Below are 51,145 nucleotides of genomic sequence, written 5' to 3'. Positions count from 1 at the left end.
ATGACGACGCGTGACGTTCGGCATGACGACGCTTGACGCTCATGATGACGACGCGCAGCGCTCATAATGACGCAGAATCAGGGGTTATACGTGTAAGGTAGGGGTTTGTTGGTGCAGTGGTATTGGATTCTGAATCAAGTTCAGAATGACGGGGGGTTGCGTTCAGAATGACGGGGGGTTGCGTTCAGAATACCTGCGAGTGCATTCAGAATACCTGCGAGTGCATTCAGAATATCAATGCATGACGCTCTGAGTGAAGACGTATGAAATTCAGAATGATGGTTTGGGTGAGAGGATATGTGAGGCGCGGCGTTAGTGTGACTATCCGCCTGTATAGCAAGCGGATAGTGTATTCAAAAAATAATTGCGATCTATTTTGATGCCAAATAGGCTCGCCAAGCGCCTAAATGGCTAATGTCTTCTGCCCCCGCCAACCCAGAGGCTTCGCAGATAAAACCACTCACCTCGCTGCCGTCTGCCAGCGCGACTTTACCTATACCCAAAGGCGCAGGAATGCCCGCTACAAAGCTGCCGAACTCGCTGGCGGGTAGCGACCACACTTCTACTTCGATGGCTTGGCCTTCTCCCGCTGGTGCTACCACCATGCCTGGCCTAAACGGTGGGCCGCCAGCCAGCGCATAGAGTTTGTAATTTGGCGCCGATGTGGTTTTTTCAAGCAGGTAGCCTCCGCGCTCGGTGAGCTGCCAATTTAGTGGCTGACCTTGTAAGTGAGCGCCGCACACTGCCACGGCTATGCGCTGCTGATTGGCAACAGGGCTCGCCGTAGTCGGCTGGAAGGCGCCTTGATCTTTGCCCAGCGGCAATTGGAAGTACTGCTGTATGCGATTGGCGATCGACAGCAGGCGACGATCGGTAAAGGCCTCGCCAATTAAGGTTACACCAAAGGGGAAACCGCTCGCCGTGAAACCGGTCGGCACTGCCACCCCCGCCAGATCGAAGAGGTTCATGTAATTGGTGTAGTAGCCAAGATTGCTATTCAGCTTTATGGGGTCGGCGTTTACGGCGTCGATGCTATAGGGCCGACCTGCGGTTGGGCTTAATAAACAATCTACCGACGCCAACACCGAGGTTGCGGCTTTGCGCAGGGCTTTTAAACGGTACTGAGCTTGGAAGGCGTCTACCGCCGAACTCTTAGCGCCGCCACCGATAATGGTTTGAATAACCGGCAGCATGGCCTCGGGATTGTCTTGAATCATCGGCGTAGTTGCAATATAGCGCTCTGCAACCCACGGCCCTTCGTAGAGTAGCCGCGCCGCTTCTATAAAGGGCGCAAAGTCCACTTCGATAATTTCTACACCTTGTTCTTTTAAGGCGGTGATCGTTTCCTCGTAGCTAGCTTGGTAATCGCTGTGACCAAAAAAGGCGAGCTGATCTGCTGGCAATACGCCGATTCGCAGCGCACCCTGCCACGCGCCGTAATGCCGCGCCTGATTAGCAAAGGGATTTACGCGGCTATAGGCATCGCTGGCATCTTCACCCTCGGCGACGGCCAACAGTGTATTGGCATCGTCGCAGTGCAGGGCAAAAATGGTGATGCAATCCAAAGAGCGGCAAGCGGGCAACATGCCGCTGGCCGACAGCAAACCAATGCTGGGTTTGACGCCAACTAAATTATTGAAGCAGGCGGGTACTCGACCTGAGCCAGCGGTATCTGTGCCCAATGAAAAGCTGGCCATGCCCAAGGCAACCGAAGCCGCCGAACCGGCACTGGAGCCACCGCTGACCATGCTCGGATCAAAGCTGTTTTTACAGGCGCCATAGGGCGAACGCACGCCAACCAAGCCAGTCGCAAATTGATCGAGGTTACTTTTGCCCACCGGAATCGCGCCAGCATCAATTAAGCGCTGCACCACAAAGGCGGAGCGTTCTGGTATATAGCTAAATTCTGGGCAGGCTGCGGTCGTCGGCACCCCCGCCAAATCGATATTATCTTTAATGGCGAAGGGAATTCCGTATAGCGGCAGCGCGCGTATATCCGCTTGTTCCAGTTTTAAAAAATAAGTTTCTAACTCTGCCGCCGTTAGGGTGTGAATCCAAATATTGTGTTCGCGATACTGTTCGATGCGCTCGCCAATGGTCGCAAATACCTCGCGCGGCGTCAGACTGCCGCTCAAATATTGGGCGCGGAGATCCGTCAAACTTAAAGAAGAAGTGATACTCATGATACTGCCTCCAAAATCAGCAGAGATTGGCCGGCACTTACGCGGGCACCTTCACGCAATAATTGTTTTTTTACACGACCGGCCTCGGGAGCAAGTATCGCAATTTCCATTTTCATGGATTCCAAGAGCAGCAGCGGCTGCCCTTCTTTAACAATATCGCCCTCTGCTACCAACAGCTGCCAGACACTGCCCGCCACTGAGCTGTCGACGGGAATTTCGCCCTCGGCCAAGGTCACGATATCAACATTGTCGACAATCTCCGGCGCTTGGTAATGAAATTGGCCATCGGCATGCCAGCGCGCTAACTCCTCGGCAAAGGCCTGCTCGCGCTTAGCGTTGTGACTGGCAATCTCATCGCCATTTTCTTGCAACATGCTTTGATAGTCTGCAAGCGAAAATTCACCCTCTTCAATCCGCAGGGGGTATTTACCCAGCGGGAAGTCATTACGGATTTGCAGCAGCTCGTCTTGCTCAACCTCGTAGAAACGAATTTGATCAAAGAAGCGCAGCAAATAAGGTTCGGTAAATTCGGCGGTGCGCCGGTAGCGATTCCACATTTGCAGGGTACGGCCAATAAATTGGTAGCCGCCAGGACCTTCCATACCGTATACACAGAGATAGGAACCGCCGATACCCACCGAGTTTTCGGCGGTCCAGGTGCGCGCTGGATTGTATTTGGTGGTAACCAGACGATGGCGCGGATCAACCGGCGTTGCCACTGGCGCGCCTAAATACACATCGCCCAAGCCCATTACCAAATACGCCGCGTTAAAGACAATATCCTTCACCGCTGCGATATCGTCGAGGCCATTTATGCGACGAATAAACTCTAAATTGCTTGGGCACCACGGTGCATTTTCACGCACCGATTGCTGGTATTTTTCAATGGCCAATTGGCAGGCGGCATCGTCCCAGCTCAGCGGTAAATACACTGTGCGCGACGGCACATTGAGGTGTTCCAGTTGCTTAGACAAATACGCTTCTGCCGCCACTAATTTATCTAGCACTGCAGCCAAGCTAATTTTCATGGAATCGTAGTGCAGTTGCAGCGAGCGTATGCCAGGTGTGAGCTCGATTACGCCGGCAATTGGGTTTTGCTGCAAATACTGCATTAAGGCGTGGGCGCGAAAGCGCAGGCGAATATCCAGTTCTTGGGCGCCGTATTCCACCAGTAAAAAATGATCACCAGCAACGCGGTAAACCACATCATCGCCAACCTCGTCGGCACTTAGCTGCCGCACTATAGGCGATGGCAAAGTCGTCAAGGGGTAGGCATCGGGGCCAGGTGGCGACATATCGCTTAAGGTCAGGCGCTGAAATTTCTCGGCGGCCACAGCGTCGTTCACACTCACCGCCACAAAACGGATTTTGTCACCAGCGCGGAGCTGGCCGAGCTTCCAGAGATCGGCGGTAATTACCGTGGCGGGGCAAACAAAGCCCCCCAGTGAGGGGCCGTCGGGGCCGAGAATAACCGGCATATCACCGGTAAAATCGACGGTGCCAAAGGCATAGGCATTGTCGTGAATATTCGACGGGTGCATACCGGCTTCGCCGCCGCTGCTCCGCGCCCAGCTTGGCTTGGGGCCAATCAAACGCACACCGGTGCGACTCGAGTTGTAGTGCACTTCCCAGCTCGCCGCAAAAAATTCGTTAATATCGTCATCGGTAAAAAAGTCTGGCGCGCCGTGGGGGCCGTAAATCACCCGCAATTCCCAGTTGTTACCAATCGCTGGTTTAAGAACATTTGGCAATGGCCGCGGCGCAACGCTATTGTTTGGCGCCGCTTCACACAGCGATAACACATCGCCAACCCGCAGCGCGCGACCACTGTGACCACCAAACTGACCCAAGGTGAAGGTAGACCGCGAGCCTAAATATTCGGGGCATTGAATTCCCCCCGCCACCGCCAAATAGGCGCGCGCACCGGCCACAATGCGACCCAAGGCCAAGGTTTGCCCCGCTTTAATATTAATAACCTGCCACAGCGCCGAGGCTGCTTCGCCCTTAGGATCTATGACGTGGGTATCTGCACAAAAATGCTGACAGCTAAGGGGCTGGCCATCAATTGTTACCGGAATTTCGGCGCCGCCAATCACCACCTGAGTATCCACACTAAATAATAAGCTTGGGCCCTGCAGGGTGATTTCCAAACCCGCTGCGCGAGGATCATTGCCCAATACACAATTGGCCATACGGAAGGAATAGCTGTCGAAGGGGCCGGACGGCGGCACACCAACATTCCAGTAGCCCAGCCTTGCGGGGTAGTCCTGCACGGTGGTTTGGGTGCCGGCTTGCACCACATCTATACGCCGTGGCTGCCAGCTAAAATCATTTAAATAGCGAGTAGTAAGCTGGCCGCTGATTAGCACGCTGTCGTTGAGCAAGGCGCGCAAATAATCGCGGTTGGTGACAATGCCGTAGAGTTCGGTGTCGGCCAGCGCGGTGCGCAAGCCCGCAAGCGCCGCTTCGCGGTTGTCGCCATGGAAAATAACTTTGGCCAGCATGGGGTCAAAATACGGCGACACTTCTAAGCCGCTGTCTAGCCAATGGTCAATACGCAAACCGTCAGCCACCGGAAACGCGACCTTGCTCAGCAGCCCTGCGCAAGGTTGAAACTGCTTGTAAGGGTCTTCTGCATACACCCGCACTTGCACGGCGTGGCCCTTGGCAGATAAGCCGCTGCGCAGCTGATCTAACTCGGGTAAATCGCCGCTGGCTTGCATCAGCATCCACTTAACTAAGTCTACGCCCCACACCGCTTCGGTCACGCCGTGCTCTACTTGCAGGCGGGTATTCACTTCTAAAAAATAAAATTGCTCGGTGTCGGGGTCGTAAATAAATTCTACGGTGCCCGCATTGCGGTAGTTCACCGCGGCCAATAATTTTTCGGAAAGTGAATACAAGCGCTGGCGCACGCTGTCGGGTAAATTAGGCGCGGGACATTCTTCTACCACTTTTTGGTTGCGGCGCTGGGCAGAGCAATCCCGCTCGCCGATGGCCACCACCTGACCTTCGCCGTCGCCAAAAACCTGCACTTCGATATGCCGCGCGCGGGCAATAAATTTCTCTAGAAACACACTGTCGTCGGCAAAATTATTGCTGCCGAGTTTTTTTACTTTATCAAAACTGCCGCGTAGCTCGGCTTCGCTATGGCAGATCTGCATACCAATACCGCCGCCGCCTGCGGTGCTCTTAAGAATAATGGGGTAGCCAATGGCCGCCGCTTCGCTAACTGCCGTTTCAAGGTCGGCCAATAAGCCGGTGCCTGGCGGTAGTGGTACACCCACGCCTTCGGCAATATCCCGCGCGCGGTGCTTTAGACCAAAGCTTTGCATTTGCTCGGCAGTTGGGCCAATAAAGGCGATATTGGCGGCTTCGCAGGCCGCGACAAAACCGGCGTTTTCGCTGAGAAATCCGTAGCCTGGATGAATAGCCTCGGCGCCACAGGCTTTGGCAATGGCTAAAATTTTAGCGGCGTCGAGATACGTTTCGGCGGCGCCACCCTCGCCAAGGCTATAGGCTTCATCGGCATTGCGCACATGCATGCTGCGCGCATCGGCTTCGGCATACACCGCCACCGCAATAACATCGAGCTCTTTAAGGCTGCGAATAATCCGTGTGGCAATCGCGCCGCGATTGGCAATCAAGACTTTAGTGAACATAGCAATCCTTTACGGGCCGTCCCGTGGCACTTTACGACAGTGGCCGTCCACTGAAGTGATTTAAAAAGTCAGATGCCGGACGTCGGGCGTCTGACGTTGTGCTTAAGCATTCCAAACGAGGTATTCAATTGGCGTTGGGTTATAGGCGTTGCAGGGGTTGTTTAATTGCGGGCAGTTGGAGATCAGCACATAGATATCCATCAGCGCTTTTAGCTCCACGTATTTGCCTGGCGCAGAAATACCGTCGGCAAAGCTCAGTCCGCCCGCTTCGGTTACCGGCACGTTCATAAAGAAATTAATGTTATGACTGATGTCGCGTTTGCTTAAACCGTACTCGGGCTTTTCGGCAATGGCCAGCATCCAGCTGTCGCGGCAGGCGTGCATGCAGCGCTTTTCTAAATCGTAGCGCACGGTATTGCTCTCGGTGGCGCAGGCGCCGCCCAGGGTGTCGTGGCGCCCGCAGGTGTCGGCGACAATTTCGAGCATGGCGCGGTTTTCATTGCTGCGCAAAATTGAGCCAGCAGTGAGGTAGACATTGCCCTGTTCGCGAATGGTATCGGTCGCGCTATAGCGCTCACTGGGATTCGCCGCGCTATAAAACAAGGTGTCTGCGGCTTGGTTGCCTTCTAAATCTAAAATCCGAAAAGTTTGTCCGGCGCTGACTTTGCCAAGATAGTAATCGCCTGCGCCGACGGTCATCGAAAATACGGCGGTGTCGGCCTGTAATTGACTTGTTTTAATCATCTTCAATCCTCCGCCTTAGGCGCCCAAGTAATACAGGGCGTTATTGGCAAAACCCCGCGCATTTTCTGGGCAGTGGTTTAGGCATTCGTCATCCTCGGCAACGGCGGCGGCCAAACCAAGCTCGATACCAATGCGGTGTTTGGGATATGTCTCTGCCTTGCTATAGGGATGCGGGCAGCTATGCAGTAGCACCAAAGTATCCATTTCAAAGCGCAGGGTGACCGTGTCGCCAATATTGCTGCCCGACGGCGCCAAGGCCAAATTGCCCTCGGCGTCGGTCATCACTTTGCTAAACCAATTGAGATTAGCCGCCATGTCTGCGGCGCCTAAACCGTATTTGGCCAGCTCGACCAGAAAAGCATCGTAGCCATTTTGGTGCCAGTCGTTGCGGTCAGTTTGGTAGTCCCGCGCGCCCCATTTCTCGGCAATATGACTGGCGTGGCTATTACCACACACCGTGTCGTGCCAGCCAAAACTGTCTGCGGTAATTGATGCAAAAATTCTGCCCATATCCGAGTACAGGCAATGGCCCTGAGTTAATTTAAAGGTGTGCTGGCACTTGAGCGTGTCGGGGGCGTTATAGCGTTCCAGTAAATTGCGGGGGTTGTAAAACAACATTCCTACATTGCTAGCACCGCTTAAATCCCGCAGGGTCAGTTGCGTACCCCGCCGCAGCTCCAGTGACCAGTGGCCACCTGGCGCTAATTCTGTTGTGTAATTTTGCATTGCTATATTTCCTCCGCCTGCTTATTGGCAGACAGACTCCCGTCTATTTCTTCAAGTAATTCTGGTTCGCAGGCGCCGACCGGCAGGTCGTAGGTAATACCTGCGCCATAGGCATTGGGGGCCTGTGGGTCGACCCGCAGTTTGTCGAATACCCACAGGCGGGTGCCAAGGTGAAAACCTTCTTTTAGATCGTGGGTGACCATAAACACGGTGAGTTTGTGCTTGCGCCACAAATTTAAAACCAGCTCGTGCATGTCGGCGCGAATACCGGGGTCGAGGGCACCAAAGGGTTCGTCTAATAATAAAATGCGCGGCTTTAAAATAAGGGCTTGAGCAATGGCCAAGCGCTGACGCATGCCCCCAGAAAGTTCATCTGGGTAGCGATGCAACATGTGACTTAAGCCAACAATATTAAGCAGTTCAGCAGCCTCTTCCCGCGCGGTTTTCTTCGCTGCGCCCCATAAAAAGCCCAGTCTGCTGCGCTCAAAGGCGCGGGCGATCACCACGTTTTCCAATACCGTTAAGTGCGGAAAAACCGAGTACTGCTGAAATACCACACCGCGACCCGAATCGGGTTCGCTCGGTATTGCTTTGCCGTCTAGCAAAATACTGCCTTGCGACGGCGAATCAGTGCCCAGTAGCATCCGCAAAAAAGTGCTTTTACCGCAGCCAGAGGCACCAACCAGGGTAACGAACTCACCTTCTTTTACCGTGGCCGAAATATTTTCCAAAATAATGTTGTCGTCGAAGCGTTTCCAAACATTGCGAATTTCAATCATGACTTGCCCTCCTGCTGGGCATGCCAAGGGAAGGCAACGGCGCTGAGTTTGGCGAGGGCGTAATCGATAATAAAGGCCAGCAAGGCAATCCACGCCACATAGGGCAGAATCACATCCATAGATAAATAGCGCCGCACTAAAAACACGCGGTAGCCCAAGCCGTCAGTCGAGGCGATGGCCTCAGCGGCAATTAGGAATAACCACGCCGAGCCCAAGGACAAGCGCACTGCATCTATCAAGCGCGGCAGCAATTGCGGAATTAACACCCGCACAATAATTTGCCAACTATTGGCACCCAAGGTTTGGGCTTTGACGAGTTGCTCACGGGGAATTTCTAAGCTGCGCTTTTGAATATCGCGGGCGATAAACGGGGTAATACCAATGGCGATCAAGGCGACTTTAGACACCTCGCCCAAGCCAAACACGATAAACAATACTGGCAACAAGGCCATTGGCGGCACCAACGATACCACGGTAAGCAGCGGTGCAAAGCTGGCATTGACGACCGGCAAGGCGCCGGTCAGCAAACCGAATAACATACCCAGAGACGCGGCTATTGCCATACCAATGCCCAAGCGGCGCAGACTGCTTAGGGTGTCTTGCCAAAACAAATAGTCGCCGCTGCGCTTGCTGGGTTCAAAGGCCAAGCGATTAATGGCATCGCCCATTTGGGTGAAGCTCGGCAGTAATTTGTCTTGGGGGTTTTCAGCAAGCCGCGCGTCAGATGCCGAGATATACAGCAGTAAAATCACTGCAAAAGGCAGTAGGGCTAGACCAATCCGCCATACTCGACTGGGTCGTACATTGATCAGTCGTTTCATAAATTTGCTAAACCCGAGTGCATACGCTGTTGGCAAAGCGAAAGGTGGTTGAAGGTAGGCGCATCCCTGCGCCTGATTGTTGTTACCCGTAATCTACAGGCTTAGTCTCCCTCCCTGTTGTTGGAGGGTGATCTCGTCAAACGCGAGATTTACAGTTTGCCGTCTGCCGCCATTTGCATATAGCTGGGGTCAAAACGGAATTTGATATTGGCTTTGTTACCATAAACACCAGATGGGGTTTCAATGCCGATAAAGCCAGCGTCGGGTGCACCGTCACCCAGCAAGCCGTGGGCAAAGGAGAATTCCGCCACATTCTTCATGGTGGTTTTTAAGGCCGCACTCTTGGTAAAGGCAACTGCTTCTGCGGGCGTGTAAAACATTTGGGTACTCGCCAACTGGGCTTCGTAACCGGCTAAATCGGTGCCCGATGCCACACCCATGGTAGTGCGCGCTGTAATTCCGGTTTTATCCTTGGCGCTCATGGTGGCCATGATTTCATACCATGCGCCGGTCAATGCTTTGCCCAGTTTCGGATTGGCTTTCAAGACCTCGGTGTTAATAACCATTAAGTCGATTATTTCACCTGGAATTTGCGAGGAATCAAAAACCTTATTGGCGCCCGGCATAGTCATAATTTCGCTGAGCAGCGGATTCCAAGTAGCAACTGAAGTCACGCCTGCGGTGGGGAACACGGCAACCATATCAGCGTCGGAGGTGTTTACCACCGTAACGTCTGACTCGCTCATGCCCACGCTCTCTAAACCGCGAGCGAGCAGGTAGTGAGAAACGCTCAGCTCAACCAAATTTACGCGCTGACCTTTAATGTCTTTGAGTTTGTCGGAGCCTTTTAAGACTACACCGTCATTGCCGTTAGAAAAGTCGCCAACAATCAAGGCCGTGCTATCGACACCACCGGCAGCGGGTATGGTCAGTGCATCCATATTGGTCATGGCGCAGGCGGCAAATTCACCCGTGGTATATTGGTTAATGGATTCGATGTAATCGTTGATTTGTACTACCTCAATATCGAGGTCGTACTTTTTGGCCCACTTATCCATAATTTTCTGCTCGGCGGCGTAGCCCCAAGGCATCCAACCAACATAAATTGACCAACACACCTTAAAGCTATCGGTAGCTGCAGCAGAAAACGAAGAGAATGTGAGTGTAAGCAGTAAAGCGGAAAGTCGCTTCATCGTTGAACCTCCAGAGGTTTTACACAGTTGCATAGAGCACTCCTGGCGCATATCGCCGTTCGTCTCCCGGGCTTTTGTCCCGCCGTGTAACCTTTTTGCAGCCAAGCTGCTTACTCTAAAGGTCGAAAGCTCTCGGACCAGTCGTTGCCCTCACTGACTTAGTGCGGCAACCGGAACCCTAGCTTTCCATTTTTTGTGTCGTGTCCAATACCACCAAGAGTGCGGACACAAGACACTATACACATAGCGTGCCAAGCGCGGCATTCTTAGCTGACAGGGCTTATAAGCGAGCTAAACTGAGGCGATAGCGCCGATTGGGTGCGAAAAATCGCACCAAAAACAACCATAAGCACCAATATGGGTCAATATACAGCCAGTAATTCCTAATCACGACGCCATCCAAACCCTGACGCAGCTCACCATTAATGCTTATGGCTGCTACCAATGCCATTGCCCTGAGCGTCGTAGATACCGGAACTACCGTGGTCAATAAACCCGAGATTGATCATTTTTCGTATGAAGGGGTCCGATTCGCTGTCGCCAATGTCGGCGTAATCGGTTGTTTGATAATTAAGATACTTATCAAAGAAGGCCTTAATCATTTTACTGTCGCTACTTTTATTCGTCAGCGCCCAGACCGTGAGCTGGCCGTTAAGCTCACGCTGATAATTTTTTACAAGCTGGGATGCGGGCAACCATGTGAGTGTAATGAGCTGAGTATCGTCGTGTAATGTATAAATTTCTTCGCGCTCACAGCCCTTGCCAATTTTTTTATTCAACGTCATTTTGGCAAGCAGTGAATTAGCAATAAGTTGGCGCTTCATGCTCCAGTCATCATCATTTCTTAAGCCTTTAATATCGCTGGGGGCATATTCAATACCACGCTCATGGGCGTCAAAATAGCGGTTTAGCTTTATGGTATTAACGTGATTTCGCTCCCATATTTCGGTGACTTTTTTTGCAGGGTATTGCTCTGCAACGCTATTCCCGCTGCGCCACAAACCCATATTGGTGACCGTGTTAGCCTGAGTCTTAGCCGTGTGAATACGAATAGTATATTGCGCGCTAACTGGCATATTGGCATCGCAATTTTTTGCGCTATAGGCGAATGGGCTAACACCCATGACAACAGCGGCAATGGCAACAATACGGTATCGCCAACGGCGGGCTTTTTCAGTATCTATCATGTCGGTTTTACATCCTTAAATCTGACTACATGGCGCTGACAAACAAAAATGGCGTCGGTAATTGCCGACGCCATTAGGCGGTAAACCTATTTTTACGGTGCGAGTTGCTTGTTATTCGCCAAATTCACAAGGTCTGCCGCGTAATCCATAACATGGAAGATTAGGTTTTGCTCATTCGTGCCGCTAAGCAACGCCGCCCCGGGACCTTTAGCATAAACACCAACGTCTTCACCGGCGTGAGTTTCTGACAATAGCGGAACCAAGGCCTCTTGATGAAAGCCCGGTGACTGGGTGTCGACCAGCAACAAATCTTGGCGCCCGGTATCAATAGGATAGTTATAGCCTTCATCCGCATCGGTTTCGTCGCCTAGATCGCGGAAACCTAAACCATTGGTGTAGCCCAATGTTGTATAAGGCATGCCATCTGCAGCGAGTGTTGGCGAACTGGCGCCTACACCAACCACTTTACCTAGAATTGGGTTGCCGCGTTTTGGGTAACCGGCAATGGTGAATACATGGCTGTGGTCAGCGGTGACGATTATGAGGGTGTCATCACTATTGGTCAGTTCAACAGCTTTAGCGACAGCTTCTGATAGCTCAACGGTGTCCGTAAGAGCACCGTAGGCATTACCCGCGTGATGAGCGTGATCAATACGCCCAGCTTCGACCACCAAAAAGTAACCACTGCTGTTATTGTCCAATACCTTGATCGCCTTCGCGGTCATATCACGTAAGGAAGGCTCCCCAGCCACATCATTTTTGCGGTCAGCCTCGTATTGCATATGCGACTCATTGAATAAGCCCAGCAGTTTTGTGGTGGTTTCGGTATTGATTGCATTGAAGCCAGCTTTATCAAAAATATAATTACCCGCAGGATAGCGAGTTTGCCATTCCGCGGTGAGGTCGCGACCGTCAGTGCGGTCACCCTCAATGGCACTTACCGCATCTGGGCTGTTAAATGCGGCGTCGTTGGGCAAAAAACTACGACGACCACCGCCCATCACAACCTCAATACCATCCACGTTAATACCCGCAATGCGGGCTTCCAGGTTGCTTTCAAAATTGACCAACTGCAATGCAATATCTTCACAACCTGCCAATTTGGCCGCTGCGGGCATATCGCCATCGTCTTCCCAGTTGCGATCAGCAGACTTGGCGTAGCTTGCCGCTGGCGTTGCGTGGGTAATACGAGCAGTAGACAGCACCCCCGTGGATTTACCCGCAATTTCAGCCAACTCAAGTGCGGTCACTAGTTCATTACCAGCAACCGTACTGCAATCGCCGCGCACAATATTTTCATTGACGCCAATAACGCCAACATCCGTTTTTACACCACTCATAATAGCAGTCATGGTGCCTGCCGAATCGGGGGTTTGCGCGTCAACATTATAAGTTTTGGCCAGGCCGCTGTATGGGAATATATCAAAGCTTAGATTGTGATCTTCGCCAAGCTCGCCGTTGAGCTGCCCTTCTAAAATACGGGCTGCCGTTACCGTAGACACGCCCATACCATCACCAACAAATAAAATCACATTTTTGGCGGCGCCACGGTTCAAGTTTGGCTGGCTTACAGAGGCAACATGGGCCTGTGCATCAGTGTACCAAGCATTGTTTTTAGTCTGAGCAATAAGGTCAGTTTGCGCCGGTGCCGTGTGGGCTTCGCAAGCAAATTTAGTGTCCGTGATCTCGCTGCTTTCTAAGCTGCCATTGCCATTGCTATCTGGGCCGCTATCAAACTGAATGCCGCCACCAGGACAGTTGCTATCGCCTGCAGCAAGTTGCGTTTGTGTAATAAGGCTATTAACGCCGTTCGCGCCGTCTATACCGTTTATGCCATTGCTGCCATCGTCACCGCCGCAAGCGGCAAGGCCAGTGATCGCGGCACTTAAAATTGCTAATTTAAACTGTTTCATGGTCTTTCTCCTTATTCGCTGGCCAGCAGATCGAGGGCTTGGTTAATCACATGGAATACAAGGTTCTGCTCAACAACGCCGCGCACAAATTGGGAGCCAGGGCCACGCGCATGAAGGCTAATATCTTCACCAGCATGGGTTTCTGACGCTAGTGGCACGAGTGCCTCTTGATGAAAACCAGATGCTTCGGTATCAACACCGCTAAGATCAGCGCGACCCGCCTGAATACCCGCAGAGTAAACTGCCTCAGCATCGGTTTCTGTACCTAAGTCATGAAAACCAAGACCATTGCTATACCCTACGGTGGTATAGGGCATACCGTCTGCCGCGACCGCGCTGGTGTCATCTACGTTAATAACTTTACCCAATATTGGGTTACCGCGTTTGGGGTAGCCGGCAATGGTGAAAACATGGCTGTGATCGGCAGTTACCAAAATCAATGTTTCTTCAGGATTAGTGGCATCGACAGCCGCTTGTACTGCACTGGCAAGTTCAATGGTGTCGGTCAGCGCACTGTAAGCACTGCCAGCGTGATGGCCATGGTCAATACGACCCGATTCCACCACCAATAAATAACCATTATTATTTTGCTTAAGAATTGCAATTGCCTTGCTTGTCATTTCGGTCAAAGACGGTTCACCAGCAACATCGTTACCGCGATCCGCCTCGTACTGCATATGAGACTCATTAAACAAACCGAACAATTTGGTGGTGGTGCTGGTATCTACCGCGTCGAATCCAGCTTGGTCAATCACATAGCGCCCTGCTGGGTAGCGGGTTTTCCACTCGGCGGTGAGATCGCGACCATCGGTGCGATCCCCTTCCACCGCGCTTAATGCATCATTGCTATTGAATGCGGCATCTTTTGGTAAAAAACTGCGGCGGCCGCCGCCCATTACCACGTCGAGACCGTCGACATCAGCCCCTGCAATACGCGCTTCCAGATTGGGTTCAAAGTTGACAAGTTGCGAAGCGATATCTTCACAGCCCGCTGTTTTAGCGGCGGCGGGCATATCACCGTCATCTTCCCAGTTGCGATCTGCTGATTTAGCGTAAGCCGCCGCCGGGGTTGCATGGGTAATGCGCGCAGTAGACACAATACCCGTCGCCATGCCTTTAATTTCGGCCAGTTCAATGGCGGTGATCAGTTCGTTACCACTGACTGTGCTGCAAACGCCGCGCTCTATATTTTCAGAAACGCCAAGTACACCTGCATCACTTTTCACCCCAGACATCATCGCGGTCATGGTGCCCGCTGAATCTGGGGTTTGGGCGTCGACATTGTATGTTTTGACCAAGGCCGTATGGGGGAAGGTTTCAAAACTCAAATAGCCTTCCTCGCCGAGTTGGCCGTTCTCCTGGCCCTGCAAAATACGCGCAGCGGTTAGTGTCGAAACACCCATACCGTCGCCAACAAATAAAATGACATTTTTTGCTTTGGCACCTGGGGTGGCAGCCGCGGCTTTGGCGGCAGTGATGCTGGCGGCATCGGTATACCAAAGATTGCTGGATTGATGTGCGGGTAATACTGCGGCAGTGGCATATGACGCCATAGCAATGGGCAGTAACCCAAACAAAATGGTGGTTTTAATACGCATTTGAAGGCTCCTAGTCTGGAAATTAAAATTTCCTATGTCGGTATGGTGTGCTTGGGCTGGCTCAGATAAATATTGCGCAGTGGCATAAACGCCCACTTACCGGCAGAAAGACTAGTGCCTGCTGTTTACAGTTTGATTGCGTTAATACGGAAGTTTTAAGACAGATTGATGACGCGAGCGCCACAGTGGCTTAAATACACTAAAATCGCGGTTTTTATATGGAATTGGCAGAGCCGTGGTGTATATGTATTCCGTAAAAAAGCTAGCCGAAATTAAGCAACGCAGCACTTCCGTTAAGCACTAAATAACTAGATAGTGGTCTACCACTGAGATGAACTTAGGAATAATCATGCCCCACAAAAAATACGCATTTATTATGCCCCTGCTTGCCGGACTGAGCGCGCTATTATTGTCCGCCTGCCAGCAGAGCGCCGCATCTCAGTCGGCCGCTTCCGGACCCGATACCCGCCAACACCAAGCGTCACTCGACAAATACCAAGGCGTCCCACTCATTGCCAACACCTTGAACAATACCTGGTATCGCAGCGCCGAACACGCCATCGCCAATAAGCCCTTGGGTGACGCTGAGCGCGGCCAGGCCCGCAATATTATTTTGTTTTTAGGCGACGGCATGAGCATCGCCACCGTCACGGCAGCCCGTATCCTCGCCGGTCAGCGCCAAGGCCACAGCGGCGAAGAACACAGCCTTAGCTTTGAATCATTCCCTTACACCGGCCTGTCTAAAACCTATAACGTCAACGCCCAAACCCCAGATTCAGCGGGCACCATGACCGCGATTATGTCTGGCCTAAAAACCGACACCGGCGTACTGGGTGTTGATGAAGGTATTGACTCTGGCAATTGCCAAAGCCTCGCCGGCACCGAAGTTGTCACCACCCTAGAATTAGCAGAGCTGGCCGGTAAATCAACGGGCATTGTGTCTACCGCACGCATCACACACGCCACCCCCGCCGCAACCTACGCCAAATCCCCAGACCGCGACTGGGAAGATGACAGCAGCCTACCCAGCGACGCAAAAGCAGCTGGTTGCGAAGACATCGCCAGCCAGTTAATTCACTTTGAAAAAAACCTAAAAGCCCGTATTCCCGGCGCCAATATCAACGGTATCGAGGTGGTCTTAGGGGGCGGTCGCCGTGGTTTTATTAGCCAAGACGATCCCAGCGGCAAGGGCAATCGCCTAGATGGCCAAAACTTGATTGAACAGTGGCAAAAACAATACCCCGATGGTCACTACTTAGAGAACGCCGCTGATTTACAGGCCTTAGATCCTTCGGCTACGGGCCACATTTTTGGCTTGTTTGACTCCTCGCATCTCGAATATGAAGCTGATCGCGACACCGGCGCCAAAGGCGAGCCCTCCCTGACCGAGATGACCGCCGCCGCCATTAAGCGCCTTAGTAAAAATCCCAAAGGCTATTTTTTGATGGTTGAAGGCGGTCGCATCGATCACGCCCACCACGCGGGCAATGCCTTTAATGCCTTAAACGAAACTATTGCCTTTGCCGACGCTGTAGCAACTGCGGTGTCATTGAGCCAGCGCGACGACACCCTTATTATTGTTACCGCCGACCATGGCCACGCCTTTAGTATTAGTGGCTACCCCAAGCGCGGCAATCCTATTTTAGGCAAGGTTATTGAAGTGGGCAGCACTATTCCCGCACAAGCCAGCGACGGCATGCCCTACACCACCCTAGGCTATCGCAACGGCCGCGGCTTTCAAAATTTAGGCAGCGACAACAATGCCGATACCGCGTATCAGCAAGAAATACAGCCCGGTCGCCATAACCTAGATGAGGTAGACACGCAGAGCAGTGGTTTTCATCAAGAGGCCTTAATTCCGCTAGCCGCCGAAACCCACTCTGGCGAAGACGTGGCCATTTACGCCATTGGTCCAGGCGCAGCCCTCGTCAGTGGCAGCAATGAACAGAACCTGATATTCCACGTTATGAATTATGCCGCGCAGCTGCTTGACGTCACTCCACCGGCCCACGCTAAGTAATGTTCCCTATAGGGGATAGGAGCGCTAGCACTTACAGTTGAAGAAACCGTATTAGGCCGAAATTTTATGTCGCTGATTCAACTGATTTATACCAGCACCGTATCCGAAACCTTTGAGGAAAAGGATTTAACCGCAATTTTAGCAAGTGCGAAAAAAGCGAATGCTGAAGCCAATATTACTGGCCTACTGTGCTTTGACGGCAATTTTTTTATGCAATGCCTTGAAGGCGGCCGCAGCCAGGTCAATGCTACCTACGCCAAGATCCTCAGCGATAAACGCCACCAAGCCCTAGAGCTATTGTCATACAGCACTATCGATAAGCGCAGCTACTCTCAATGGGAAATGGGGCTGGTACCAAAAGCCGCACTCTCGCGCCCCTTAAACCTGCTTTATACCGCATCGGGCCTGTTCGAGCCCTATTCGATGAGCGCGGCAAGTGCCGACCAGTTTTTGCGGGCGTTACGTACAGCTATGCCTTTGCTCTAAACAATAAAAAAAGGCGTATTGCCATTACAGCAACACGCCCAAAAAAGACCTAAAGGGAGGGGGTAAAAATTTACTTCGCAGAGACCAGCATCTGGTTGTGGCGACGAACCAAAGCATTATATTGTTCAGCCGTTTGCTCTAAACGTGTTAGAGCCACATTATAAATAAAGTCTTCTGAATATCCGCCACACGCCTCTAAACGCTGAGAGGCATGATCTAAATACGTTTCTACTTCTAATTTAAGCGCAGCGACATCGGCACTTTGGCTCGCTTCAAGCGAAGGCAAACTTGGTGCGTTCTTAACCGCAGCCAAAGCACAATTGGCGTAACTATTTACCGACGTTAAGCCCAAAACTGAAAAAACGCTTACTGCTATCAATTTCTTCATTAGATACACCACGTGCTTTAGCGCACAAACTCTAACTAGGTGACCTAATGATACCAAAATACACACAATTTAAAATGGGAAAAGTAACAAATTTCTAAGAAATAAGAAAATAAAACAATATATTGTTTTATTTCAACGAGATATATAATGCCAGAGGTCAATAAATTTCGTTACCTATTTCACCCACACCCCAGCCAGCAACAATCAAAACAGGCAAAAATCGACCGCAGCCAAATGCAGTACGAAAAGGTAATGACAAAATCAGCAAAATTATCAGTGCCCGATCACGCTAGGCACCGATATAAAAAACGATTAGGAGTAAACCCGCACAAGAAGTGCGGCGAATTACAGCGGACTAAGGAGCCCTGGAGATAAATCAATAAATCGATCAACCAATATATCTGGCTTGGCATCTGCCACCGGCGCGCCATGATTGTAACCATAGCTTACACAGGCTACCGGCATATTCGCCGCTCTGGCGGCCGCAACATCATTCACTGAGTCGCCAACCATTACGGTATTGGCAGCGGCAACGCCGAGCTGCTCGCAGGCCAGCAGCAAGGGCGCCGGATCGGGCTTACGCACCGCGAGCGTGTCACCACCAACCAAAACCGGCATAAACTCCTGCAAACCAAAATGCGCAAGAATGGGTTCGCTAAACCGCGCGGGTTTATTGGTAACGCAAGCCATTTTAATGCCTTGGGTATGCCAGTGGCTTAGTGTTTCACGCACCCCAGAATAAAGCACAGTTTGCTCGCAGGTCTGCTCGCCATAGTGCTCAAAAAACACCGCGAGCAACTGGTCGATCAAACTTGGATCTAGCGATTTTTCTGGCACTTCGAGCGCAAAGGCCAAGCCGCGCTGCACGAGCTTGCGGGCACCATTACCAACCCAGCCCCGCACCCGATTAACACCGGCGGGCACATAATTAAGCTGTTCTAGACTCGCATCTAGCGCCGCAGCAAGATCTGGCACACTGTCGATAAGCGTGCCATCCAAATCAAATAAGATGGCCTGCAACTCGCGGCCATCTAGTAGGTCTTGCAATAATTTCATACGCTGGCTAATTCGTTCCGCATTTTTTCAATTGTTTCACTGTAGTCGCCGCCATTAAAAATCGCCGAGCCAGCCACAAAGGTATCTGCCCCCGCAGCCGCCACTTCAGCAATATTTTTAGCAGAGATACCGCCATCTACTTCAAGACGAATATCCCGCCCAGAGGCGTCGATCAAGGCCCGCACTTCTTTGATTTTATCTAAAGTAGACGGAATAAAGCTCTGACCACCAAAGCCGGGGTTAACCGACATCAGTAAAATCATGTCGAGTTTATCCATAACGTATTTCAATACGTCGGGGCTTACTGCAGGGTTTAGCACCAATCCCGCCTTGCATCCGGCGTCGCGAATCATTTGCAGCGAGCGGTCAACATGGGTTGTGGCATCGGGGTGGAAGGTAATAATACTGGCGCCTGCCTCGGCAAAATCGGCAATCATGCGATCCACCGGCGAAACCATCAAATGTACGTCAATTGGCGCTTTTACGCCGTGCTTGCGCAAGGCCTTGCAGACCATCGGCCCAATAGTCAGATTAGGAACGTAGTGATTATCCATTACATCGAAGTGAACAATATCAGCGCCAGCCTCGAGCACAGCGTCGACTTCCGCCCCTAAACAGGCGAAGTTTGCCGATAATATCGATGGGGCTATCCAGTAATCTGCCATTTTTTATTCCTGCAAAATTGAGGCGCTAGTTTAATGCGCAAACCATTACGGTATCTATAAGTACAAAGTCGGTATTTTACGGCACTTTCGGCGCTGAATCAGTAGCCTGCGGCGGCGCATTTAAAAAGTCGTCGAGATCAGCCAAACGCTGGGGCGTGCCAATGTCCCACCAGTGGCCCGTAAATAATTCACCACTGAGGCCGCCACTGGCAATCGCGCTCTGCATTAGTGGTTTTAGCGCGCGCGGTCCATGGGCCAAACCGCGAAACATCGAGGGTCGCCAAACACTAATACCCGAAAAGGTATAGCGCGACCCAAGGTCGTCCTCCGTCACCAAACCGGCTTCTGTCAGCGAAAAATCACCGTTAGGATGGTGCGGCGGGTTGGCAATCAGAACAAGATGAGCCGCTTGCGGCTGGCAGTTTAATAGCTGACTAAAATCAATATCTGTCCAGACATCGCCATTGACCAATAAAAATGGTGCGTCGTCGTCACTGTCTAAATAAGGCAGGGCTTGCACTATGCCCCCCGCCGTTTCCAGCGGCTGCGCTTCTCGGGATAAATGAATATCAAGTCCATAACAGTTGGCCGAACTAAGGTAGCTTTGAACTTGCTCGGCCAGCCACGAGCAATTCACCACTACCTCACGCACACCAGCAGCGGCAAGCTTGGCTAAATGGAAATCGATAAGCGGGCGACCGCCAGCCCGCAACAGCGGCTTAGGGCAGTGATCGGTCAGGGGCCGCATCCGGGTCCCCAGCCCTGCAGCCAAGATCATCGCTTTCACTCGTCGTCCTTAAACCAGCTCTGCTGACAGATTAGCGGCATTAATTTACGGTCAAACCAGCTGAGAATTTCATCAAATTCGGGGTAGCGGCTAGCAATACTCAAGGTGTATTCCAGCACCAAAGGTAGATCCGCCATATAAGCCGTTTTGCCATCGCGCAAATTTAGGCGAGCGAAAATACCCAGCACCTTAATATGGCGCTGCAAGCCCATCCAATCCACATCTTGACGAAACTCCTCGGCACTCACCGCCTTTAATACGCCCACTCGCATTGCCATGAGGCGATAGACCTCTATCCAGTCATCGACCTGCTCCTCTGGCCAACTGACGTAACAATCGCGAATCAATGACACCAAATCGTAGCTAACTGGCCCCACTACCGCATCTTGAAAATCAATCATGCCCAAACGTTCATCCGCCAGCACCATCAAATTGCGGCTATGAAAATCGCGATGCACCAAGACTTGCGACTGCGCCAGTGCACGAGCGCTCAATAAGCCAAACACGCCGCGCAGCATCGCCAGCTCATCTGCGTCAAGCTGATAACCCAGTAGACCGCTCACAAACCACTCGGAAAACAAATTCATTTCCGCAGTGAGGCGCGCTTCGTCGTACTCGGGCAAGCTGTGCTGGTCATTAGGAATGCGCTGCATCGCCAGCATTACGCCAAAGGCTTGACGATAATAGTGATCTGCCGCGGCGCTATTTACCAACAAAGGCCATAGCAGCTGATCGCCAAAATCTTCCTGCAGTAAAAAGCCCCGCGGCTTATCCCAGCCCAGCAGAGCAGGCACCCGCGCGCCGTGCTTGTGCAGCAGTGCCTGCACGGTAGCAAAGGCTAAATTGTCTTCTTTATCTGGCGGCGCGTGCACGGCAATCACACTGCCGCCCGCCGCAAGCGGCAAGCGATAATAGCTGCGGAAACTGGCGTCGCCAGACACCACGACCAACTCGCTCGCCGCGTCAGCCGCATCGAGCGACAGCTGCTGCAAGCACCAGCTGTGGAGTTCTTTTAGTATATGATCCATTTTTGCTTCCGTTAAAAGCCAGTATTTTGGCCTTTTATACACACAGGCGGGCATCCTAGCAGAGAATGCTTTATTATCCACCTTCGCCAATATCGGCTCCATCGCCAGAATAAAATCACTAACTGATGCCAGTGTTTCGCCAACTTACTTTATGCTTTCTTGCCGCCGCTGCTAGCCACACCAGCCTAGCGCAAGCCGCCGCACCAGAAAACTGCAGCGACACCCTCACGGCACCGCTCAGCGCCGACATTAGTGATTTGCCGGCCTATTACCAGCACTGGCACTGGGTACCCAACAGCCATTTGAGCGACGCCGCGCGCTGCGGCCTTACCCCCGGCTGCCAGGGCCGATTCATTGAGCCCACCAGAGACTGGGAAGGCGCGGGCAGCAAGCCGCTTAGCGCACCGCTCAATGTCGCTGCCGACACGATCGAGTCCATCGGCGCCAAAGCGACCATGACCGGCGATGTGCAATTGCGCAAAGGCGATCTCAGCCTAGATGCCGGCTATGCCCAATACGACCGTAGCAATAATACAGTGTTGTTACGCGACAATGTTATTTTGCGCCAGCCCGGCATTCTGCTGCGCGGCCAATTTGCACAAATTGATACTAATCGCGGCCTCGGTGAACTCCAACAAGCAGAAATATTAAGTTTTCAAACTGGCGCCCGCGGCACCGCAGAACGCATCGCTCGGCCAGACTACAGCCGCTTTGAAATGGAAGGCGCCAGCTACACCCAGTGCACGCCAGACAACGAAACATGGTCATTACACGCCGACAGCATTGTTTTAGATTACGACAGTGGCCGCGGTGTGGCGCGGGGCACCAGTATTCGGGTATACGATGTACCAGTATTTTACAGCCCCTACCTAAATTTTCCCGTTGATGACCGCCGCGCCACAGGGTTTTTATTCCCGTCCATCGGCTTAGCGAATAATAGCCTCGACATTTCTACGCCTATTTACCTTAATCTGGCACCGAATTACGACGCTATTATCGCGCCGCGCTATATTGAAAAGCGCGGCGAAGCACTGGAAACCGAGCTGCGCTACTTAAACCCCTATAGCGAATGGGCGGTCAGCAGCAGTTATTTGCCCAACGACCAAAGCGAGAACATCGACCGCTGGCTGCTCGATGTTAAAGAGCAGGGCTTTATTAATGATCACTGGAACACAGAAGTCGATTACACCAAGGTTAGCGACGTCGACTATTTTACCGACCTTGGCTTAGCGAATTTGGCAGTTAAGCGCAGCACCCACTTAAATCAACAGGGCGCGGTAAATTACAACTCAGACAATTGGACTGGCCGCCTCGAAGTTCAGCGTTACCAGACCATCGCCGCCGTTGAAGACCCCTACCAAAAACTGCCGCAACTGCGTTTAGATTACCAATCGCCAGCCAAAAACTTCCAGCTAGAACCCAGTATTGAATTTGAATACACCCAGTTTGACCACCGCGACAAACTGCGCGATGGCGGCAGCAAAATAACAGGTGAACGTCTTTACGCCACCGCTGGCGCCAGCTTTCCTATGCGCTGGCGCTGGGGCTTTGTTGAGCCAGCGTTAAAAAGCCGCACCGTCAACTACCAGCTTGAAGATGCCCAGCTCGCCGGCATCGACGCCAACCCCAGCGCCAGCAGCGCCTTGTTCAGCGTCGACAGCGGGCTGTACTTTGAGCGCGAGCTCAAAATTAGCGACCAAGACTGGACCCAAACCCTTGAGCCCCGCCTGTTTTATCGCTATTCCGAATACGAAGACCAAAGCGATCAACCCGACTTTGACAGCGCTGCACTCACCTTTACCTACCAGCAACTGTTTCGCGACACCCGCTTTACCGGCCACGACCGCCTCGACGATGCCAATCAAATTGCCATTGGGGTGAGCAGTCGTTTTATAAATAATGCAGCGGGCCGCGAGGTACTTACCGCGAGCATTGGCCAACTTCACTATTTTGATGATGGTCGTGTGCAACTGCCCGGCGATGAAGTTCGCAAAAGTAGCAACTCCGACTATGCCGCACAATTTCGCCTGCTGCCCGACGACAATCGTTGGTTCAGCGTCGATCTTCTGTATGATGCACGTCAAGGGGTGCTTAATCAGAGCAATTTGGGCTACCATCAGCGCAGCGATAATGGCGCACTGTTTAATATCGGCTACACCTTCCGCCGTGAAGGCAATGAATTTGGCGGACTGGAAAACAATATCAAACAGGGTGACGCCTCGATAAGTTTGCCGCTAAACAGCCAGTGGAAACTATTTGCCAAGACCCAATACGATTTTGAAGACAATCGCCCTGTAGAGAACCTCATTGGCGCCGAGTATCAAAATTGTTGTTGGCTGAGTCGAGTGGTTTATCAGCGCGCGCTGGAACCAGACGACAATAGTGGGTCTAACACCAGTGGCACCGACAACAACTCGGCGCTACTCATTGAATTTCAATTGAAAGGGCTGGGTGGACTTGGCACCGCAGTAACCAGTGTTCTTAAGGAAAGTATTTTTGGCTACCTATCTGATGAATAATATGCGTTTACTCAAAGTATTAACTGCCACCTTGCTGATTGTGCTGGCACCGCTGGCCCAAGCTGAAACCAAGTGGCTCGATAAAGTTGTCGCCATTGTCGATGACGATATTATTTTGGCCAGCGAACTCGATACTCGTATTGAGACTATCATGACCAATATTGAGCGCTCCGGAAAAGAAGCGCCACCGGCAGACCAACTCCGCAAGGAAGTGCTCGACCTGCTTATTCTGGAGAACATCCAGATGCAATTAGCCAACCGTTACGGCGTGCGCATTGAAGACGAAGAGCTCAATGGCGCTGTCGCGCGGATTGCCGGCAATAACAATATGAGTTTGGCGCAATTCCAGCAGGCCTTAACCGCCAGCGGCGCATCTTACCTAGCCGTGCGCGAGCAAATCGCCAAGGAAATGATCCTTCAGCGCGTACAGATGGGCAATGTGAACCAGCGCATTCAGATCAGCGACCAAGAAATTCAGAGTTTTCTCAAATCTGAAGAGGGCCGCCAGCGCACCGCGCCCGAATATCACTTCTCTCACGTATTAATTCCCGTGGACTCCGACGCCAGCCCAGCTCAGCGTCAGCAAGCAGAAGCTAAAGCCAAAGCCCTGAGCGCCAAAATGCGCGCGGGTAAAAGCGTAGATAACGCCACCGACGCCATTAGCATCAGCGATTTAGGTTGGCGTAAAAGTACCGAACTACCGTCATTGTTTACCAAAGTTGCGGCCAAAATGAATGACTTTGACGTATCAGAGCCAATTCAAAGCGCCAGCGGTTTCCACATTATTAAACTGCTGGAAAGCCGTGGCGTGAAGCAAATGGTTAAACAGACCCGCGCCAGCCACATATTGCTCAAGCCCTCAGCCATTCGCAGCGAAGCACAGACAATAGCGCTAGCAAAAGAGCTTCGGCAGCGCGCCCTCAATGGCGAGTCTTTCCGCGATCTTGCCAAAGAGTATTCCGAAGATATCGGTTCTGCCCAAGAAGGCGGCGACCTCGGTTGGACTACGCCCGGCCAGCTCGTTCCCCAGTTCCAAAAAGCCATGGACGAAACGTCGCCCGGAGAAATTCACGAGCCGGTTGCCTCTGACTACGGCTGGCATGTTATTAAAGTCATTGAGCGTCGCAACCAAGACGTGACCAAAGACATGCGCAAACAGATTGCTCGCAATATTATTCACGAACGCAAATATGCCGACGAACTGGACATCTGGCTGCGCAAAATTCGCAGCGAGGCCTTTGTCGACATCAAAATTTGATGCCAAGCCGCATTGCGATCACCCCCGGCGAACCCGCTGGGGTCGGCCCAGAACTCCTCGTTAAACTTGCGCAAGAAAACTACGACGTCGAACTCGTGGCCTTTGCCGATCCGGCGCTGCTAATGCAGCGCGCCGCCGCCATTGGCCTGCCTCTGCAATGCCTGCCCTGCGACCTTAACGCACCCGTTCAGCCTCACCGCAGCGGCCAGCTACGAGTCGTCGACATTGCTCTGCGCCAACCCGCGCTGCCAGGTCGGCTCGACACCGCAAATGCCGCCTATGTGCTCGACACCCTGCGCCAAGCCACCGATGCCTGCCTAGCAAATCAATGCCAAGCACTGGTTACCGGCCCCGTGCAGAAATCCGTTATCAACGACGCCGGCATCGCCTTTAGCGGTCACACCGAATTTCTCGCCGAGCGCTGCGCGGTCGACAAAGTGGTAATGATGCTGGCTACCGAAGAGCTGAGGGTGGCACTGGTGACCACTCACCTGCCCCTGAGCGCCGTGCCCGCCGCCATTACCGCCGCCACTCTGCAACGCGTAACGGAGATTCTTCACAGCGCCCTGCAAAGCCAATTTGGCTGCGAGCGGCCGCGCATACTGGTACTGGGCCTGAATCCCCACGCTGGCGAAGGCGGCCATATGGGCCGCGAAGAAATCGACACCATTATTCCCTGCCTCAACGCCCTGCGCCAGCGGGGCTGGCAGCTCGAGGGGCCAATGCCCGCCGACACCGCCTTCACTCCTCGCCATCTCGCAAAGTGCGATGCAGTATTGGCGATGTACCACGACCAGGGCCTGCCGGTACTAAAATACCAAGGCTTTGGCCGCGCGGTGAACATCACCCTAGGGCTGCCGATTATTCGCAGCTCGGTAGACCACGGCACCGCCCTTGATTTAGCTGGTAGCGGCAAGGCCGACGCCGGCAGTTTTGAAGCTGCACTGCGCAGCGCCATTGCCATGACTAGGCACAGTAGGAAACACCTTTAATGCAATCCCCAGCTCCACACCGCGCGCGCAAGCGCTTCGGTCAAAACTTTCTGCACGACCAAGGCATCATTCGCGGCATTGTGCGCGCGGTTTCACCTCTCGCGGGTCAGCGTTTACTGGAAATCGGACCCGGCCAAGGGGCAATTACCGCCTCGATCCTCGACACCGATTGCCAGCTCGACGTCATTGAGATCGACCGCGATCTTGTGCAAATTTTGGCGGATAAATTTTCTAGTCGCGACAACTTCAAAATTCACGAAGGCGACGCCCTAAAATTTAATATTGGCGCACTAGCGGGCGCAGAAAAACTGCGCGTGGTCGGCAATCTGCCTTATAACATCTCCACGCCCTTGATATTCCACTTGCTCAGCGCCCATGACTGCATCAGCGACATGCATTTTATGCTGCAAAAAGAAGTGGTAGACCGCCTTGCCGCAGGGCCAGGCAGCAAAACTTACGGCCGCCTCAGCATCATGGCCCAGTATTACTGCGCAATTGAATCGCTATTTGCCGTGCCGCCCGAAGCCTTTTCACCCCAACCTAAGGTACAATCCGCTATTGTTCGGCTAACGCCCTACACTGAGCTTCCCTACCCAGCCAACGACGTTAAACTATTGCAGAGAGTGGTTCGCGACGCCTTTAACCAGCGCCGCAAGACCTTGCGCAATACGCTCAAGGGCTTAATTAGCAGCGAGGGTTTGGAAGCACTGGGCTTAGACCCGGGCATTAGACCAGAAAACGTTAGCCTAGAAAGCTATGTAGCGATTGCCAACGCCGTTGGCGACGCACAAGAAAATGATATTGCGGAGTAAGAAATGCCAGATTCAGCCCCAGTCGACATTCAGGTAGAGAGCCAATTTCTGCCAGACCAATCGGTGCCGGAAGAACAGCGCTTTGCCTTCGCCTACACCATTACCATTCGCAATACTGGCGAAGAAGCCGTGCGCCTGATCAACCGCCACTGGATAATTACCGACGGCGCCAATCAGGTTCAAGAAGTACAAGGCGAAGGCGTTATTGGCAAACAACCGCTAATTGAACCTGGCCAGTCCTTTAGCTACACCTCCGGCGCGGTAATAGAAACCGCCGTCGGCACCATGGAAGGCAGCTACGAAATGATCAGCGCCTCTGGCCGCCCCTTTATTGCGCCCATTGGTATCTTTTCCTTAGCTCGACCCTCAGCCCTGCACTAATAACCGAGATGTAACACCGCCACAAAATAGAGAGGCCAATATCGTGAGCAGATACGCAGTGGGTGATTTACAAGGCTGCTTAAAACCCCTGCAATGCCTGCTCGCCGAGGTTGATTTTAAGCCTGAGCAAGACCAGCTATGGCTGGTCGGCGACCTTGTTAACCGCGGCCCAGATTCGCTCGAAACCCTACGCTACCTCTACGGCATTCGCGACAGCCTGCGCATTACCCTTGGCAATCACGACCTGCACTGCCTAGCACTGGCCCGCGGCACTACCGACCGCGGCCGCCACCCCACTCTCGAAGCCCTACTTAATGCCCCCGACTGCAACGAACTAATGGATTGGCTGCAACAGCAAGCACTCGTGCTGCGCTCCGATGACGGCCGCTACTTAATGAGCCACGCCGGTATTCCTGCCGCTTGGAGCAGCGAACAAGCCCTGAGCTTGAGCCGTGAAATTGAAGCCGTGTTACAAAGCCCGCAGGCTAACGATTTTTTTAAGGAGATGTACGGCGACCAACCAAGCCGCTGGGACGATAGCCTAACCGGCCTTCCCCGCCTGCGCGCCATCACCAACCACCTAACCCGTATGCGCGCCAGCAATTCCGACGGCGAGCTGGAACTAAAATTTAAAGGCGCCCTCGCCGACATCCCGCAGGGCTACCGCCCGTGGTTCGAATGGCAAAAACCCAATGCCCGCAATGAAACGCTGATCTTCGGCCACTGGGCGGCACTGGAATGCCAAACCAGCCGCGACGATATTATCGCCCTAGACAGCGGCTGCGTGTGGGGGCGGGAAATGACGATGTTGGATATGGATAGCGGAGAATTACATCGGTGCACATGCTAAACGCGGGACGGGAGATGCAAAACAAGCGTTTACCGTCTCCCGTCCAGCGTCTCCCGCTTTTGCTATACTCCTCGCACAAACCCACTAAGACCTTATAAACAATGAAGATCTATCTCGTCGGCGGCGCGGTGCGCGACCAATTACTCGGCTACCCCTACCACGAGCGCGATTGGGTGGTGGTGGGTGCCCGCCCCGAAGATTTACTGGCGCTGGGTTATCAGCAGGTGGGTAAGGACTTTCCGGTGTTTCTGCACCCCAAAAGCAAAGAAGAGTACGCCCTCGCCCGCACCGAGCGTAAAAGCGGGCCCGGCTATCACGGTTTTGTCTGCGATTTCAGCCCAGACATCACCCTTGAAGAAGACCTTAGCCGCCGCGATCTAACCATCAACGCCATCGCCCAAGACGAAGGCAAGGCGATTATTGACCCCTACCACGGCCAGCGCGACATCGCCGCCAAGTTGCTACGCCACGTCGCCCCCGCCTTTGCCGAAGACCCCCTGCGTATTTTACGAGTAGCGCGATTCGCGGCGCGCTACGCCCACCTCGGCTTTACGGTAGCCGATGAAACCATGGCGCTAATGCGTAGCATGAGTCGCAACGGCGAACTGGCGACCATCGCGCCAGAACGAATCTGGGTGGAATTAAGCAAAGCCTTGGCGGAGCAGAATCCAGCAAGTTTTTTCGCGGTGCTACTCAACTGCGACGCCCTCGCCGCACTCTTCCCAGAATGGGCAGCATCGTTCACGCCAGCGTTATTAACATTGATTGATAACGCCGCCCGGCAAGACTTATCATCAGACCAGCGCTTTGCCATTAGCTGCAGCAATCTCGATGCCAGCAGCTGCAAAACCCTGTGCCAAAATTTGCGCGCCAGCAATAGCGCAAGCTGGCTAGCGGAACGCTGCGCGGCAAACACCCCACTCCCTGCGATGAAGTCAGCGGAAGAGTGGCTAAAGGTTTTGGAACAATTTGATTACGCTCGCCGCCCCGAACAGCTTGCCAATTTTATCGCCATTGCCCAACTACTCCAGCCCAGCGAGACCCGACTGGCAATATTAGCGGATACTGGCAAGCAATTGAGCGCCATTAACGCTACGGAATTAATGAGCCAAGGCTACAAGGGGGCGGAACTGGGCGCCGCTCTGCGCGAGCAACGTCTGGCGGCATTGCGTGCGATTACAGGCGCAAACTAGCGGGGGGTTTTAATGCCCAAATCAGCCACGCGCTTTTTGCGTCGGCTGCATTTGCCTGCTCAACGTTGATTGCTCTAAACGTTCAGCAAGCCATACTTTAATAATGGACTGACGAGTAACCCCTAGGCGCGAAGCCTCTTTATCAAGTGACTCAATCATCCAGGTGGGAAAATCTACGTTAACCCGTTTCTGCATTTGATTGGGACGCTTGATGGATGAAAGATCAAGCTCATCGATAACATCCAATTGATTATCGTCGAACTTCTTATCCAGCGATTTAGCTTTCATAAAGTACCACCTCAGAATTTCGGGACCGCCGAACGGAGATGATCCTAATCCTGTCCGTACGGTAAGTAATAATGGCAGACCAATGCTTCCCGTCGATCATGCCGACCACCAAAGCTCTTGGCTCATCATCTGATTTAGCCATAACTTCAATAAAATCAGTATCCTGCCAGATAGCTTGGGCATCAACAAAGTCAATGCCATGCTTCTCGAAGTTGGATTTGCTCTTCTTTGGGTCAAATTAGAATGAATACATAGGTATAAAAAATATACCTTTTTAGCAATTTTGGCAAGGTGGTCGCTGAGGCATTTAACAGCGATTTCTAGCCGAGCTTTATTGCGGCCAGCAAAACTCGACCGGCCACAACTTCTGCTCACTAACATAGCCCGCCCATAATTCGCGATAGGTTTTGCCGCTCACTGGATGACAGTGATCCGGCGCCAATTCGCTCAGTGGCCGCAGCACAAAAGCGTTGTAGGTCACTTCGTCGCGGGGCAGTTCAATGCCAGCAAAATTACCGCAGAGATTATCGTAGCTGAGAATATCAATGTCTAAGGTGCGAGGGCTGAACTTAGGCGCGCCAGGCACACGACCGAGGCGAATTTCGATCTCGCGCAGCAAATCAATCAAGGGCCCCAAGGCCATATTGGTGTTAAACGCCACCACCATATTTAAAAACACACTGCCGCGAAAACCCACCGACTCACTCTCGTACACCCGCGACAAACGCAGCGGCGCAAAGTGTTCGCTCAGCGCATCCAGCGCACTCGTCATATGGCGATAGCGCTGTATATTACTGCCTAGCCCTAGAAATACCTCAGCCATTACTTATCACTAGCATCAACAGCTGCGCCAATCACCAGCGGCGTACCGCGTTCGATTACTACACCGACTTCATTTGCCTGACGCATTGCACCGGGTTTGGCGATACTCAGGCGCAGCCAGGGCACCTCGAACTCCGTCATGATCAAGGCCGCACAACGCTCCGCGAGGGTCTCTATTAACAAAAACTCACTGCTGCGCACAAAGGCAAATACCGCTTCTGTCACCGCTTTGTAATTCAGGGTTTTGCTAATATCGTCTGTCGCTGCCGCCGCGCGAATATCGGTGCCCAGCTCTAAATTCATCACCACCGTTTGCCGGTGCGCGCGCTCCCAATCGAAGATACCAATAACGGTATCAACGCTTAACTCTCGTATATAAACAATATCCATGGTGTTTCCCGCTACGCCTGCGCGCTACAACTAATACTAAAATTTACAATATTAAACGGCATCTAACTCGGTCATTGGCCAGCGCGGGCGAATCGTCACCCCGAGCTCCTCGTGCTGCCCCACCGCTAAGCGGCAGTGACCTGCATAGGCGATCATTGCGCCATTATCAGTACAGAACTCGGGACGGGGGTAATACACGCGACCGCCGGTTTTTGCCAATTTTTCAGCCAAGCGCGCCCGCAGCACGGTATTGGCGCTAACGCCGCCCGCAATAACCAAGGTACTCAGGTTTTCTTGCACCAGCGCGCGATGGCATTTAATCACTAGGGTCGCGACCACTGCCTCTTGAAATGCGGCGGCGATATCGGCCTGATCCTGCGCATCATAAGTACCCGCAGCACGGCTGGCAGTGACGGTATTCAAAGTGAAGGTTTTTAAACCGCTAAAACTAAAATCTAAACCAGGCCGATTCACCATGGGGCGGGGAAAGGTGTAATGCCCCTCGCGGCCACGCTCGGCTGCCTTAGCCACCTGCGGCCCGCCGGGGTAGCCCAGCTCCAACATTTTAGCGGCTTTATCAAAGGCTTCACCGGCGGCATCATCTAAAGATTCGCCTAATAAGGTATAGCGACCAATGCCGTCTACTCTTACCAACTGGGTATGGCCGCCAGATACTAACAGGGCAATAAAAGGAAAAGCCGGGGCGTCTGCCTCTAGCATCGGCGCCAGCAGGTGACCTTCCATGTGATGTACGCCTATGGCGGGCACCCCCCAGCCATAGGCCATGGCGCGCCCCGCACAGGCGCCAACCATGAGCGCACCCGCGAGGCCAGGGCCTTTAGTAAATGCCACACCGTCGAGTTCAGAGCCCTGCATATTAGCTTTGGCGAGTACTTCGCGAATCAAGGGCAATAATTTGCGCACATGGTCGCGCGAGGCCAACTCGGGCACCACGCCGCCGTATTCCGCGTGCAAGGCAATTTGACTATAAAGAGCCTCGGCCACCAAGCCCTGCTCAGTGTCATATATTGCCACCCCTGTTTCATCACAGGAGGTTTCCAGTCCTAAAACCCGCACAATTGCTCACTTCCTACGCTAAATAAGCGCGCATGATACTGACTTCAGCTTATTCGCACCAGTTATCAGCGCAATCGCTTTGCTTTTTGCGGCAACTGAGTATAGAATTCAGCGCCCTTGGAGTGCCGCTTTTAATTAATGCGGTATAGACAGCAAATTCTTGCACAAAAAAATCAGGACAGGTTTAACGGATGCCTTCAGTCAAACTCAAAGAAAACGAACCATTTGATATCGCCCTGCGCCGTTTCAAGCGCTCTTGCGAAAAAGCCGGCGTACTGGCCGAGGTTCGCCGTCGCGAATTCTATGAAAAGCCCACTTCTGTACGCAAGCGTCAAGCAGCTGCTGCAGTAAAGCGCCACGCGAAAAAAGTGTCTCGCGACACTAAAAAGCAGCAACGCCTCTACTAAGACTTACGTCTAGTAGGGCTTTTGCCCGCTAAGATCCAATCCTCTTAACAGGGAGTCTCTGCGCACTATGGCAGACCAAACGCTGAAGCAAACGCTTAGTGACGCGATGAAAACCGCGATGCGAGCCAAAGATAAAGCGCGACTCTCTGCCGTGCGGCTTATTCTTGCCGACATTAAGCGCATTGAAGTTGACGAACGCATTGATGTCGATGACGCACGGGTTCTTGCCGTGCTCGACAAAATGCTTAAGCAACGCCGCGACTCGATCAGCCAATACGATGGCGCTGGTCGTGTCGATCTTGCCGATCAAGAACGCTTTGAAATGGACGTTATTCAGTCTTTTCTGCCCACGCCACTGAGCGAAGCAGAATTAGACGCACTGATTAGCGCTGCCATTACCAGCACTGGCGCCGACTCCATTAAAAATATGGGGCAAGTCGTTGCCATCCTCAAACCGCAGGTTCAAGGCCGCGCGGATATGGGCATGGTCAGCCAAAAGGTTAAGTCACAGCTTCAGTAGCGCTGGCAATTTCACCCACTATGGTGAATTATTGCTCAACTACGCACCAACAAAACGCTTTTCTACTTTGCTTTTGGATACGCTGACGTGGCCGCAAAAGGACGCATTCCGCAATCTTTTATCGACGAGCTATTGTCTCGCGTCGATATTGTCGACGTTATCAATCGCCGTGTCGCCCTTAAGAAAACCGGCAAAAACTACAGCGCCCGCTGCCCTTTTCACGACGAAAAAACCCCCTCGTTCAGCGTAAACCCCGACAAACAGTTCTACTACTGCTTTGGCTGTGGCGCAGGCGGCAATGCCATCGGTTTTATCATGGACTACGACCGCCAAGATTTTCCTGGCGCGGTCGACAATCTTTCCAGCCTCGCTGGCCTTGAAGTACCCCGCGAAGAGATCAGCCCCCAGCAGCAAATAAAACAAGAACGCCGCAAAACCATTTACGACCTAATGGAAAAAGTGGCCAGTTATTATCAGCAGCAACTTAGAGAGCACCCCCAAGCCCAGCGCGCCGTAGACTATTTAAAGCAGCGCGGCCTAAGCGGACGCATCGCCCGCGACTTTGACATCGGCTTTGCGCCACCGGGCTGGGACAACCTACTTAAAAGCCTCGGCGACAGCGAGGAACACCGCCAGCAACTTATAGACGGCGGCATGCTCATTGAAAAAGACGACGGCAAACTCTACGACCGTTTTCGCGATCGCATCATGTTTCCCATTCGCGACAATCGCGGCCGTGTTATCGCCTTTGGCGGCAGAGTACTCGGTGACGACAAACCCAAATACCTCAACTCGCCCGAGACCGATATATTCCACAAGGGCAAAGAGCTCTACGGCCTCTATCAAGCCCGCCAGAACAATCGCCACCTAGAACAACTGCTGGTGGTAGAAGGCTATATGGACGTGGTAGCCCTAGCGCAGCACGGCATCATGACCGGCATTGCCACCCTAGGTACCGCCAGCAATACCGAGCACCTGCGCACCGCTTTCCGCTACGCCAGCGAACTAATTTTTTGTTTTGACGGCGATGCCGCCGGCCGCAAAGCTGCCGAGCGCGCTCTAGAAAATGCCCTACCGACCATGGAAGACGGTCGCCGCATCCGGTTTTTGTTTTTACCCGAAGGCGACGATCCAGACAGCGTTGTGAACCGCGACGGCGCGGCGGGCTTTCAAAAACTCCTCGCCCAAGCACAACCGCTGGAGCGTTATTTTTTCGAGTCTTTCCACAGCCAAACTGACCCCAGCACCCTCGAAGGCAAGGCGCGACTAAGCAAACTTGCCCTACCCATGCTGCAATTACTGCCGCCTGGGGTTTTTCGGCAGCTGATGCTCGACTCGCTGGCCGAGCGTACCGGCCTTAGTCGCCACGCCCTAGACCAGCTCATTGACGACATTCCCCCAGCGAGCAAACCTAGCGATGCCGACAGTGCCCCGCAAATCCAGCGCGCTGCGCCAAGCCCGCGCAATAGCACCAAAAAACTGGCGGCAAACCTACCCAGCTCAAGTCGCGACCCTCTGCTATTTGCGCTGGCAATGGTGTTGTTCAATCCCCGCGGCGCCACCAACCAAAGCCTAATACTCAACACTGACGACACCTCGCCAGCTGCCGCGCTACTCAGCGCCATTCTTGAATTGCTCAATAAACGGCCCGGCTCAAGCACCGCCATGCTGCTCGGTCACTGGTACGGCCAAGCCGAGTATGACATTATGATCGAGGCCTTAAAGACCATAGCGCTACTCGGCCCAGAGCTAGACGACGAAAAAGCGCAACTCGCCTTTTTAGACACCCTCGGCCACCTCGACAACCTTAAATCTCGGCAGCGCCTCAGCCAGCAAGTTGAGCAATTGCGCAGCAGCCATCAATTCGACAAACCAGCAAGTGACAACTACGCTGGACTTAGTGACGAAGCCAAACAACAACTCTTGGCCATTCAACAACTGCTCAATCACAAACATCAGCGCTAATACTTTGGCCAATCCCTGAACGCAGCCGGATTTTACTGGTCGTATAGGGTCTAAATAGAGTATAATTTGCGGCTAATTTTTCACCTGCACCTAGCGAGTAATTTGAAAGAATGAGTGACTCTAAGCATCAATCGCGACTCAAGCAACTCATTGCCAAAGGCAAGGAGCAGGGTTATCTAACGTACTCTGAGGTCAACGACCACCTTCCGGAAGATATTTCTGATCCGGATCAGGTTGAAGAAATCATTCAAATGATCAATGACATGGGTATCCAGGTGTTTGAACACGCACCGGATGAAGATACCCTGATCATGGCCGGCAGCGATTCGCCGGATGATATCGCTGCGGCTGAAGCTGCCGCAGCACTGGCCGCAGTAGAAACCGAAACTGGCCGCACCACCGACCCCGTGCGTATGTATATGCGCGAGATGGGTACAGTAGAACTACTGACCCGCGAAGGCGAAATTGTTATCGCCAAACGCATCGAAGAAGGTATTCGGGAAGTCATGGCAGCGCTGGCTTATTACCCAGGCGTTGTTACCGGCATTCTAGCCCAGTACGACAAAGTGGCCACCGAAGAGCGCCGTCTTGGCGACATTATGAGCGGCTACTTAAACCCCGCTGAAAATGTGCAGTCGCCCCAACAGCAAGCCGCCGCTGCGGCTGAAGCCGCAGAAGCGAACAATACCGCTGCCGACGACACCGACGAAGACGAAGCCGTATCTGGCCCAGATCCAGAAGAAGCGCGAATTCGTTTCGCAGCCCTGCAAGAGCAGTCAGACAAAGTAGAGGCGTCTATTGCCGCCCACGGTCGCTACAGCAAGCAGACCGCAAAAGAATTGAACGAACTGGGTGAGATTTTTAAATATTTCAAACTCACCCCAGCAACCTTCGACCCGCTTATTGAAGAAGTGCGCACCACCCTGAGTTCGATCCGCTCAATGGAACGCGAGATCATGACGATCTGCGTGAAAAACGTTGGCATCGACCGCAAAGAGTTTATTCGCAGCTTCCAAGGCAATGAAGCCAACTTAAAGTGGGCTGACGAGCTTCTTAAGAAGCACGCCAAACTGGCCGACTACAACGACGTTATTCGCCGTATTCAAAACAAGATTGCCTATATCGAAGAGCGCCAAGACCTGACCATTTCCGATATTAAGGAAATCAATCGCCGCGTTTCCATTGGCGAGGCTCGCGCCCGCCGCGCCAAGAAAGAAATGGTAGAGGCCAACCTACGTCTGGTTATTTCGATAGCCAAGAAATACACCAACCGCGGTTTGCAGTTCCTCGACCTGATCCAAGAAGGCAATATCGGCTTGATGAAAGCGGTAGATAAATTTGAATACCGCCGCGGCTATAAATTCTCTACCTATGCAACATGGTGGATACGTCAGGCCATTACTCGCTCGATTGCCGACCAAGCGCGGACCATTCGTATTCCGGTACATATGATCGAAACGATCAACAAGCTCAATCGGATTTCACGCCAAATGCTTCAAGAAATGGGCCGCGAGCCCACGCCAGAAGAATTGGGCGAGCGCATGGAAATGCCAGAAGACAAGGTTCGCAAGGTACTTAAAATCGCCAAAGAACCAATCTCTATGGAAACGCCCATTGGCGATGACGAAGATTCGCACCTAGGTGATTTCATCGAAGACAGCACCATCTCCTCGCCAATCGAATCTGCGACGGGTGAAGGTCTGCGTGAAGCCACCAAAGAAGTGCTGGCCGGTCTTACGGCTCGAGAAGCAAAAGTACTCAGAATGCGTTTTGGTATTGATATGAATACCGACCACACTCTGGAAGAGGTTGGTAAGCAGTTTGACGTTACCCGCGAGCGGATTCGCCAAATTGAAGCCAAAGCCCTGCGTAAACTGCGCCACCCCACTCGCTCAGACCACTTGCGCAGCTTCCTCGACGAGTAATTTCATTTGTGCAGCGGCTAATCTAACGTAGCCGCTGCCTACTCTCGACACCTAGCGCTTTACCCTAAAGCCCACGGAAAGCTGATCAATGCTACGACGCCTCCCCACGCTTACCCTACTCAGCAGCCTTGCCTTAAGTGCCTGCCAAAGCCCCGCTACCACGCCACCGCCAAACAACGAGCAAGCCGTACTATTTCGCAGCTTGGCGCTTCTTGACAACAAACAATACCAAGCGGCAGAGCCACCGCTGCAAAATTTACTTAACAGCAGAAGCGAGCTTATTCACCAACAAGCCCTTGCTGGACTGTGCCTACTCTATTTACAAAATCAAGAAATGAACAAGGCCACCGCCACGCTAGACGAGCTCTACCAGCGCGCGTTGCGCGCGCCGCAAGGCGATGCCAGCCTTAAAATGCTGCGCCTCAGCCTGCACGTCAGTTTAGAAAACACCCTGCGCCTCAACACAGAGAGCCAAGCCCGACAAGCTGCCGAAGCTCAGCAATTGAAGCTGCGCAACGAGTCTCAGGCACTGCAGCGCGCAATAGAAAAACTGCGCCACCTAAGCCTGCAGTAATATTCGCAGGCGCTGCAAATTAAACTTACTCGCCAGCAGATTAGCAGGCTTAAGCCCGACTTAAGTACGCCCCCAACTGATCGCTCAAACTCTGAATTTCAGCCTCAGTTTGCGCCAGCATAATCGGCACTTTGCGGCCGTAGTCTTTACTTAAATAAGCCAATAAATCCGCCACCGCCACCTTATCGCTGTGCGGCCCCATGACAATAAGCTGCAAGGGAAGGTCTTTAAGCAAGGTCGTTGCCTCTGCGACTTCGCTGCAGTGATAAATCTGCCAATATTCCGCGCCGGGCAATAAGGCAATGGCTTTTGCCAAGCTATCGCCCTGCTCCAGTAGCAGCAAATTGCCCACCGCCGTGGCGGGCAATAACTCGTGCACAACCGCAGTTAGGGTTGCGCTATCCACCGGTTTCACCAAATACTCGTTGGCGCCCAGCAATAAGCTCAGGTCGCGCTCATTGAGCATCGACAACATCAATACCGGTACATCGAACAAGCTGGGATCGGTACGCAAACTGTGCAAAACCTGCCAGCCGTCCATACCCGGCATCATTACATCCAGCAGTACCACGTCTGGCCGACTCTGCCTAGCCATACGCAAACCCTCGGCACCCGAGTCAGCCAAATGCACCCGATAACCCGCCTTGCTCAAGGTTCTACTACACAGGTCTAAGGCCGCTGGGTCGTCATCAATCACCAGCACATCGCCAATCGCGACACCGTCAAATTCCGTTCTTAGCCCCAGCTCTTGGGTGCCAAGTGGCAGCCTTAACTCAAAGCGCGAACCCACGCCCAGCTCACTTTCGGCGCTAATCGAACCGCCTAATAACTCGGCAAATTTGCGCGAAATGGTTAAACCCAATCCCGAGCCGCCATACTGCTTGGTCGTTGATAAATCGGCTTGCACAAAGGCGTCAAACACTCGCCCCAACTGCTCGGCACTCATACCAATACCATTATCTTTCACCTCGGCAATCAAATAGCTCTGGCCGGCTATTTGCTGCTCAGACACCCGTAAACTCACCTCGCCTTTTCTGGTGAACTTAGCTGCATTGCTCAATAGGTTTAACAGTATCTGTCGCAAGCGCGTTACATCCGTGCGAATCAATTCACTCTGCAGCTCAAAATTGCAGTGCAGGGTATTGCCATTTTTGGCCATCAAGGGCGCCATGGTCACTTCTACATCGCGCAAAACACTCTCTAGCGCCACATCTTCCCAATACACCGCCATGCGCCCCGATTCGATTTTTGAAATATCCAACACGTCGTTAATCAGGGTAAGCAAATGCTTGCCTGCCAGCTGTATTTTGGCCAAATCTGGCCGTAAATCTTGGGCGCTTACGTCTGGTTCGTCGTCGATTTCTTCAATCAACATTTCCGAGTAGCCAATAATGGCGTTCATCGGCGTGCGCAATTCGTGGCTCATATTGGCCATAAACCCGCTTTTTGCCTGATTCGCGGCATCAGCGCGACGGCTGGCCTCGCGCACCCGCGCCATGGCCTCGCGCAGATTGGCGGCCATATCGTCAAAGGAATTGGCCAATTGCCCAAATTCGTCGTGACCCATATCGCCAATGCTGTAGTCGAAATTGCCACTGCCCCACTCCGCAGTGCCTTTTTGTAGCTGACGAATCGAGCGTCGGGTATAACGGGTCATGTAGTAACCCAAAATAAACGTGGTAATCAATGCCAGTAAAAACACGCCTAGCGCAACCTTATTGGTCATACTCACCACATTGCGCAGGCCCACGTTTATTTCGTCTGAGCGCGTCAACAGGAACCACTCATTAGCGCTAACGCGGCCACTCAAGGCCTCGTACTCGCGCAACACATAACTACTATCTAAGGCGTCGCCCTGCTCCAAAAATTGCCGCCACCGGCTCAGCAGTATCTTCGCCTCTAAATACTGATAACGGCCCGCCTCCAAATACTCTTGCAAATCGCCATTCAACTCAGTTTCGAGGGCCATCAACGCATCAATCGTGCTTAGCAGCTCTTGCCGCTCCTGCGCGGTAATACGGTTCTGAACACCGGAGTCAGACAGGGCATCAACCACCAAAATTTTACGGTGGGTGCTGTACATGCGCTGGCTAAAATCATTGAGTTCAGACTGGGTGCGAATCACATGTTGCAGCAGCCACACATTGCGGCGACGGGTATCATTACCCCATATTTGAATTAGCACGCTGCCCAGTGACAGCAGCAATATCGCCACAAAAGAGAAGGTTAAACGGCGGGTAAAACTCATTCAGCAGGTCCCAACAAACACTCTATTTTGGCCAACAAGCGCGGCAGATCGACGGGCTTGGTATCGTAATCGTCGCAGCCAGCCTGCAATGCGCGCTGGCGGTCATCTGCCATCGCATGCGCAGTCAGGGCAATGATTGGAATATTACAAAGCCCACTGTCGGCCTTCATCTCCCTGGCCACCTGCCAGCCGTCCTTCACCGGCAAGCTCATGTCTAATAACACCAAATTAGGCATTTCGCTGCGACACAAATCAATGCCCTGCTGGCCATCGACCGCCAGCAACACCTCATAGCCTTTGCGCTGCAAGCGCCGGCTCAACATATCGCGATTCATTTCATTGTCTTCAACCAGTAATACTGTCGGCATCAACTTCTCGCTTAATTTAGGTGTGTCGGTAAATTGCTTAGCACTGCGCGCAGCGCCTCGGTTGCCGAGGTCAGCGTTAAGGTATACGTCTCACCCTCACCCTCGGTCACTTTTGCGTAACAGCTTTCGATCAAGCCCTCCAAGCGCACATCCGCCAATAGCGGCAGCGATGCGGCACTCGTCAGCCGCAGCTGGTCACCCGCCACCGCCACTAGGCGCACCGGCAATTGCTGCCCCGCCAGTTGCTTGCCACTCATTAAACTCAGCTGTAACTCAGGGGGTGACGAGATCGCCTGCCACTGCGACTGAACGCCTTCTAGCAATAAATCGTAGGGCAAACCCACCCCCAAAATCTCGGCCAAATCCACCGGCTCTGCCATACCTTTTAAAGACACGCCAACACCCTTGCCGGTGAGCACCTCCACCGACGCGGCGGCCACCGTCGCCGGTGAAGCCAATATTTGCCCGCCCACAGTACAAGACTCAATACGGCCGGTAAGATTCACATTGTGTCCGACTACACCGTATTTAGAGCGCAGCTCAGAACCGATATTTCCAGCCACCACATCGCCGGTATTCAAACCAATACCAATCGCAATCTCGGGCAAGTTATCGGCACGGTTGCGGGCATTCACTTCTTTTATTGCCAATTGCATGGCTAGCGCGCAGGCCAACGCGCGGTCGCAGTCATCTTTATCGCTCACCGGCGCACCGAATATCGCCAGAATTCCATCGCCAACAAACTCATCAACCGTGCCACGATAGCGCTGAATAATTTCAGTCATCACCCCAAGGTAATTATTCAGCAGCTGCACGCACTGCTCAGGCGCCAACTGTTCGCTGATCGCTGAAAACCCGCGAATGTCCGCCATTAAGATAGTTACCGTGCGGCGCTCGCCACCCATACTCAAACCATTATTATCATCCAACAGCCGCTGAACGATTTCGTCTGACAAATAGCGGCCAAACACTTTGCGAATAAAGCGCTGGCTCTTCTCCAGCTCTGCCAAATACTCGCGCTCGCGGTCTTGCCAGCGCTTGGTCTCCAATAGCGCGCCAATTCGCGCGCGCAACAAGGTCGCGTTTACTGGCTTAAGTAAGTAATCACTCGCGCCAGCATCTATGCAGCGCACCGCCCCCTCCTCATCCTGCATACCGCTAACGACAATCACCGGAATACGGCGCAGGGCCTCATCGCTGCGAATCACCTGTAGCACTTCGTAGCCATTCATATCGGGCATCACTAAATCGAGCAGTACCAAATCTGGATTGGCGCTGCGCATCACCTCTAAACAGCGCTCACCGCTGGCGGCCTCGATAACCATATGATCTTGACGCTGCAACTGATGGGCTAATAAATCGCGGCTGCTGTCGTTGTCATCCACCACCAAAATACTGCCGGTAAGATGATCTTGGTCGTCGCGGATAATGCCCCGCTTAAAGCTCTGGAACATCGCGGCAATAGGATCGACTTTTGAAGACTCTGCAGGTTGTAACGAGAAGCCGTCTAAGCGCTCTTGAAACAAGCGCGATTGATGTCGAATTTGGGTGAGAAACGCCTGCGCCTCCGCCGCGCCGCAATCCTCCATCAGCATCTCGCTGTAACCATCAACCAAGCCAATGGCATTGCGCAAATCGTGGCGCAAACGGGAAATCTCGGTTTGCGACGTCACACTGAGCGTCGAGACCACCTGCAGCACATCAAGAATTTCAGCCGCCGCTCGAGCAATGCGCTGGGCATCGGCCAACAGCGCGTCGTCACCCGCAATCGCCGGTAACTCCAGCAACGACTCGGTATACGCCGCCACCGACGCCAGCGGCGCCTGCAGCGACTGACGCTTATCATCAAGATACGCTTTAAAAATCCGCTCTTTGTCGTCCAAAGTCATTTCCTTAACCAGACCATGTCTACTAGATTATTGCACTTAAACTCCACATAAGCACAAAAATAGCATGGCCCCTCAATGACTTCCGGTAAACAAGGGATTAAGGAAGCACTGGCCAACAGGCACTGGCAGCATTATAATGCGCGCTGTTTTTCCGGTGTACACGCCACGGCGCGTAATCAAACCACCGCAGCTGAACTGATTGGCATAACTAAATTCACGATTTAGCCCACACCAACAGCACTCAGCACAAGAAAAATGGGCCTTTAGCTCAGTTGGTTAGAGCATCCGACTCATAATTGAGTGCGCAGAGTGGCCGGAGAGAAGAAAAAGTAGAATAAATACAGGTAGTTACACGGATTTGCATTTTACGCATAGCGCCCCATGTAATTGACGTGTATTTAAATTTAAAAATTAGGGCCTTTAGCTCAGTTGGTTAGAGCATCCGACTCATAATCGGCAGGTCCCCAGTTCAAGTCTGGGAAGGCCCACCATTTCAAGGCCCCGAGCCATAAGGTTTTCGGGGCTTTTTACTAAGATGAAAACCCTCTTAAAATCTTGCTTACATGCGCTTACATAGAGATTAGGGTAATAACTGGCAGTGGGAACAAATCGCTACTATTATCATCTATTAATAGTTATACTTTTTCGTGCAGTACAAGCCACCTTTAAGGAGGTTCAGATGAAATCTGCCAAAAACGATACGAAGAATAAGAGCACAATTAGCAAAGTAGCAAACTCAGTCAGCTTTAGCTCTGATCGGCTATCGGATAAAAAGACCGTATCTAAAGATAGAGAGCGCTATATCAAGAGCGTATCCGCAAAGGCGTTGACAGCCATTAGCGCCTAGAAAATTAAGCACATATTTCGGACGCCCCATTATTGGGGCGTTTTTGTTTTGGGGAAACAACTTGGATAAAAAATGGGTTTTTGAATCTCTCGTAAAGGATGATAAGGATTCTATTGGCCTTATAGCTTATGCCTTGTACAAAAACAAAAAGCACACACTAGCTACATCCCTCAGAAATGAAGGCAAGGATGAGCCTCACATTCAACAGCAAGTGCAGACTTTCCACGATCAAACCCTACAAAATAACTCGCTCGACGACTACAGAGAAAAAGCGAAAAACTTCTTAGATAAAATCTTCAGCGAGCTTGAAGATAACATCAGTGCGAAATTCGAGAAAGAAAAAGCTCAACTTGAAAAGCAGCACCAAAAAAACGTAACGAACGAAAAGCGAAAACTTTTCCAAAACATCAAAAATTACCAGCATGCAAATCGGGCATGGTATGAAAAACTCGGAGCATGGCTGTTATCAGGTATTCCCGGACTAGCATCATCCTTCTTCATTACCTGCTTAATCATCGGCGCCTCCGTGCTGCTGATTACCGAAGATAAGCGACAAGATATGCTGAGAAGCCTATGGGCAGAGTATTTTGGCATTCAACAGCAGGCTCCGAACCAGCCCACAAAACCAACCACAACCCCGAAACCATAAAAATCCGTACATACACGGCGCTGACAGCCGATCGCTGCCTGCGCAGCCCGCAGCGACTTTACCCGTAAACGACTACAGCCACAACGGTCGAGTTTGCCAATCAGCGGGGAAGCCCATTTTTTTGGTGTCTATGGCGTGCGTTGCTATTAAATCCTTCACCCGTGCCTTCCAGTGATGATCGGGGGCAATCATATTCATCATGTGCAAAGTCATCGTTAAGGTGTTGTAGAGTTTTCTCAAGCGCCGGTCGCTCTCCGGCAGTATCCACAAACTGCTTTGCAGTTCTTTGGGACCGTGAGTGGGTAGCGTCATTTTCTTGGTAATATCGCGGTTCCATAATCTAGCATGATGCGCGGCCATATTTCTAACTAATGAGAGGTGCTCACAGTAAGATGTCATGACCTTATCGTCCACACCGTAATTCCGGCTAATGGCCCTTCGATCTTGCCTAGCTTTTATATTGGAAAACCACTTCGAAAGCTGTCCCATAGTCATAAGCTCAACGACGGCCCAGATTGGCGGTAGTGCCTCCTGATACTTTGTTATTAAATGCCTGATAAAATCTTCATTACTTTTGGCGACATCTTGCTGCAAGCTCATCACCCCTGCCTGATATCTACCTTTGCTTTGAAATAGCCCTGGATCAAGATGTGGGTGGGCCGTGTTGTAACGATGACTAAGTTGATAAGCCATTTGCGTTCTCAGCGACACTTCTACGCGCTCTATTGCATCTAGCAGGAGTATTCGTAACTCCCTGTCAAAAACATAAAGATTCAATACATCATCAAACGATGTACCCGCGACAAACCGATGCGTGGCATGATCTTGCTCAAACGGCAAACAATAAGCAGCGAAACGATAGTAATTGAGCTGCGAAAGGTAGAATTCAGCCTTAACCGGATCGGGAATATTTAATCCGTGGGACTGTAAGATTTGAACTTGTTCGGCAAATGTTCTGGGCGGCTTTGAAAACGAGACTTTTTGCGGGAAGCTCATTTTTCAGCCCCCCAGAAACAAGTAACCCCTCGCAGGGCGCTGATCTTACGGGTAGCGGGAGGGGTGTTGTTGCGGGTAATTTTAGACCTTAAGCAATTAATGTCAACCACCTTATAAACCAAAGATCGCTGACGCCAGACGTCAATTTCTCTATATCCATTTGTTTTATATGACATTTAGCGTCCTGCTATAGCAAATCAGTATCTAGTCCGGCGGACTTTAATCTTTGAGTCAAATCCCTCATTTTGCTGAATTCAGTGCCGAAACTTGGCTTTAATCCGACACCAAACGCGAATAGCCGATGCTATTGCACAGGGGGGCTTTCACTACGCAACCTAGCCCATGCAATCCGTCCATCACCACTAGGTACATTATGACTAAAGGCCGGAACTACCACATAGAGCCAGAATGGCCGGCCAACAGCTTTCATTTGTAGGCCGCGGCTTATCGCTCAGTGAGCATTACACCGGCTTAAATATCCACCGTTGCCCATATTTCCCCTTTGGGAGTCCCACCAAAGAGTTGTAATCGTCGCGGTCTAGGTCCGTGAGGTAGGATTCGGATTCAATTGGACCTCCGCTTCCATCCCCTCCGCCAACGCTCCAGATATAGGCACCATCTGTCTGCCAGCACTTGTTCATGCCACTGTAGCTCGAATCAGTGCCAGCACCGGTAAGCTCGGTCGTACCACCCTGAGGAGTGCCCTTTCGTGCGTCTGATAAACGGTAGTATTCGTAATAGTTTTTAGCGCTACCAAGTAATTCCATAATGGGCGTACCACTTTTCAACTCGTGTGGTACCGGCAGAGCTTCCAGCGATTCAATCAAGCCTGGCGTCGAATAAGGTGGAGCGAAACCCATCTTTACAAACACTTGCCAAGCACTCTCTCTCTGTCCAAAATTTTGGTACGGGGGCCTGAAGGATGAAGTCGTCAATATTGAGCGCAAATTCGTGCCATTGTTTAAAACTCCCCGTCCAAAAATTAGGCATCATCAATTCAAGTTGTGGGTCGGTGGTTTTCACTCGCCGTGCTGGATGACTTGTAATACCGATGACATAACTACCGATGTTTTGTTTCTCTTTAACAGCGACACTGACTAGAGTGGCACGAACCTTACCGTATGAGTCTACGCTATCGTTGAAACACCACAGCGTCTCTAATTCCGGCGGCGCTTCTTCCTCATCCTCATCATCGTATTCCAACATTAAATGCGGCTTTCCAGTTACGACCGTGGTATAGGTGTTGCCCAGCTGATAATCCTCATATTCTTCAGAGTCAGCAAGTACTACCCGAATCTTGCGCTCAGTATCGATGTTAGTAATTGTAAAATCACCGCTAGGAAATTCTGACATATACTAGCTCCTTCTAGAGATTGGTAGTTGGTTAATTATATCCATATACATCTGAGCAATCGCGACGCCCGCTACACCTTCGGGGTGCATTCCCTAGGTCGACTACTCCGCACCGGGACGGAACGAGAGGCCAGACGCGGCCTCATTGTCGTCGAAAGAGCGCTGGCGCTTTTCTTTGTTGATGCGCTTATTTACCGCAGAGCCTGGAAAAGTTTCAATACTGTTGTTAAATAACTCTACATTCTGGTTAAAAATGCGGATGGCGGCGGCAATATTATCCTGCTGATCAGCAATTTCACGCATAAGATTGTTCATAAGGCTGGCGGTCTTTAGATCTGGATAGGCCTCCATGGCAACTTTGAGACCAGAAAGCGCAGACTTCGTCTTCGATTCCGCAGTCTTAAGGGCATCTGTATCTACTGTGTCGCTGGCAAGCTGAGTAACTGCAGCACGCATTTCAGTTAGCTTTTCTAACACGCCAGATTCATAAGCCTTATGCTCCTCAACGATCCGCTCCAGCTCGGGAATCACTTTCAGCTTTTGTCGCTCCTGAACAATAACATCAGACCACGCACGCTGAATGGCATTGCGCCCGCTTACAATCTGGTTGTAAAACCAAATCAGTACAACAATGCCGATGACAGCAATTAAAGCCAGAATTATCGTGTCGCTCATTACTTCACTCCTTGATTGGATTCCCAAGTATTATCGTTGTTCAGTGCCGAAAAATTGGACTGAGTGTGTCGCTGAATCAGCGCTACCAGCTCAAGCGCTACATCTAAAATAGGCATTTTTGCACCATCTTCGATAATTTTCGCTAGCTCCTCAGCCCTATCTTTTGATCGCATAACGGTTCGAACATTGAACGGATCACTCTCCCAAGTTAGGCATATCTGGCCGTTCAAGCCAAATTCCAAGTTTGGATTCTTCAGCTGGGTAACGGCCGCCTCAAGAGCAATAACAATGGATGGTTTAAGAAACTTGGCAGTTTGCATCTCCTCAACACATCGAAGTTTGTAGAGCCGATTGAACGCGACAGAGGCTGGTCGGTATTGTAATTTGTACTTGCTATTTGGCGCATCAGAGCTGATCTGTATACCGCTAAAATTGCCTTCAACCAACACTCCATACCGATCGTAATGATAGTAGGTGGTCTCTGTTTTACTTGTAGAGTGGCCGTTGTGATCAGTCTCAGTGACTTGCCGCTCCTCACACACTACCCAATGAAATCGGAAAAGCGAATATGCTTCACGCCCGCTCTCGCCGCGCCCCGCTGCTGATCTGCAGTACATTATCTCGCGGGAATGGTTGCCTCGGTTAAATTCATGAAAATTCCTATCCCAGTCCTTCAGCTTAGGTATGGGTTCGTCGTTAAGGCCATAACTTGCTAGGGCTGCATTTTCATAAACTTCTTGTACAAATTTTTGGGCTTTGCGCCGCCGGAAAAACCAAAACAGAATAAAGCACGCAGCCAGAGCTATCGCGACGTTATAGATAAGCACGCTAGAACCCGACGTACCATCTGGGCCTATCGGGTAACCTCGTTCCGACCCAAGGATATGACCATAGGCCCCTATACCGAGCAAGAACAACCCCAACCCGAGCTTGCCGCTATCTTCGTAGCGTATTGGCCCACCTAGCGCTCTCAACTGGGTGACTATTCGCGCGGCATCATCTTGCGTGTTTGAGTTAGCCTTAGCGCCGCGAACCGACTTTAATAGTGCGTTTAGCTTTTGATTATGGGACATTCCTTTTCCCTTCTAACTATTTTCAATAGCCCAGCTATTGAAAATCATTCACCTAAACTAAGATTACTACGCTTTTTAAACGAGCCGAAATGATCAAATAGCAGCCATTCAAAAAGTGGTAGCGCCAACTGAGTTTCCAGCAGGTTGAATTCGACTATGCCGGAACACTGAAGTAAGCGACACCGAGTATAGTGCTGAACGCAGCAAAAATTAATACGCTCCCCATATAAAACCACTATTCACAGACATTTGGCTCGGCCGCCGAACCGGCTCACTATTACTCCTTTGCTGGCATTTAAATGCTCGCGCTTGCAAGTGCTTTGTTTGCGCCCTACTCGCCCTCAACAAGTTTCGCCATGGTAGACAAGTTACTTTACTGATTGATGTTTACTGTTAATTAAGACCGCTCATAAATTCGAATGCGCCCGCTCTGAAAACCATGTGCAAATCACTTGCTATCGTTTTCAAACGTAGTATTCTTCAACCATGAACATACTACTACACTCATCTTCGCAGCTCTCCTTAGGCGTACGGGAACTCTACCCCGTTAGCGCCTTCCTCCCTATTGGCGGTTAAGCGCAGTACTGTCTTAATCGCCCGAAAATACTCTATTAAATAAACTTATGCCGCTGAGTTTTGTAAAGACTCGGGCTTAATTTTTGCGTGCACTGCTTTTTGTTGGGTGAGGGTTTCTTATGCCTATTGAAAATGAATTGATTATTTCTGAGTCAGACTACGAAAAATTGTCGCGACTTGTTTATGTTAGTCGGTCCGACGCCACCGCGGCACTTGACAGAGAATTATCGAGAGCCGAGGTTTGGCCCGACGCACAAATGCCTTTCGACATAGTTTCACTTTACAGTGAAACACATTTCAACGACGTACAAACGGGCAGCCAACGCATTGTTACCATTGTGATGCCATGGGAATCTAGTGTTACCGAGATGCGTATATCTATCCTTTCGCCAGTCGGAATAGCGCTTATCGGCGCCCGAGTGGGCGCGGTAATTGAATGGCCGCTTTTACGCGGTGAATCAACAACGTTAATAATTGAAAAGGTATTGCCCACCACAAAGGAGTTATCCAATGCGTAACTTGGCTTTTTGGAATAATGCAGTTGAACTTATAGATAAATTGGCCAGTATCGATACCGGCAAAAGCGAACTAAGTATTGACGACGTATTAACTACCTTTAATGAGAGTTATCGGGGCTCATTTGATCCTAGCGACGACTTTGAGGAGTATATATTGGTAACACTAGTCGACAGAGTTAGCCGAATACTACCCTCACCGCACCCAGACAATAAGTAAAAAATACTTATCAAAAAACTTTCTATTAGCGTTATAAAATGCGCCAGCGCAAATCCCGCTGGCCAATCTATTAAGAGACTGAATCCAGCAGGCACCGATTACTACAGCTTAACATGGGGCTTTCAGCGCTTTAGCGGCCAAGCCCCACCGCCAATTTCCTGACTTTTAAAAAACATAGCCCACAGACAAGGTGTAAACAAAGGGATCGATATCGACATTTACGTCGACTTTGTCGCCGTTGTTGAGATCGATAGCGGCATCGGTTTCAATATCGATTTTACGCACCGAGGCATTCACCAACCACTGATTATTAATTTTGTAATCAACACCTACCTGAACGGCAAATCCAAACGAATTATCTAAATCCATTTTGTTGGCACCGAGTGCTGACTTTAATGTAGCGCTTGGCTTTTCATCAAAAAATGCGGTGTAATTTATGCCGGCGCCTAAATAGGGCATAAGTGCTGAATGGGTGTCAAAGTAATACACTGCGCTCAGTGTTGGCGGCAATTGTTTTGTCTCACCAATATCAAGACCGGCTAAGTCTCCAGACCCACTAATTTTATGCTTAAAGGGTGTTGCTGCAAGCAATTCGATACCCAATTGTTTAGACAGCATGTACTGAATATTTAAACCCAACTGTTCATTGGTATCGACACTCACCCCACTCTGGGTTCCTAACGCCGCGCCATTGTCACCATTAACGCTAACCACCGAGCTTGACTCATCTGGCGCTACTTGCGTAACACCCGCTCGCACAATCCAATCGCCAGCTTCATATGCAAATACAGAACAGGACAAACCAACTCCCACAACCAAACACGCAGACGCGCCTATTTTTTTCATAGCAACTCTCCCCAAACAGAATTAAATTAATATTTTTCAACGCCACTATTAAACACCGAAGCATTATTTAAAAAATTGATCCATGACAATTAGAATTTAATTGCTGCATGAAATGGCGTTATTAACGAGACAAGGCCAGAGGAGTTATACTTTCTTACATACGAAATGACGGGACGTATAAAGACAATTTAAATTGCTTTTACAAACAAAAGATCACATATAAAAATGTAAAAAAGCCACTCCAAATATTGAAGCAATTGACCAAGCACAGGGAATTCAAAATTTCTATTTTGCACGCAACAACCGAGCTTAGCTGGCGCAAGCTCGGTTGCTGTTATTCCAAATACTTCAAACTGTGTCTCGCGCTCTTAAGGCCATGGCATTAAGGTCTAAGGTCTCGGAAGCAATTTTGAGCACGGCATCGCAACCCGCTGGCGATTTTAAGTTTTTCGGGTTGTACCATGGCATGCATGCACTGGCGACGCGAGGAATGATAAACCCGAGCATACTAGCGTATGAGCGCGTTTTACGAAGCCGCCCCGCCATGCCACCGGCTACTCTGCCGGCTTTTATATCTTCGCTAAGCATATATTCACTTAGTGAAATGGCGAACCGAGCAAGGTGTGTTCCGGCGCGGGCAATTCCAGCGATGCGCGCCCAATATGCGCCATACAACGCTTCAACCGCATTAAATGCAACGCAGCGATGTTCAAATTCTTCAGACAAATGCCAGCGCCACAAAGACAAAGTAACCAAGTCAACATCTTGCTCAGTGAGCCGCTTATTTGCTTGCACTAAAAAATAAGCCGCTAAAATTGGCCCCACAGTTTCAAAGCCTTCGGAGTAGAGCAAGGCGTCTTTGGCATCGCGCGATGCATCCATGCGTTTGTAATCATCACGCAAGCGCTCTATATGTTCGTCTAGCTTTGGGTACCGGCCGCTGTCGCGAACCACCTCATTAAATTTCATATGGGCTTTGGTGTGATTTGCCTCTTGGCGACAAAACATTTCACAGTCATTTTTTAAATCAGCTCGCGATTCAGGAAGTTCGCGCTTGGCTTGCGATACGGCACGTATCATATAACCTTCCAGCAAAGGAAGGCCTAAGCTAACGGCGTTCCAAAATTGCGCCAACTCTGGATCATTGGGAATCCAGTCAATTTTTGCGGTAGAAAAGTCACCTTCGATTTTGCGTACGATCATATTCATGTTATTGCCCACCTAGTTATTTTCGATGGGTCAATAATTACCACTATTGACCTTAAGATCAATATAGATTGTTTTGAATGTCGCGCTTACTTGATGTAAATCAAAAATAGTGGGCTACTGATACAAATTTAGGGGTATTGAGCTTGCCGTGCAATTAATTGCGAACCGCTAATTTAGCTAATTGTTATTTAGAACTGATATGCCAGCGCAACAGTAGCGCTGGCATAGAGTGAGAAGGCTTAAGGAGCCTTCACCTGGGCTTGGGCTTGCAAGCTAGCCGCAACGCGACAGGCGCGCACCGGCGCCTAAGTAACGCTAAGTAGCGTTGCGGCCTTTTTAATCTGCCGCCTCCAAATGCTTACTGATTCGCAGTGCCAACAAGGTACAGAGCGCGCCGGAGATCAAATACAAACTCACTGCCATCAGCCCAAAATGCACTGATAGACCAAGGGCAATTAGCGGCGCGAACGCG

General features: G+C 51.5%; 46 protein-coding genes, 1 tRNA gene, 1 pseudogene and 1 riboswitch (1 of these 49 only partly in view). Of the genes and pseudogenes, 18 read left to right on the top strand and 30 right to left on the bottom strand.

Going from position 1 to position 51,145, the window contains the following annotated elements; all coding sequences use genetic code 11:
• Positions 1 to 371: 371 nt before the first annotated feature.
• From atzF to P1U47_RS03040, 10 genes are all read right to left on the bottom strand, one after another.
• Entirely contained in the window at positions 372 to 2,183 is a 1,812-nt protein-coding gene (gene atzF / locus P1U47_RS03085; protein WP_301027089.1) for an allophanate hydrolase, read from the bottom strand.
• The gene (gene uca, locus P1U47_RS03080) at positions 2,180 to 5,845 is read right to left on the bottom strand and encodes an urea carboxylase (RefSeq protein ID WP_301027088.1); all 3,666 of its coding nucleotides are present in this window, start codon (positions 5,843 to 5,845) and stop codon (positions 2,180 to 2,182) included. The genes atzF and uca overlap by 4 nt, the downstream gene beginning before the upstream one ends.
• Before the next feature lie 102 nt (positions 5,846 to 5,947).
• Positions 5,948 to 6,589 carry an urea amidolyase associated protein UAAP2 gene (locus tag P1U47_RS03075; protein WP_301027087.1) on the bottom strand — a complete coding sequence of 214 codons (642 nt, stop codon included), beginning with the start codon at positions 6,587 to 6,589 and terminating at the stop codon, positions 5,948 to 5,950.
• Between the two features lie 15 nt (positions 6,590 to 6,604).
• Positions 6,605 to 7,315 (bottom strand): urea amidolyase associated protein UAAP1, encoded by a 711-nt coding sequence (locus P1U47_RS03070; protein WP_301027086.1) that lies wholly within the window; start codon positions 7,313 to 7,315, stop codon positions 6,605 to 6,607.
• A 2-nt stretch (positions 7,316 to 7,317) separates the two neighbouring features.
• Positions 7,318 to 8,094, bottom strand: a complete 777-nt coding sequence (locus P1U47_RS03065) for an ABC transporter ATP-binding protein (protein WP_301027084.1) — start codon at positions 8,092 to 8,094, stop codon at positions 7,318 to 7,320.
• On the bottom strand, positions 8,091 to 8,915 hold the full coding sequence (locus P1U47_RS03060; protein ID WP_008248478.1) for an ABC transporter permease: 825 nt from the start codon (positions 8,913 to 8,915) through the stop codon (positions 8,091 to 8,093). Before P1U47_RS03060 ends, P1U47_RS03065 begins: the two co-directional genes overlap by 4 nt.
• 149 nt (positions 8,916 to 9,064) lie before the next feature.
• Complete coding sequence (locus P1U47_RS03055; protein ID WP_301027083.1) at positions 9,065 to 10,108, bottom strand: putative urea ABC transporter substrate-binding protein; 1,044 nt, start codon at positions 10,106 to 10,108, stop codon at positions 9,065 to 9,067.
• A gap of 61 nt (positions 10,109 to 10,169) precedes the next feature.
• Positions 10,170 to 10,301: riboswitch (guanidine-I (ykkC/yxkD leader) on the bottom strand.
• A 229-nt stretch (positions 10,302 to 10,530) separates the two neighbouring features.
• Entirely contained in the window at positions 10,531 to 11,295 is a 765-nt protein-coding gene (locus P1U47_RS03050) for a hypothetical protein (protein ID WP_301027082.1), read from the bottom strand.
• 92 nt (positions 11,296 to 11,387) lie between these two features.
• Entirely contained in the window at positions 11,388 to 13,208 is a 1,821-nt protein-coding gene (locus P1U47_RS03045; RefSeq protein WP_301027081.1) for an alkaline phosphatase, read from the bottom strand.
• A gap of 11 nt (positions 13,209 to 13,219) precedes the next feature.
• Positions 13,220 to 14,806 (bottom strand): alkaline phosphatase, encoded by a 1,587-nt coding sequence (locus P1U47_RS03040; protein ID WP_301027080.1) that lies wholly within the window; start codon positions 14,804 to 14,806, stop codon positions 13,220 to 13,222.
• A gap of 349 nt (positions 14,807 to 15,155) precedes the next feature.
• On the opposite strand from P1U47_RS03040, the gene P1U47_RS03035 reads away from it, so the two are divergent.
• Both P1U47_RS03035 and P1U47_RS03030 read left to right on the top strand, forming a co-directional pair.
• Positions 15,156 to 16,826 (top strand): alkaline phosphatase, encoded by a 1,671-nt coding sequence (locus tag P1U47_RS03035; RefSeq protein ID WP_301027079.1) that lies wholly within the window; start codon positions 15,156 to 15,158, stop codon positions 16,824 to 16,826.
• 66 nt (positions 16,827 to 16,892) lie between these two features.
• Positions 16,893 to 17,312, top strand: a complete 420-nt coding sequence (locus P1U47_RS03030) for a BLUF domain-containing protein (RefSeq protein WP_301027078.1) — start codon at positions 16,893 to 16,895, stop codon at positions 17,310 to 17,312.
• A 70-nt stretch (positions 17,313 to 17,382) separates the two neighbouring features.
• Here the strand turns inward: P1U47_RS03030 and P1U47_RS03025 are convergent, their stop codons facing one another.
• The 5 genes from P1U47_RS03025 to P1U47_RS03005 all read right to left on the bottom strand — a co-directional run bounded on the left by P1U47_RS03025 (position 17,383) and on the right by P1U47_RS03005 (position 21,236).
• On the bottom strand, positions 17,383 to 17,700 hold the full coding sequence (locus P1U47_RS03025; protein ID WP_301027076.1) for a hypothetical protein: 318 nt from the start codon (positions 17,698 to 17,700) through the stop codon (positions 17,383 to 17,385).
• Positions 17,701 to 18,045: 345 nt separating this feature from the next.
• Positions 18,046 to 18,756 carry a phosphoglycolate phosphatase gene (locus P1U47_RS03020; RefSeq protein ID WP_301027075.1) on the bottom strand — a complete coding sequence of 237 codons (711 nt, stop codon included), beginning with the start codon at positions 18,754 to 18,756 and terminating at the stop codon, positions 18,046 to 18,048.
• The gene (gene rpe, locus P1U47_RS03015) at positions 18,753 to 19,421 is read right to left on the bottom strand and encodes a ribulose-phosphate 3-epimerase (protein WP_301027074.1); all 669 of its coding nucleotides are present in this window, start codon (positions 19,419 to 19,421) and stop codon (positions 18,753 to 18,755) included. The genes P1U47_RS03020 and rpe overlap by 4 nt, the downstream gene beginning before the upstream one ends.
• 76 nt (positions 19,422 to 19,497) lie before the next feature.
• Complete coding sequence (gene murU, locus P1U47_RS03010; RefSeq protein WP_301027073.1) at positions 19,498 to 20,208, bottom strand: N-acetylmuramate alpha-1-phosphate uridylyltransferase MurU; 711 nt, start codon at positions 20,206 to 20,208, stop codon at positions 19,498 to 19,500.
• On the bottom strand, positions 20,205 to 21,236 hold the full coding sequence (locus P1U47_RS03005) for a phosphotransferase (protein WP_301027072.1): 1,032 nt from the start codon (positions 21,234 to 21,236) through the stop codon (positions 20,205 to 20,207). The genes murU and P1U47_RS03005 overlap by 4 nt, the downstream gene beginning before the upstream one ends.
• Before the next feature lie 125 nt (positions 21,237 to 21,361).
• On the opposite strand from P1U47_RS03005, the gene P1U47_RS03000 reads away from it, so the two are divergent.
• The 7 genes from P1U47_RS03000 to P1U47_RS02970 all read left to right on the top strand — a co-directional run bounded on the left by P1U47_RS03000 (position 21,362) and on the right by P1U47_RS02970 (position 29,241).
• The gene (locus tag P1U47_RS03000) at positions 21,362 to 23,755 is read left to right on the top strand and encodes an LPS-assembly protein LptD (protein ID WP_301027071.1); all 2,394 of its coding nucleotides are present in this window, start codon (positions 21,362 to 21,364) and stop codon (positions 23,753 to 23,755) included.
• Positions 23,733 to 25,013 (top strand): peptidylprolyl isomerase, encoded by a 1,281-nt coding sequence (locus P1U47_RS02995; RefSeq protein ID WP_301027070.1) that lies wholly within the window; start codon positions 23,733 to 23,735, stop codon positions 25,011 to 25,013. Before P1U47_RS03000 ends, P1U47_RS02995 begins: the two co-directional genes overlap by 23 nt.
• Positions 25,013 to 26,005 (top strand): 4-hydroxythreonine-4-phosphate dehydrogenase PdxA, encoded by a 993-nt coding sequence (pdxA, locus tag P1U47_RS02990; protein ID WP_301027069.1) that lies wholly within the window; start codon positions 25,013 to 25,015, stop codon positions 26,003 to 26,005. Before P1U47_RS02995 ends, pdxA begins: the two co-directional genes overlap by 1 nt.
• On the top strand, positions 26,005 to 26,817 hold the full coding sequence (gene rsmA / locus P1U47_RS02985) for a 16S rRNA (adenine(1518)-N(6)/adenine(1519)-N(6))-dimethyltransferase RsmA (protein WP_301027067.1): 813 nt from the start codon (positions 26,005 to 26,007) through the stop codon (positions 26,815 to 26,817). The genes pdxA and rsmA overlap by 1 nt, the downstream gene beginning before the upstream one ends.
• A gap of 3 nt (positions 26,818 to 26,820) precedes the next feature.
• Positions 26,821 to 27,198, top strand: a complete 378-nt coding sequence (gene apaG / locus P1U47_RS02980) for a Co2+/Mg2+ efflux protein ApaG (protein ID WP_301027066.1) — start codon at positions 26,821 to 26,823, stop codon at positions 27,196 to 27,198.
• A gap of 43 nt (positions 27,199 to 27,241) precedes the next feature.
• On the top strand, positions 27,242 to 28,048 hold the full coding sequence (locus P1U47_RS02975; protein ID WP_301027065.1) for a symmetrical bis(5'-nucleosyl)-tetraphosphatase: 807 nt from the start codon (positions 27,242 to 27,244) through the stop codon (positions 28,046 to 28,048).
• Positions 28,049 to 28,149: 101 nt separating this feature from the next.
• Positions 28,150 to 29,241, top strand: coding sequence for a multifunctional CCA tRNA nucleotidyl transferase/2'3'-cyclic phosphodiesterase/2'nucleotidase/phosphatase (locus P1U47_RS02970; protein WP_301027064.1), 1,092 nt, complete (start codon positions 28,150 to 28,152; stop codon positions 29,239 to 29,241).
• Positions 29,242 to 29,262: 21 nt separating this feature from the next.
• Here the strand turns inward: P1U47_RS02970 and P1U47_RS02965 are convergent, their stop codons facing one another.
• The 5 genes and pseudogenes from P1U47_RS02965 to tsaD form a co-directional block, all read right to left on the bottom strand.
• Positions 29,263 to 29,529: a CopG family transcriptional regulator gene (locus P1U47_RS02965; RefSeq protein WP_301027063.1), complete on the bottom strand. Its 267-nt coding sequence runs from the start codon at positions 29,527 to 29,529 to the stop codon at positions 29,263 to 29,265.
• A pseudogene (locus P1U47_RS17560) lies at positions 29,519 to 29,755 on the bottom strand (BrnT family toxin); the annotation flags it as partial. The gene P1U47_RS02965 and the pseudogene P1U47_RS17560, both read right to left, overlap by 11 nt.
• Before the next feature lie 105 nt (positions 29,756 to 29,860).
• Positions 29,861 to 30,352, bottom strand: a complete 492-nt coding sequence (folK, locus tag P1U47_RS02960) for a 2-amino-4-hydroxy-6-hydroxymethyldihydropteridine diphosphokinase (protein ID WP_301027062.1) — start codon at positions 30,350 to 30,352, stop codon at positions 29,861 to 29,863.
• The gene (folB, locus tag P1U47_RS02955) at positions 30,352 to 30,741 is read right to left on the bottom strand and encodes a dihydroneopterin aldolase (RefSeq protein ID WP_301027061.1); all 390 of its coding nucleotides are present in this window, start codon (positions 30,739 to 30,741) and stop codon (positions 30,352 to 30,354) included. Before folB ends, folK begins: the two co-directional genes overlap by 1 nt.
• Before the next feature lie 51 nt (positions 30,742 to 30,792).
• Positions 30,793 to 31,818 carry a tRNA (adenosine(37)-N6)-threonylcarbamoyltransferase complex transferase subunit TsaD gene (gene tsaD / locus P1U47_RS02950; protein ID WP_301027059.1) on the bottom strand — a complete coding sequence of 342 codons (1,026 nt, stop codon included), beginning with the start codon at positions 31,816 to 31,818 and terminating at the stop codon, positions 30,793 to 30,795.
• Positions 31,819 to 32,009: 191 nt separating this feature from the next.
• Between tsaD and rpsU the strand changes: the two genes are divergently transcribed.
• From rpsU to P1U47_RS02925, 5 genes are all read left to right on the top strand, one after another.
• Positions 32,010 to 32,225 carry a 30S ribosomal protein S21 gene (gene rpsU / locus P1U47_RS02945; RefSeq protein ID WP_008248432.1) on the top strand — a complete coding sequence of 72 codons (216 nt, stop codon included), beginning with the start codon at positions 32,010 to 32,012 and terminating at the stop codon, positions 32,223 to 32,225.
• A gap of 67 nt (positions 32,226 to 32,292) precedes the next feature.
• Positions 32,293 to 32,745: a GatB/YqeY domain-containing protein gene (locus tag P1U47_RS02940; RefSeq protein ID WP_301027058.1), complete on the top strand. Its 453-nt coding sequence runs from the start codon at positions 32,293 to 32,295 to the stop codon at positions 32,743 to 32,745.
• 87 nt (positions 32,746 to 32,832) lie between these two features.
• Positions 32,833 to 34,710, top strand: a complete 1,878-nt coding sequence (dnaG, locus tag P1U47_RS02935; protein ID WP_301027057.1) for a DNA primase — start codon at positions 32,833 to 32,835, stop codon at positions 34,708 to 34,710.
• A 110-nt stretch (positions 34,711 to 34,820) separates the two neighbouring features.
• A complete protein-coding gene (rpoD, locus tag P1U47_RS02930; protein ID WP_301027056.1) occupies positions 34,821 to 36,635 on the top strand; it encodes an RNA polymerase sigma factor RpoD in 1,815 nt (604 codons plus the stop codon).
• A gap of 88 nt (positions 36,636 to 36,723) precedes the next feature.
• A complete protein-coding gene (locus P1U47_RS02925; RefSeq protein ID WP_301027055.1) occupies positions 36,724 to 37,209 on the top strand; it encodes a hypothetical protein in 486 nt (161 codons plus the stop codon).
• Between the two features lie 49 nt (positions 37,210 to 37,258).
• Here the strand turns inward: P1U47_RS02925 and P1U47_RS02920 are convergent, their stop codons facing one another.
• From P1U47_RS02920 to P1U47_RS02910, 3 genes are read right to left on the bottom strand one after another with little or no spacing between them, the layout of a single operon-like run.
• Complete coding sequence (locus P1U47_RS02920; RefSeq protein ID WP_301027054.1) at positions 37,259 to 39,457, bottom strand: ATP-binding protein; 2,199 nt, start codon at positions 39,455 to 39,457, stop codon at positions 37,259 to 37,261.
• Entirely contained in the window at positions 39,454 to 39,825 is a 372-nt protein-coding gene (locus tag P1U47_RS02915; RefSeq protein ID WP_301027053.1) for a response regulator, read from the bottom strand. Before P1U47_RS02915 ends, P1U47_RS02920 begins: the two co-directional genes overlap by 4 nt.
• An 11-nt stretch (positions 39,826 to 39,836) precedes the next feature.
• Positions 39,837 to 41,708, bottom strand: a complete 1,872-nt coding sequence (locus P1U47_RS02910) for an adenylate/guanylate cyclase domain-containing protein (RefSeq protein WP_301027052.1) — start codon at positions 41,706 to 41,708, stop codon at positions 39,837 to 39,839.
• A 420-nt stretch (positions 41,709 to 42,128) separates the two neighbouring features.
• Here P1U47_RS02910 and P1U47_RS02905 point away from each other — a divergent pair.
• Both P1U47_RS02905 and P1U47_RS02900 read left to right on the top strand, forming a co-directional pair.
• Positions 42,129 to 42,205 (top strand) — tRNA-Ile (locus tag P1U47_RS02905).
• A gap of 417 nt (positions 42,206 to 42,622) precedes the next feature.
• Positions 42,623 to 43,210 (top strand): hypothetical protein, encoded by a 588-nt coding sequence (locus tag P1U47_RS02900; RefSeq protein ID WP_301027051.1) that lies wholly within the window; start codon positions 42,623 to 42,625, stop codon positions 43,208 to 43,210.
• Positions 43,211 to 43,282: 72 nt separating this feature from the next.
• Here the strand turns inward: P1U47_RS02900 and P1U47_RS02895 are convergent, their stop codons facing one another.
• The 4 genes from P1U47_RS02895 to P1U47_RS02880 all read right to left on the bottom strand — a co-directional run bounded on the left by P1U47_RS02895 (position 43,283) and on the right by P1U47_RS02880 (position 47,307).
• The gene (locus P1U47_RS02895; protein WP_301027050.1) at positions 43,283 to 44,206 is read right to left on the bottom strand and encodes an Abi family protein; all 924 of its coding nucleotides are present in this window, start codon (positions 44,204 to 44,206) and stop codon (positions 43,283 to 43,285) included.
• A gap of 819 nt (positions 44,207 to 45,025) precedes the next feature.
• On the bottom strand, positions 45,026 to 45,559 hold the full coding sequence (locus P1U47_RS02890) for a hypothetical protein (protein ID WP_301027049.1): 534 nt from the start codon (positions 45,557 to 45,559) through the stop codon (positions 45,026 to 45,028).
• A 102-nt stretch (positions 45,560 to 45,661) separates the two neighbouring features.
• On the bottom strand, positions 45,662 to 46,234 hold the full coding sequence (locus tag P1U47_RS02885; RefSeq protein ID WP_301027048.1) for a LemA family protein: 573 nt from the start codon (positions 46,232 to 46,234) through the stop codon (positions 45,662 to 45,664).
• Positions 46,234 to 47,307, bottom strand: coding sequence for a hypothetical protein (locus tag P1U47_RS02880; RefSeq protein WP_301027047.1), 1,074 nt, complete (start codon positions 47,305 to 47,307; stop codon positions 46,234 to 46,236). The genes P1U47_RS02885 and P1U47_RS02880 overlap by 1 nt, the downstream gene beginning before the upstream one ends.
• A 695-nt stretch (positions 47,308 to 48,002) precedes the next feature.
• On the opposite strand from P1U47_RS02880, the gene P1U47_RS02875 reads away from it, so the two are divergent.
• Positions 48,003 to 48,401, top strand: a complete 399-nt coding sequence (locus tag P1U47_RS02875; protein ID WP_301027046.1) for a GreA/GreB family elongation factor — start codon at positions 48,003 to 48,005, stop codon at positions 48,399 to 48,401.
• Entirely contained in the window at positions 48,394 to 48,618 is a 225-nt protein-coding gene (locus tag P1U47_RS02870; protein WP_301027045.1) for a hypothetical protein, read from the top strand. The genes P1U47_RS02875 and P1U47_RS02870 overlap by 8 nt, the downstream gene beginning before the upstream one ends.
• Positions 48,619 to 48,783: 165 nt before the next feature.
• Here the strand turns inward: P1U47_RS02870 and P1U47_RS02865 are convergent, their stop codons facing one another.
• The 3 genes from P1U47_RS02865 to P1U47_RS02855 all read right to left on the bottom strand — a co-directional run.
• The gene (locus tag P1U47_RS02865) at positions 48,784 to 49,464 is read right to left on the bottom strand and encodes an OmpW family outer membrane protein (RefSeq protein WP_301027043.1); all 681 of its coding nucleotides are present in this window, start codon (positions 49,462 to 49,464) and stop codon (positions 48,784 to 48,786) included.
• Positions 49,465 to 49,812: 348 nt separating this feature from the next.
• Positions 49,813 to 50,673, bottom strand: coding sequence for a metal-dependent hydrolase (locus P1U47_RS02860; RefSeq protein ID WP_301027042.1), 861 nt, complete (start codon positions 50,671 to 50,673; stop codon positions 49,813 to 49,815).
• Between the two features lie 336 nt (positions 50,674 to 51,009).
• On the bottom strand, positions 51,010 to 51,145 hold the 3' portion of the coding sequence (locus tag P1U47_RS02855) for an MFS transporter (RefSeq protein ID WP_301027041.1). 1,178 nt of this gene lie beyond the right edge of the window; 136 of the gene's 1,314 nt are visible here — the last part of the coding sequence; its start codon lies off the right edge, out of view; the stop codon is at positions 51,010 to 51,012.

The sequence above is a fragment of the Zhongshania sp. genome (assembly GCF_029212375.1).
Classification (GTDB): domain Bacteria; phylum Pseudomonadota; class Gammaproteobacteria; order Pseudomonadales; family Spongiibacteraceae; genus Spongiibacter.
The sequence above is the reverse complement of the archived record's forward strand: the minus strand, read 5'-3'. Positions and strand labels throughout refer to the sequence as shown.

What these genes read in the sequence shown, in the direction of transcription:
- atzF (WP_301027089.1), bottom strand. Translation starts at nt 2,183, where the DNA reads ATGAGTATCACTTCTTCTTTAAGTTTGACGGATCTCCGCGCCCAATAT.
- uca (WP_301027088.1), bottom strand. Translation starts at nt 5,845, where the DNA reads ATGTTCACTAAAGTCTTGATTGCCAATCGCGGCGCGATTGCCACACGG.
- P1U47_RS03075 (WP_301027087.1), bottom strand. Translation starts at nt 6,589, where the DNA reads ATGATTAAAACAAGTCAATTACAGGCCGACACCGCCGTATTTTCGATG.
- P1U47_RS03070 (WP_301027086.1), bottom strand. Translation starts at nt 7,315, where the DNA reads ATGCAAAATTACACAACAGAATTAGCGCCAGGTGGCCACTGGTCACTG.
- P1U47_RS03065 (WP_301027084.1), bottom strand. Translation starts at nt 8,094, where the DNA reads ATGATTGAAATTCGCAATGTTTGGAAACGCTTCGACGACAACATTATT.
- P1U47_RS03060 (WP_008248478.1), bottom strand. Translation starts at nt 8,915, where the DNA reads ATGAAACGACTGATCAATGTACGACCCAGTCGAGTATGGCGGATTGGT.
- P1U47_RS03055 (WP_301027083.1), bottom strand. Translation starts at nt 10,108, where the DNA reads ATGAAGCGACTTTCCGCTTTACTGCTTACACTCACATTCTCTTCGTTT.
- P1U47_RS03050 (WP_301027082.1), bottom strand. Translation starts at nt 11,295, where the DNA reads ATGATAGATACTGAAAAAGCCCGCCGTTGGCGATACCGTATTGTTGCC.
- P1U47_RS03045 (WP_301027081.1), bottom strand. Translation starts at nt 13,208, where the DNA reads ATGAAACAGTTTAAATTAGCAATTTTAAGTGCCGCGATCACTGGCCTT.
- P1U47_RS03040 (WP_301027080.1), bottom strand. Translation starts at nt 14,806, where the DNA reads ATGCGTATTAAAACCACCATTTTGTTTGGGTTACTGCCCATTGCTATG.
- P1U47_RS03035 (WP_301027079.1), top strand. Translation starts at nt 15,156, where the DNA reads ATGCCCCACAAAAAATACGCATTTATTATGCCCCTGCTTGCCGGACTG.
- P1U47_RS03030 (WP_301027078.1), top strand. Translation starts at nt 16,893, where the DNA reads ATGTCGCTGATTCAACTGATTTATACCAGCACCGTATCCGAAACCTTT.
- P1U47_RS03025 (WP_301027076.1), bottom strand. Translation starts at nt 17,700, where the DNA reads ATGAAGAAATTGATAGCAGTAAGCGTTTTTTCAGTTTTGGGCTTAACG.
- P1U47_RS03020 (WP_301027075.1), bottom strand. Translation starts at nt 18,756, where the DNA reads ATGAAATTATTGCAAGACCTACTAGATGGCCGCGAGTTGCAGGCCATC.
- rpe (WP_301027074.1), bottom strand. Translation starts at nt 19,421, where the DNA reads ATGGCAGATTACTGGATAGCCCCATCGATATTATCGGCAAACTTCGCC.
- P1U47_RS03005 (WP_301027072.1), bottom strand. Translation starts at nt 21,236, where the DNA reads ATGGATCATATACTAAAAGAACTCCACAGCTGGTGCTTGCAGCAGCTG.
- P1U47_RS03000 (WP_301027071.1), top strand. Translation starts at nt 21,362, where the DNA reads ATGCCAGTGTTTCGCCAACTTACTTTATGCTTTCTTGCCGCCGCTGCT.
- pdxA (WP_301027069.1), top strand. Translation starts at nt 25,013, where the DNA reads ATGCCAAGCCGCATTGCGATCACCCCCGGCGAACCCGCTGGGGTCGGC.
- rsmA (WP_301027067.1), top strand. Translation starts at nt 26,005, where the DNA reads ATGCAATCCCCAGCTCCACACCGCGCGCGCAAGCGCTTCGGTCAAAAC.
- apaG (WP_301027066.1), top strand. Translation starts at nt 26,821, where the DNA reads ATGCCAGATTCAGCCCCAGTCGACATTCAGGTAGAGAGCCAATTTCTG.
- P1U47_RS02970 (WP_301027064.1), top strand. Translation starts at nt 28,150, where the DNA reads ATGAAGATCTATCTCGTCGGCGGCGCGGTGCGCGACCAATTACTCGGC.
- P1U47_RS02965 (WP_301027063.1), bottom strand. Translation starts at nt 29,529, where the DNA reads ATGAAAGCTAAATCGCTGGATAAGAAGTTCGACGATAATCAATTGGAT.
- folK (WP_301027062.1), bottom strand. Translation starts at nt 30,352, where the DNA reads ATGGCTGAGGTATTTCTAGGGCTAGGCAGTAATATACAGCGCTATCGC.
- folB (WP_301027061.1), bottom strand. Translation starts at nt 30,741, where the DNA reads ATGGATATTGTTTATATACGAGAGTTAAGCGTTGATACCGTTATTGGT.
- rpsU (WP_008248432.1), top strand. Translation starts at nt 32,010, where the DNA reads ATGCCTTCAGTCAAACTCAAAGAAAACGAACCATTTGATATCGCCCTG.
- P1U47_RS02940 (WP_301027058.1), top strand. Translation starts at nt 32,293, where the DNA reads ATGGCAGACCAAACGCTGAAGCAAACGCTTAGTGACGCGATGAAAACC.
- rpoD (WP_301027056.1), top strand. Translation starts at nt 34,821, where the DNA reads ATGAGTGACTCTAAGCATCAATCGCGACTCAAGCAACTCATTGCCAAA.
- P1U47_RS02925 (WP_301027055.1), top strand. Translation starts at nt 36,724, where the DNA reads ATGCTACGACGCCTCCCCACGCTTACCCTACTCAGCAGCCTTGCCTTA.
- P1U47_RS02920 (WP_301027054.1), bottom strand. Translation starts at nt 39,457, where the DNA reads ATGAGTTTTACCCGCCGTTTAACCTTCTCTTTTGTGGCGATATTGCTG.
- P1U47_RS02915 (WP_301027053.1), bottom strand. Translation starts at nt 39,825, where the DNA reads ATGCCGACAGTATTACTGGTTGAAGACAATGAAATGAATCGCGATATG.
- P1U47_RS02895 (WP_301027050.1), bottom strand. Translation starts at nt 44,206, where the DNA reads ATGAGCTTCCCGCAAAAAGTCTCGTTTTCAAAGCCGCCCAGAACATTT.
- P1U47_RS02890 (WP_301027049.1), bottom strand. Translation starts at nt 45,559, where the DNA reads ATGTCAGAATTTCCTAGCGGTGATTTTACAATTACTAACATCGATACT.
- P1U47_RS02885 (WP_301027048.1), bottom strand. Translation starts at nt 46,234, where the DNA reads ATGAGCGACACGATAATTCTGGCTTTAATTGCTGTCATCGGCATTGTT.
- P1U47_RS02880 (WP_301027047.1), bottom strand. Translation starts at nt 47,307, where the DNA reads ATGTCCCATAATCAAAAGCTAAACGCACTATTAAAGTCGGTTCGCGGC.
- P1U47_RS02875 (WP_301027046.1), top strand. Translation starts at nt 48,003, where the DNA reads ATGCCTATTGAAAATGAATTGATTATTTCTGAGTCAGACTACGAAAAA.
- P1U47_RS02870 (WP_301027045.1), top strand. Translation starts at nt 48,394, where the DNA reads ATGCGTAACTTGGCTTTTTGGAATAATGCAGTTGAACTTATAGATAAA.
- P1U47_RS02865 (WP_301027043.1), bottom strand. Translation starts at nt 49,464, where the DNA reads ATGAAAAAAATAGGCGCGTCTGCGTGTTTGGTTGTGGGAGTTGGTTTG.
- P1U47_RS02860 (WP_301027042.1), bottom strand. Translation starts at nt 50,673, where the DNA reads ATGAATATGATCGTACGCAAAATCGAAGGTGACTTTTCTACCGCAAAA.